Raw genomic sequence first — 57,056 nt, forward strand, 5'->3', positions numbered from 1 at the left:
GTAATAATAATGGGTGCCGGGCTTTAGCCCGTCGACGGTGATTTTCGCCGTCCAATCGCGAAACGCCCCGGTTCGCGCCGCGCCACCGCCGACGATCTTGTTGAAATCCGGATCGGTGGACAACTGGACTTCCAGCCGGCTGATATCGCCGCTTGCCGGGACGTGCCGGGTCCAGAGTAGAATGGATGTGGCGGCGGGTTCGCCGCTGGCGACGCCGTGGGTGAAGCCGCGCGCGTCGGAAATACCGGCGATCGCCAGTGTGCCGCCATTCAGGGATAGCGCGCCCAGCCCGTAGCTGGCGGTTTTCAGTAGCAGGCGGCGGTCGATCGTGAAGGACATAGCGGATTTCCTCAGCGAAAGGGCGTATCGGTGGGGCCCGCGCCAATAAGCGGCCAGGGCGATTCCAGTGGGAGATTGGCGCGCCTGATCAGCGCGGTGCCGGCGGCATGCGCGTCGCGGTACAGTGCCTGTTCGTCGATGCGGGTGGAGCGACCGCCATCGATCAGGCATTCGCCGTCCACCCAGACGCTGTCGACACCGCGCCCGTCAGCCGACCAAACGAGCTGGTTCACGGGGTTGATCAGCGGCCGCAATTCCGGCCGGTTGGTGTCGTGGCAGACGAAATCCGCGCGCATGCCGACAGAAAGCGCCCCGATTTCCGCAGCAAGGCCCAGCGCGCGCGCGGCGTCCACCGTCACCATTTCGAGCATCTGGTGGCAGGGGAACAGCGCATTGTCCTGTCGCAGCATCTTGAACATGCCGGCGGCCAGCGGCAGGGCGCGCATCAGGTCCGGGTCATAGCCGTCCGTGCCGAGCAGCAGCGTCACCCCGCGCGCTACCAGTTCCGGGTGCCGGGCCGATCCGGCGACGTCGAACGCACCCTTAATCGACGCCAGCGGGCAGAAGATCGCGTTCACACCGTACTGGACCAGCAGGTCGCATTCGCTGTCGCTCAGGTGGGTCAGGTGGGTGAGCAGCAGATTAGGGCCAAGAACGCCGAGGTCGGCGAGATGCTCGATAGGCCGGCGGTTATAGTTGGCCAGATACCAGTCCGTATCGCTGCGATAGGGGCTCATATGGGCGGAGAGGCCGATACCGTGCGTGTCCGCCAGCGCCTTGGCCGCCTGCCATACCCCGTCCGAATTGGCGTTGTGGCCGACCAGGATGGGCCAGGCGACGATCCGACGGTCCTTGTCCGCCGGCGGGTAGGCGGCGAGCGCGCGCTCTATTCCGGCGATCGCCTCGCGCTCCAGCGCCACGGGGTCGCCGCTGCCGTCCATTGACCGGCCTTCCGTCCACGGGCCGACGCGGGCGCGGATACCAAGTGCGTCAAGCCCGGCGACCGCTTCGTCGAAATGGCGGATCGTCCCGGCCTCTACGAAGCAGGTGATGCCGCAGCGGAGCATTTCCAACGCCGACAGCTTGGCCGAAACATGTTCGTCGGCGGGGCCGTGCTCCATATAGCGGGGCAGTACCCATTTCAGGAAATTGTCCGGCGTGCGGTAGTCGACGGTATCCGGCATGAAACCGCGGGTCAGCGGATCGCCGGTGGTGTGGACATGGGCGTTGATCAGCCCCGGCGTGATGATCCGGCCGCCGGCGTCGATCGTCCGGCGCGCCTGATGGGCCGCGCGCACTTCCGCGGTGGGGCCGACCGCAACGATCCGCCCGGCGTCGACGGCCAGTGCGCCGTCGACCAGGATGCGCCGTTCCGCGTCCATGGTGATAATCGTCGCGCCATGCAGCAGCGTATCGATCCTGCCGTCGGTCATGCCCGTTCCCGTCCTGCCCGCATCGATGCGGGCATGCTTGTCATTGCTTGTCGAAGGGCGGCGGCGCCAGACCCATCTGTTGAAGATAGGACAGGCCGTCCCAGTAATCATCGCGGGCGGCGACACGATCGCCACGCACGGTGATGAGCATCACGCCGTCGATCGTAACCGGCTTGCCGTCGTCGGTTGCGGTCATACGATAGGGCAGGGCGACGCGGTTGCCGTCCGCGAAAGGAGCGTCGACCTGGTAGCGCAGGCCGGCAAAGCGCCCCAGAAAGCCCTTCAGCCTTTCGCGATACAGCGCCTGTCCCTGAAAGCGATTGCCGAGCGCGCCCATCTGGTTGTTGCAAAAATCCTCGGTAACGCAATCGGCGACCCGATCCGGATCGCCGCTCGCGAACGCGCCAGCATAGTTCAGCGCAACCTCAATCGGCGTCACTATGCCAGACCTTGCGTGCGGTTTCGTACACGCCCTGATCGTGGGAGAATTCGATGGTGTTGCCGTCCGGGTCCTTCAGGAAGCAGATATAGCCGACCGGGGGCGGCATCTGCGCCGGGCCGAGCGCCAAGCAGCCGTCTTCCTTGGCCATTGCCGCCAGCTTGTCGATATCTTCGCGTTCCATCACCTCGATACCGATATGCGCGAACGGGCCAAGTGTGCCGTGCTGCGCCGGAGCGAAGGGGTCCTTGCCCTCGAAGAACTGCGCGAGCACCAGCACGAACGGTGAATCCGCATCATTCCGATCGGCCATCCATGCGCCATAGCCCTGGCCATCCTCCATCCGCGACAGCACTTCGAGATGGGTGTATTTTTCGTACCAGGCGATGGTCTTGTCCATGTCCTTCACGATCAGCGCCAGGTGCGTCCAGCGCTGACGCGGCGGGCGGATTTTGTAGACGGTTTCCTGCTCCGACATAGGCCCTCCTATAGCCGTTGCGCGCCGCCGCCCGGCATGGGCGGGACGTGCACGTATGTGGTTGTTGGCGGCGAATCTAAGCCGGCGGCGGCGCGACGGTCTTGTCCGTGCATGATCGCCGGCATGCTCGGTGCGCGGTGTGCGAAGACTGCGGCGAGCGCGGTCACGCGATGCTCTGCCCGGTTTTTGCCCAGTCGGCGAGGAAGCCTTCGATACCCTTGTCGGTCAGCGGGTGTCTGGCAAGCTGGCGGATCACCGCCGGCGGCGCGGTCATGATGTCGGCACCGATCTTGGCCGCTTCCAGCACATGGACCGGGTGGCGGACGCTGGCGACGAGGATCTCGGTGTCGAAGCCGTAATTGTCGTAGATCAGCCGGATATCGGCGATCAGTTGCATGCCGTCGAAGCCGACGTCGTCGTGCCGGCCGACGAAGGGCGAGATGAAGGTCGCGCCGGCCTTCGCCGCGAGCAGCGCCTGGTTGGCGGAAAAGCACAGGGTGACGTTGACCATCGTGCCGTCGCCGGTCAGCGCCTTGCACGTCTTCAGCCCGTCGATGGTCAGCGGAACCTTGATCGCGATGTTGTCGGCGATGCGGCGCAACACCTCCGCCTCGCGCAGCATGCCTTCATGGTCGAGAGCGACGACTTCGGCCGAAACCGGCCCGTCGACAATGCCGGCGATCTCCGTCACCACCTCGATGAAGTCGCGCCCCACCTTGTGGATCAGCGACGGGTTGGTGGTGACCCCGTCAAGCAGGCCGGTCGCGGCCAGTTCGGCAATGTCACGGGTGTCGGCGGTGTCAGCGAAAAATTTCATGGCCGCGCCCGGCGGATCGCCGCGGGCGGCTGGCGGCGATGCTGGTCGCGAAAGCGGGCGACATCCGCCGCGCTCGGTACGCTTTCGCGCGCCCGCGGCCGGGTGACGGAGATGGCGGCGGCGGCATTGGCGGTTTCCACCGCGTCGCCGATCGCGTCGCCCGCCGCGAGGCCGGCCGCCAGAAAGCCGCAGAACGTGTCGCCGGCGCCGGTGGTGTCGACCGCATCGACCGCATAGGGCGCGACATACTGCCGACGTTCCGCCTGGGCGAGCAGGCAGCCATCGCCGCCAAGAGTGATGACGACGGCGCCGGCGCCGGCCTCCAGCAGATGCTGCGCGGTCGCCTCGGCGGAGGCGCCGGCCCCGCGGCCGGCGAGGGCGGTCGCCTCATGCTGGTTCGGGATCAGGATGTCGACCTGATCGAGCCAGTCCGGCAGGCTGGCCGGCGCGGGCGCCGGGTTCAGAATGACGCGCACGCCGGCCGCCCGCGCGATCCGCGCCGCTTCCTCAACCGCCGCGAGCGGGACCTCCAACTGGAGAAGCAGGATGCTTGAGGCGCGGATCAGGGGTTCCGCCGCGCGGATATCGGCAACGCCCAGGCGGCCATTGGCGCCCGGCGCGACCGTGATCATGTTGTTACCGGCGCTGTCGACAAGGACGGCCGCCATGCCGGTCGATGCGCCGGCGATGGTGCGGACGTGGCTGCAATCAACGCCGCTCTTCTTCAGGTCGGCGATCGCGCTTTCGCCGAAGCTGTCGTCGCCGACGCAGGCGACCATCGCCACCGTGGCGCCGGCTGCTGCTGCGGCCACCGCCTGGTTGGCGCCCTTTCCGCCTTGCGACAGGATGTAATCGGCGTGGCCGACAATCGTTTCGTTCGGTTTCACGAGGGTGTCGGCGGCGATCGTGATATCCGAGTTAATGCTGCCGATCACCGTTACGCGCATAAATCCCCCGGTTACGCAGTCCGCGTTGGTCGCGTTGTTTCGCCGGCATAAAATTCTGTGCGCGGCACTGCGAAATTGCTGTGGGACGAATAGGAAGCTGAAACGTTTAAGTCAAGCCATTGACAAATTCAGTGCTCCCGGTTGATCGAAGGCGGGCGATCGTGCCCGCTTTTTCGGTACGGGTTGAGGATTGGGAATGGTCGTCAAGAAGGCGCGCCCCAAGCGGGCGACTCTCCAGGACATCGCGCGCGAGGCGGGGGTTTCGATCACCACCGTGTCTTATGTGCTGAACGGCACGGGCGCCGTCGGGGCGGAGATGAGCAAGCGCATTCGCGCAACCGCCAAGCGCATGAATTACCGCGCGAACCATTCCGCAAAGGCGACGCGCACCGGCAAGACACGGACTATCGGCCTGATCCTGCCCGACCTGACCAACCCGTTCTTTCCCTTGCTCGCGCAATCGATCCAGCAATCCGCCAACGAAGCGGATTATGCGGTTTTCCTGGTTGATGCCTGCAACAGCGTGGAGGGAGAGCGCGCCGGCGCGCAGGACCTTCTGGCGCGCGGGACGGACGGGATCATCTGGTGTCCGACCAGCGGGAACGACGGGTTGTCGGATTTGCGCGACGAGATTCCGATCGTCGTCGTCGATCGGCCGATGCCGGATTATGACAGTGTCGCCGCCGACTGTTACGAGGGCGCTCGCCAACTGGCAGACTATCTGATCGAGATGGGGCACGCGCATGTCGGCGTTGTCGCGGGGCCGATGGCCATTCCCAGTGCGCGGTTGCGGTGCGAGGGCTTCGTCGACCGGTTTCGCAAGGCCGCATCAGTGGATTGGACGGTGGAGAACCCGTTTTCTATCCAGCTTACCGATCAGACCCGTGCATCGTTGAAGAGCAGCTGCAGCAGCGCGATCGTGTGTGGCAACGACCTGATCGCCTTGGGGGTGATGCGGTTTCTGCACGAATCGGGGCTGCGCATCCCCGACGATGTTTCCGTGGTGGGGTTTGACGACATCAGCTGGGCCAGCTTCACCACGCCGAATCTGACGACGGTGCGGCAGCCTTTTGCCGCGCTGGGCAAGCGGGCTTTTGAATTGCTGGCGCAGCGGATGGACGGCGACGACAGTCCGCGCGCGCTGTTGCGGCTGGATATGAGCATTGCCAAGCGCGATTCGGTCCGCCCGCTCTAGGAATATGGGCATTTGTCGGGCGGGCCTGTCGGGCGGACGGAGATTCTCTCCGCCCCGCTTCCGTTGCTTGACAACATCGTAATGATCGATCAGTAGTAGCCAAGTTTAACGTTTAAGTTAAACAACGCCAATAAGGCGGGCAAGCGGCCAGGCCAGGAGCCGCCGTAAGAAAGGGGAGGTTTGAGATGCCAAATTCGCGCCAGGGACGATCGATGGGACGGCTTGGGGGCGTGTTCGCTCGGCGTTCGCGCGTCCATCTGATGGCGGCCGTTGCGCTGGGCGCGTTTGTCGCGATGCCCGCAGCGGCGGAAGACGCCGATCAGGAAAACGGCGCGGAAGAGATCGTCGTTACCGCCGACCCCGTCGGCCTGATGAAAGAGCGCAACACGTCGCTTGTCGGCGGCATCAGCAAGCCGCTGGTCGAAACCCCGCGCGCGGTAAGCGTCGTCGGCGAGCAGACGATGGACCGCTATGGCATCGAGGATATCGACGACTTCATCACCACGTCGCCGGGCACGTTCAGCGGCAGCTTCTTCGGCGTGCCGGGCGCGGTCAGCATCCGCGGCAGTAAGGCGGACAATTATTTCCGCGGTTTTCGCCGCACCCAGAATGACGGCCTGTTTCCGACGCCGGTCGGTTCCAGCTCGCGCATCGAACTCGTGCGCGGGCCGACGCCAGCGATTCTCGGTTCGGGGCGCCTGGGCGGCCTAATGAACTTCTATCCCAAGACGGCGGCGCTCGATGAGAAGTCGCTGGCCGCGGGGCCGGAAGCGATCGTCGGCTTTACCATCGGCAGTTATAACAAGAAGGTTGCGACCGTCGAATACAACCACCCGTTCCTGCTAAGCGGCCGGAAGACGGGCATCTCGGTGTATGGCGAGTTCGAAAATTCGAAGGATTTCGTGATCGGTCGTGAGCCGAAGCACGAATTGATTCAGGCGTCTTTCCTGCACGAGCTGCCGAACGACTTCGAGGTCGAGTTTGGCGGCATGTACCTGAACACCCGGGGCTATTATCAGAACCCCGGCTGGAACCGCGTGACGCAGGACCTGATCGACAACGGCACTTACATGACGGGCCGTGACACTACGCTGCAGGATACGGACGGCAACGGCCGGATCACGCCGAACGAGATCGATGCGGTGGTCGGGCGTTACTGGGGCCTGTCCAACATCCGTCAGTTCTGGGAATATATGCCCAAGGACGCGGTGACCGGCCTGCCGATGTTGCCCGCGTCGGTGACGGGAGCGTTCAGCCTCGATACCGGCGTCGGTACGACCAAGCTGAGCCGCCGGCAGCAGTTCATTTCCAAGGGGCACGAAGTCCAGAATTCGGAAGGCTATACCGGCTATTTCGATCTGACGAAGAAGTTCGACGATTCATCGCTGAAGCTGCAGCTGTTCTATGACGACGTGCACAGCAAGGTGTTCGTGTCCACCGGCTTTGCCACCGAGGTGAAGGCCGACGTGTTCGAAGGCCGTCTGACCTATCAGCACAAGGTTGATTTCGGCGATACGGCGGTAGCGCAGTTCTACACGGCGGCGTCGCACCGCGTCTACAACGCGCTTGCCCGTGCGTCCTATAACGGCGGCTGGCTGGTTCTCGACCGGCGCGATATTTCCGTCGGCGCGACAGCTAACGATATTCTCGACAGCCCGTTCACCGATGAAGCGGGTGGTATCGGCCTGACGTGGGAACGGGACCAGACGTCGCGTATCAAGACGACCGGCATTGCCGGTGTCGTCGACCTGACGTTCTGGGACAGCCTGTCGCTGTCGGCCAGCGGCCGTTACGACCATTACAACGCGCGCTCGATCGAAGAAGGTACGGTGGTCTTCAACCCCGCCGACGGGAACACGCTGTTCCACACCAAGGAAGACGGCTTCTCCTACGCGCTCAGCGCCAATTACAAGACGCCGTTCGGCCTTGTGCCTTATTTCACCTATGCCGAGAGCGCGGTTCCGTCGACGGACGAGGCGGGTGGCGCGCCGGCCAGCAGCGTGCGGACCGGGCAGTTGCTGCGCGATTCCAAGCTGACTGAATTCGGCGTGAAGTTCGCCCTCCTCGACAACAGGCTGGAAGGCTCGATCGCTCGTTACAAGCAGAAGCGGGTGATCCGCGACTCCTTCGGTAACTTCATGGGAGAGACCGGTAAGGGCTGGGAAGCCGAGTTCCGCTTCCTGGTGTCTGACCAGTTCACCTGGACCGGTACGGCGACGATCCAGGATTTCATGATCGGCGCGCCCGGCGCTTGCGGTTCCGGCAACGGCGAAATGGTCGTGCTGCCGCCCAGCCGCCTGGGTATCAATGGTGCGGATGGCTATGGCGGCCTGTTCGCGGCCCTGAACGCCAGCTGCCTGCCGGAGTTGCAGAACGGTTATCGCCGCAATGTGACGCCGAAGGAGGTCTATTCCACCTTCGTCACCTACACCTCGCCGGAGCTTTCGTTCGGCACGGTGGGCGCGACGCTGGGGACCACTTACGTGTCGAAGACGGGCGGCAAGATTGCCGGCGCGGTCGTGCTGCCGTCCTATTTCAACACGCGGGCGGCGGCGTTTGTCGAGGTTGGCCGGTTCAATCTGACCCTGAACGTCGACAACCTGTTCAACGAGAAATACTTCACGCCGTTGCAGGGCGTTTATGAGGAAGTGGGTGTGATGCCCAATCCGGGGCGGACATTCCGTGTGACTGGTAAGATCAAATTCTGATCTGACATGACAGGCCCGGCGACGCGAACCGTCGCCGGGCCTTTTTGATTCTACGACAGGAAAACAGATGTCCCTTCGTCTCAATCGCCGCCAGCTCATCGTCGCGGGCGGGCTGGGGTTTGGCGCGCTGGCGGCGGGCGGCCCGGCAATGGCCCTGCTCGCGGCACGCGGGTTCACCCATGGCGTGGCGAGCGGGGAGCCGGGGCCGGACCGGGTTTTGCTCTGGACCCGTTATGTCGGTTTCCGGGAGGGGACGACGCCGCTGATCGCGGAGATCGCCGAAAGCCCCGATTTCCGCCGCGTCATTGCGAACGGGGGCGCGATCGCCGGGCCGGAGGCGGACTTTACCGCCAAGGCATGGGTCAGCGGCCTCGAGCCGAACCGTCATTACTACTACCGCTTCGTCGCGCCTGACGGCAGCTACTCGGTCACCGGGCGGACGCGGACATTGCCGGTCGGCCAGGTGCCGGAGTTCCGGATCGGCGTATTCTGCTGCGCGGCGATGACCTTCGGCTGGTTCAACGCCTATGGGCATGCGGCGCGCCGGAACGACATGGACCTGATGATCCATGTCGGCGACTATATGTACGAATATCCGCGGGACAGCGAATATCAGCGGCGGCTGAACCAGTGGGCCGAAGCCACCACCCGGATGCTTCAGATGGAGCCGAGCGGCGAGACGGTCAGCCTTGCCGACTACCGGCTGCGTTATGCCGCGCATCGCCTGGACCCCGACCTGCAGGAACTGCACCGGCTGCACCCGATGATCGCCCAGTGGGATGACCACGAAATCGCCAACGATGCATGGCGGGACGGCGCGGAGAATCACCGCCCCGATCAGGGCAGCTATGCCGACCGCAAGGCGGCGGCGGTGAAGGCGTATCGCGAGTGGATGCCGGTCGCCGACCAGGATTGGTCCCGTTACGAGATCGGCGATCTCGCGACGGTATTTCGGCTGGAGACCCGGCTGACCGCGCGGTCAGGCCCGGTCGACACCGGCGCGCCGCTGGGTGGAGCGGACGAGGGCGATGTCGCCGAGCGGCTTCGGCAGTTCCGCGACCATGCCTATGAGGACCCCACCCGCACGATGCTGGGCGACGCACAGGAACAATGGCTGTATGACGGGCTGCGCGCGTCGGTGCAGCGGGGCGCGCGCTGGCAGGTGCTGGCGCAGCAGGTCAATATCGGCCGCATCGCCATGCCGCGGTCCGCGCTGGACCATATCCCGCAAGGCGTGCCCGGCAGTTCGTCGATCCGTTCGGAAATCCGCATATCCGAAGCCGGCATGCCGGCGATGCTGGACAATTGGGGCGGATTCCCGGTGGCGCGGGCACGGCTGCTACGCGCGGCGCAGTCGGCCGACGCGGAACTGGTCGTGCTGGCCGGCGACAGCCACAACGCATGGGCGTTCGACCTGGAACAGGACGGACGGCCGGCGGGTGTGGAATTTGGCGGGACCAGCGTGACGTCTATGGGCTATGATCAGACGTTGCGCCGCGATCCTGAAGCGCTGGTACGAACGATGATCGCGCAAAGCCCGGAACTGCGCTGGGCCGATATCGCCCACCGGGGTTACATGGCCATTGCCCTGCGGCCCGATGCGGTGACCGGGGAGTGGGTGCTGCTGGATACCGTCCATCGCCGCACGACCGCCAACTGGCAGAGCCGTTTCATGACCGCCCAGCGGAGCGAACGCGTGTTTTCTAACGCTGGCTGAAGGGGGAAGGGGGCTGAAGGGGGAAAAGGGCGGGGCGAACCGGGCGTAGACCCGGATCGCCCCGTTCCTGACGCTATTCGCGGGTGAAGTCGGCGGGGATCTTCGGTTCCGGTCCGGCCTTGATCCACATCACGATCTCATTGCCCCACGGGTCCTCGAAGGCGGCGTTATACCCGTTGAATTCCTTCCAGTAGTGATTGCGCCAGAGTTCGGTCGCGCCGCGGCTGGTTGCGCGCTCCAGGATCGCCTCGGCGGAATCGTCGTCGCTGACCAGGACCCAGATGCGGGCCTTGGCCCCGCCACGCGCCAGCGGGCGGGGACCGACGCTGTCGGCGTTCGGGTGCGGGCGCTGGTTGTTGCTGTTGAAGATGCCGATATGCAGGTTACCGGTTGGCCCCTCATTACCGTCGGAGGTCAGGAAATTCCGGCCGGGGACGAGCCGATGGTAGGAGCCGGCCGGTCGGCCTTCGTTGGTCCAGCCGAACACCTCGGCATAGAATTTTCCGGTCGCCTCGGGGTCATCGGAAGCGAGGTCGACGAAGATAAGCGTATTCGGATAGGTCATTGTTTCTCTCCGGTTTGATTGGGGGAGGGCGTGGCGACCGGCGGCGCAGATGTGCCGGCCGTGGACGCTGGCTTAGCTGCCATCGGCGCTACTTCAGTTCGCGATAGCCGCCGCCGTGGTAGACCAGCGGATCGCGGTCGTTGCGTGTTGCCGTCAGCACCCGGCCGATCAGGATCACATGATCGCCGCCTTCGAACCTGTCGGCGATCTCACACTGGATCTGCGCGCAGCAATCGGGGAGCAACGGTGCGTTACCGGCGCCCTTTTCGTGCGGGATATCACGCAGCTTGTCTTCTCCTGGCATCGCCAGACGGTTCGATATGTCCTGCTGGTCGGCGGCGAGGATATTGACGGCGTAATGGTCGGTATCGGCAAAGGCGGGCATCTGGTCGCAGCCCTTGTCGATGCTCCACAACACCAGTGGTGGATCGAGCGAAAGAGACGCGAAGCTGTTGACCGTCATCACCCCGGTACAGCCGTTGCGCGCGGTACAGGTCATCACGGCGACGCCGGTTGCGTAACTGGACAGTACCGACCGGAATGTCGCGGAATCGATGGCCGACAACGATAGCCTCCCCAATTGTCTTTGGAACAAGCTATGCCGTGATTTCAGTGGCTGTCCATGAACGCCGCTGTCCGTGCAAGCCGCCGTGCACGTGTGAGCAAGAGCAGCCGGCCCTTGCGCGGCGGGGCGTGCGGATAGGGAAGCGCCAAGTCGGCCATGGGTAAAGAGTCAGCGCACCGAATGTAAAGTTTTCGAAAAAGGGTCCTGACACCCATTTCGCTCTGGGCCATGGCGGGCCGGTGACCGATCGCCCCTTGATCCTGCTTGTCGATGACGACGTTGAACTGAGTGAACTGCTGGGCGAGTATCTCGAAAGCGAGGGCTTTGACGTCGAAGCCGTGTTCAACGGGGTCGACGGTGCGGCGCGGGCGTTGTCCGGCCGGCATGACGCGGTCATCCTCGACATCATGCTACCGCGCATGAATGGTATCGATGTGCTGCGGGAAATCCGCCGGGCCAGCCAGATCCCCGTGCTGATGCTTACCGCCAAGGGCGACCAGGTCGATCGTGTCGTCGGTCTTGAACTGGGGGCGGACGACTATGTGCCGAAGCCCCATTATCCGCGCGAACTGGTCGCACGGTTGCGCGCGGTCCTGCGGCGAAACGCCCATGCCGGTGCGGTGGCGGCGGACCCGGTCGTTCGTGGTCGGCTTGAAGTTCAGGTCACCCGGCGCCGGGTGACCTGGCAGGGCGCACCGATCGAATTGACCGCATCGGAATTCAACCTGCTCGTGGCGCTGGCCCGTGCCGGAGATGAGGTGGTGACGAAGGACGCGCTATCGCTGAACGGGTTGGGGCGCGCGCGCCAGTCTTACGACCGCAGTGTCGACGTTCATGTCAGCAACCTGCGGCTGAAGCTGGAGGCGGCGGCGGCCGGGGTTGTCGCGATCGAGACGGTACGGGGCGTCGGCTATCGGTTGCTGGTGGCATGAAGCGGCGGCTGTTCTGGAAGATATTGTTTGCCTTCTGGCTGACCTTTTTCGCGATTACACAGGGCGTCTGGCTTTTGTTCGAAATCAGCCGGGGCGACCGGCCTTCGCCCGAGGCGCTGATAGCGAGCGAAGTTGCGCCGGCGGTGCTTGCCGGAGGAAGCGAAGCGATCGCCGCGGGCGGGCTGGCCGGCGGCCGGACATTCATCGACAGCCTGCCGCCAAGGCAGCGGAGGCGGGTTTCGATCACGCCCGCATCCGTCTCTCCGGCGGCCCCGAGGGGAGCGGGCGAGCGCCTGCTGGTGCGTGAAGGCGTCGCGCCGGATGGGACGCGCTATCGCATCACCTATCGTTATTCTGGCGAACGGCGACGCGGCATCCTGCGCAGCACGCCGCCCGAACTTCTGATCCTCGGTTTGATTGGCGGATTACTGTTCAGTGCGGCCCTCGCCTGGTATCTGACCGAGCCGATCGCCCGGCTCCGGCGCGGGTTTGACCAGTTGGCGCGTGGCGATCTGGAGGTGCGACTGGCGCCGCAGATCGGTAGGCGCCGCGACGAAGTCGCCGACCTTGGGCGCGATTTCGACCTGATGGCGCAACGCTTGCAGCGGCTGGTCGCCGCCCGCGATCGCCTGCTGCATGATGTCTCGCATGAACTGCGTTCGCCGTTGGCGCGACTGCAACTGGCGATCGGGCTGGCGCGCAAGGCGCCGAACCGCACCGAAGCGACACTGGACCGGATCGAGCGCGAGGCGCTTCGTCTCGAAACGCTTGTCGGCGAAGTGCTGGCGCTGGCACGGGCCGAGCATGGGCAGCAAGACGATTATTTCGATCTGGCCGGCGTTGTCGCCAGCGTCGCGGACGACGCCTGTTTCGAGGCGGAGGCGAGTGGCGTGCACATCCGCCTGCACAACGCCATTCCCGATGAGGATGCGCGCGCGCCGTTGATCGGCAGCGCCGAACTGGTGCACCGCGCCATAGACAATGTCATTCGCAATGCCCTGCGGTTTTCAGGGGCGGGTGATGCGGTCGACGTCGATGTCGCCTATTTGCCCGCGACGGGAAGCTATACTGTCGAGGTCCGCGACAACGGGCCGGGGCTGCCGGAAGGCGAGATCGACGCCATGTTCGAACCCTTTGTGCGTGGCGGGCGCGGCAGTGGCCTGGGGCTTGGCCTTTCGATCGCATCCCGAGCGGTCGCGGCGCATAGCGGCGAGATGACTGCGCGCAATCTGGCAGGCGGTGGCCTTGCCGTGGTTATGACCTTTCCCGCCAGTCGGGGTTGATCAACGGTTGGTGCAAAGCGATCCGGTCCAGAGGCGCACGAACACCGGCCGGCCTTTCGCAATCTTTACTCTTTGCTTGCGAACTCTTGATCCGCAAGCGGCCCGCCCTCGGCCATACCGTTCGGGCGGAAGCGGCATCGCGCATTGGCCCCACAGCTTTCGTGCCGATGCCGTTTCCCACTGTAATCTTGGGAGTAAAAAATGCGTTGCCATTTTCTGGGCGTTATCGGCGTCTTCCTTTTAGCCGCTGCCCCGGCCGTTGGTGCCGCGCAAGGTAATCCGGCCTCGCAGGACCGCCATGAGCGGAGCGATCGCGACCGGGCATTGGACCGCAAGCCCGCGCAGCAGCCTGCCGCGCAGAACCGACGTGGGTCGCCGCAGGCGGATCAAAAATACGGTGCGTGGAGCAGCAGCTGGGGTGCCCGCCCGCCGGCGCCGCCAAAGCACTGGACGAAAGCCAGTGATTGGCATCGCCATGTCCGTGCCTGTCAGCAGCGCTATCGGTCGTATAACGCCAGGACGGACAGCTATCGCGCGCGTTCGGGCAAGGCGGTCCGCTGCCGCCTCTGACCGGGAAGGGCCGGCGGCGTTGGCGTGCTGGCCCAGGGTATGGCGATCCTGTTGCAAATTGGGGCGTCCAATGCGCGCATTCTCCCTGCTATTGCCGTGCTGCTGCTTTCTGCCCCGCTGGTCGCCTAGGTTGGACCTGCGGCGGACATGCTGCCGCCTGACCGCCATCATTGAGGCGCGCTGTGAGAGGCGCCTGTCGACAAGGGCTGATGGCCTGCCCGGCAATACGCTGACGCTCTGTCGCGGAGGATAGTTCGATGCCGACCGGTCTTGTGCCTGACAGCGTGAAGGGCAAGCGCACCGATCGCAAGAAACTTTGCCTGGAAGGCGATCATGTTCCCCGCAGGCGACTGACCCAGATCAGCGCATCGCAAGGTGACCCGAGCCTTCCCCATGCGCGCTGCCGCCATTGCGGCCAGCTCCTCGTGAAATCGCCGGTTACACGGCGTTGGCGGCTGATCGGGATGTTGGGCTGAACCCGGCTGTCGTCATCATCGGTGGCGACGGGCATTACGTGCAGCCGGACGCGGCGTGTCGCCAGCGAGACGGTCCCGATGATGTCGGCGCGGGGGCGTGGAGGGCGTCTCGTTCTGGGACGAATGTCGTTATAATAACTGGATAATTCCCTTTTACCGATGGCCTCCCGGTGTTAGCGTTACCGCTAACGGGGGTGATCAATGACATATCTGTCGAAACGGCATGATGGCGCCTTGCCGTCGGCGGGCTTTGACGTGGTTGAGGCACGGCTGCGCGAGGTCGATGGCGCCGAATGGGATGGGTTTGCTGCCGCTTGTAGCGCGCCTTATTGCGCTGCCTACGCCTCTTTGCGTGCGGTTCGCGCCAAGCATGTGTTGCGCGAGCGGCTCCGCCTCATCCGGGTCTATCGATGGAGGAACGGCGTTCGGGTGCAGATCGGGCAATGTGCGATCCGGTGGGCCGGCATGGAGGGCCGCTTCGTCGGCGGGTTGCAACTGCTGCCGTCCGAATCCGCGGACTGGAGCGCGGCGATGGCTGCGATCCTGGCGCACGCTGGCGCGGGGCACTATCGCTACGGTGGCAGCTGGAACCCGGAAGAGGACCGTAGTCCCGTGCTTGGTACGATGGTGGGGGTAACGGTTGATCATGTGCGCCCGTTGACCGTGCAGGGGGTGGATTTTAGCCGTTGGCCCAGTTGGGATGCCTATTGGCGCGCGACGAGCACCAATATTCAGCGCAACGCCCGCTATGCCGAGGAACGGATAGAAGGGCTGGCGATAGAGAATTTCGAGGCGCGCGGGGCGCTGATCCAGATGCGACGGATGACCCGGCTGCGCGCCCGGACATACCGGCGCAAGGCGTTGTATCTGAACAGTGTGATCTGGGCATTCAGCCAGATGATCGACATCGCATTTTACCGCCGGATGGTGGCGATTTCCTTTTCAAGGGCAGGCCGGAGTGATCTGGCCTGCCAGTTCAACGTCCATTTCGGCGGATCGACATATTATCTGTTCGGAGGGTCCGACGCGGCCGCCAGCGGTGCATCCTGGTACCTGATGCGCGACGTACTGCACCGCGCCTACCAACGTAATCCAAATGGGCGGTTCGTAATGGGGCCGGTCGATTATGCGCTGCATGACGAGGCGGTCGGTGGCGGCCTGCTGCGCTCGCGCCGCTCCTGTCGGGTGAGCGACTGGCAAACGGCCGTGGTGGATTTCCATTATGCGCCGCCGACCGTAAGTGACCGCCTGCCGCCCATGCCGTTGGTGCCCCAGCAAGTGCCGGTGGGAGAGGAGGGTATCGCCGCCTGACGCCGCCCCGGCGGGGCGGTGCGGCACCTGGAATTAGTCGAGGCGGCAGCGGCGGATAGCGTGGGGTGCCGGGCGTGGGCCGACCGCTTCGAACGCGGCGAGGTAGCCACCGGCCTTCGGCATTGGCTGGTCATCGACACGGCGATAGCCGACGGCGGCGAATTCGCAGGCGAGTAGCGCGGGCGGGGTGCCGTGACGGTCGGTCGGCCGGTTGGCGTCGACGACGATCACCCGGCCGCCGGGGCGCAACGCCGGACGCAGATTCCACAGGAATTCGTACGGTGATTCGATCTCGTGATACATGTGGACCATCAGTACGCGATCGAAACTGTCAGCGGGCAGCATGGGGTTGGCCGGTTCGCCGAGCTTGACGCTGACATTGTCGAGCCGTTCGCGGTTGACGCGTTCCGCCAGCATGTCGTGGACCTTGGGGACGATGTCCTGTGCCAGCACCCGGCCCTTCGCCCCGACGCGGGCGGCGAGGCGGATGGTGTAATAGCCTTCGCCGGCGCCGATGTCGGCGACCGTCATCCCCGGCTCTATCCCGGCGCGGTCCATCACCGCCGCCGCCTCGCTCAGCCGGTCGCGCGCCTCCTCGGTCGACCAGCGGCTGGAGACGATCGGCGCGACCGGGCGGTCGGCGGCTGGGAAAGCCTCGCTGCGCGCTATGTCCTCGCTGGGCGGGGCCATCTTGCAGGCGGCGAGCAGCAGCAGGACGAGGGTGGCCGCGGATTGGCGGGCGGCCTTTCGCGCGCGGCCGGGGGTGGTGGCTGCGTCCCTCGACTGCGCTCGGGATGGACGGGGATGGGAAGCGGTATTGGTAACGGCGCGGGCAGCGGTATCGGCAAGCGCGCGGGTCCCCAATCCGTCCATCCCGAGCGCAGTCGAGGGACGCAGCCAGCCGATGAGGCGGCTGGTGGTACAGGGAGGGGAGAGGGCGCGCGGCACGGCGGGCGTCAGTCCACGTCCTCGACCTCGACCGTCTCGCCGGTCACGCGCTGCGACAGGGCAGCGGCCATGAAGCGGTCTAGGTCGCCATCGAGCACGTCGCCCGGCGCGGTGGAGGTGACGCCGGTGCGCAAATCCTTGACCAGCTGATAGGGCTGCAGGACGTAGCTGCGGATCTGGTGACCCCAGCCGATGTCGGTCTTGGTCGCGTTGGTGGCGTTGGCTTCTGCCTCTCGGCGTTGCAGTTCGGCCTCGTACAGCCGCGCTCGCAACTGGTTATAGGCTTCCGCCTTGTTCTTGTGCTGCGAACGCTGATTCTGACACTGGACGACGATGCCGGTCGGGATGTGGGTGATCCGCACCGCTGAATCGGTGGTGTTGATGTGCTGGCCGCCGGCGCCCGATGCCCGGTAAGTGTCGATGCGCAGATCGCTCTCGACGATCTCGATGTCGATATTCTCGTCGACGACCGGATAGACCCAGACCGAGGCAAAGCTGGTGTGGCGCCGCGCCGAACTGTCGTAGGGCGAGATGCGGACGAGGCGGTGGACGCCGCTTTCGGTCTTGGCGTAGCCGTAGGCGTTCTCGCCTTTCAGCATCAGCGTAGCCGACTTGATCCCGGCCTGCTCGCCGGCGTGATGGTCGATCAGCTCCACCTTCATGCCGTGGCGTTCGCCCCAGCGGGTGTACATGCGCTGCAGCATCCCGGCCCAATCCTGGCTCTCGGTGCCGCCGGCGCCGGCGTTGACCTCGATATAGGTGTCATTGGCGTCGGCTTCGCCGGCAAGCAACGCGGCGACTTTGTCCTTTTCGGCCCGGTCGGCAAGGTCGGCGAGGCTGGAGATCGCGTCGTCGACCAGCGCCTCGTCACCCTCGGCCTCCGCCATTTCCATCAGTTCGACGGTGTCGTCCAGCTCGGAGCCGATCGCGCGGGTGGCGGTGATCGCCTCGTCGAGGCGGCGGCGCTCGCGCATCACCTCCTGCGCGGCGCGCGGATTGTCCCACAGCGCCTGATCCTCGACCCGGGCATTCAGTTCGTCGAGGCGCTTGAGCGCGCGGTCCCAGTCCAGGAAGCGGCGGAGCAGGGCCAGCGCGTCCTTGATCTGATCGACATGGGCTTGCGCTTCAGCGCGCATCGGAAAATCTCCAAAAATACAAAGCGCGTCTGGACCGCCTGACGCCGGGTGGACGCGCGCTTTAGTAGATACCGCCTTCGCGCTCAAGGAACTCGCTGTCACGGGCGCGCGTATTGACCGTACCGGCCTTGTCGTCCGCCCGCTCGGCGATTTCTTCGCGGCGGATGGTGCGGCGCGGCTCGCTTTCCGGCTTGAACGCTTCCCAGATTACCGATGCCAGCGCTTCGTTGCCCGGCCAGGCGCCGTAGACGCGGCGGCCGGAACGACGATCGATGCGGACCATGCGGACGCCGGGCGCGGCGCGGAACGGCACGACCGGCATGTCCTTCAACGCTTCGCGGGCGAACTGCTTGAAGATCGGCGCGGCCATTGTCCCGCCCTGCGCGTAACCGCCGAGCGAGCGCGGCTGATCGTAACCCATATAGAGCGCGGCGACGAGGTCAGGTGAGCCGCCGGCGAACCAGACGTTGGTAGGGCCGCTGGTTGTACCGGTCTTGCCCATCAGCGGGCGGTTGAGTTCGCGCAGGGTGACGGCGGTGCCGCGCTGGACGACGCCTTCCAGAATGTGGACCATTTGATAGGCGGTCATCGGGTCCATCACCTGGCGCCCGCGCACCGGCGGGCGCGGCATCGGCTTTCCGTCCCAATCCTTGGCGTTGCAGCGCGGGCAGGGGCGCGGATCGGCGCGGTAGATGACCTTGCCGTTGCGGTCCTGGACGACGTCGATCAGGCTCGGCTTCAGCTCGCGCCCCAGATTGACAAGCATCGCATAGGCGTTGGTCAGCCGCAGCACCGTCGTCTCGCCGGCGCCGAGCGCGATCGACAGATAGGGCGAATAATTGCCGATGCCCATCGCGTTGATCGTCTGGACAACGTTGGGCATGCCGGTTTGCGATGCGGTGCGCACCGTCATCAGGTTACGCGATTGCTCGATTGCCCAGCGGATCGTCTGCGGCCCGGCGCCCTGACTATTGCCGAAATTGCGGAAGCATTTCTGGCCGAGCGCCGCCGATTGGTAGACGCAGAACGGCCCGTCGACGATCAGCGTTGCCGGTGTCATGCCATGATCGAGCGCGGAGGCGTAGACGAACGGCTTGATCGTCGACCCCGGCTGACGCAGCGCCTGGGTGGCGTTGTTGAACGTGTGCAGCCGCGCGTCGAAGCCGCCCTGCATCGCATAAATACGGCCGGTATGCGGGTCCTCCACCACCATGCCGCCGGAGATTGCCGGGACGACGCGCAAGGCCCAGCCGCCAGCCGCCGGGGCGACCGCGATGACGTCGCCCGGCTTCATCGCCCGGAAGGCGGAAGTCTGCGTGCCGGAACGCGGCATTTGCGCCGCCGATGCCGGCAGTGTGCCGGTTGTCCCGTCCACGAAGCCGACGGTTGCGGCATTGCTGGTCTTCGACAGAACGGCCGCGATCTGCCAGTTCTTGTAGGACAGGCCTAGATTGAGACCGGCCAGCGCGCGCGCCCATTCGCCCGACACATCGATCGTCTTGATCGGGCCGTGCCAGCCGCGACCATTGTCATAGCGGACCAGACCGTCCTGCAGCGCGGTTTGAGCCAGTCCCTGCAGCCGCAGGTCGAGTGAGGTCCGCACCCAAAGGCCACCGGCATAGATGCTGTGCGGGCCATCTTGCGCGCTTTCGCCGAAACGGTCGATCAGTTCGCGGCGGACCGCTTCGATGAAATAACCGCCGTTGCTCTCGAATTTCTGCTGGGTGCGGCGGGCGGTGCCGAGCGGCGCCGCTTTGGCTGCGTCGACCTGCGCCTGAGTGATATAGCCATTGCGCTGCATCTCACCCAGAACATAACTGCGGCGGGCAAGGGCGCGCTCGGTGTGGCGTTCGGGATCGTAGTTGGACGGTGCCTTGGGCAGAATCGCGAGATAGGCGATTTCCGGCAAAGTGAGCTGATCAACATCCTTGTCGAAATAGGCGCGGGCGGCTGCCTGTACGCCATAGGCGTTGCGACCGAGAAAAATCTGGTTGAGGTACAGTTCGATGATCTGCTGCTTGGTCAGCGCGCCTTCGATCCGGTAGGCGAGGATCGCTTCGCGGATTTTGCGGCTGTAGCTCAACTCGTTGGACAGCAACAGGTTTTTCGCCACCTGCTGGGTGATCGTCGACGCGCCGACCGGCCGACCGGAGCGGGTGAGGTTCGAGATTAGCGCCGAGGCGATGCCCGGATAGTCGACGCCGCCGTGCGAGAAGAAGGTCCGATCCTCTGCCGAGACATAGGCGTCGATCAACAGCTTGGGATATTCGTCGAAGCGCAGCTGCACCCGCCGCTCGCGCGCGAAGCTGTGAATCGGCGTGCCGTCGACGGAACGCAGATTGGTCGGCAGCGGCGGTTCATAGGTGCGCAGATTGTCGACGGAAGGCAGGCCGCGCGCGAACAGCAGCCAGATCAGCAACCAGCCGAGCAGCAACAGGCCGACGCCGCCGATCAGCGTCTTCACCCACCATTTCGCCAGCCATGGCGACAAGGCCGCCATCGCATCGTCGCGGCGCAGGCGGAACCGGACCTTGCTGGGGATCGCATCGACCATCTGACTGCGGCTCTAGCAAAGTTCGCGCGCTTTGCCAGCGGGGGATGCGACGGGCAGGGATGTGTTGGTCGACGGCTCGATCGATCGCCGCAGCAGCGCTTCCAGCCAGTCCGTAAAGACGCGCAATCGGCGGGACAGATGGCGGCGGTGGGAATAAACGAGGTGCATTGGCATCGGTGCGGCGCGATACATGGGCATCAGGTCGACCAGTTCGCCACGGTCGATATGCGCCTTCACATCGTAGGCTGGGATCTGGATCAGCCCCAGCCCGGCAAGGCAGCAGGCGATATAGGCCTCCGCATTGTTAGCGGTAACGCGAGCGCGCATCGGTAGCGACCGGTGGATGCCGTTTTCAAGCCATTCCCACGCCTCCGATCCGCCACCGGCTGGCGACGCGTAGCCGACCGCGAAATGGGCGGGCAGGTCGGCCGGGCTTTCCGGCGTGCCGTGGCGGCCAAGATAGGTGGGGCTGGCGACGTTCACCAGCGGCAGGACGCCGATCGTCCGCGCGACCAGGCCAGGTTCGGTGACCGTGCCGACGCGCAGCGCGCAGTCGACACTTTCCCCGATCAGGTCGACCGGCCGGTCTGATACGCCAAGACTGATTGTCATCCCCGGATAAGCGTCCAGGAATTCGCCGAGTGCCGGTGCGACGATCAGCCGGCCGATGCGGCCGGGAACGTCGATCCGCAACGCGCCCGACGGACCTTCCGTACTGTCACGGAACAGCGACTCCGCGTCCTCGACGTCGGCAACAAGTCGAAGGCAGCGCTCGTAGAAGGCGGTGCCGTCCGGTGTTGGGGCAACCCGGCGGGTGGTGCGGTGGAGCAGGCGGGTGCCGAGCCGCGCCTCCAGCTCGATCACCGCCGCCGACACCGAGGAGCGGGGCAGGCCCAGCGTTTGCGCCGCGCGGGTGAAGCTGGCGCATTCGACGACGCGGGCGAAGATACGGAAGAGATCGATCCGGTCCATTCGTCGGCTATCCTGACAGATGATGTCAGAGATTGCAGCTTTATAACAAAGTGCTGGCGAATAATCTGTCTGCTCCAAGCGATCGCCGCAATGAGGAGGGAAAATGGCCGACCATACAATTAAGGGGAAAACCGTACTGATCGCCGGCGGCGCGAAGAATCTGGGCGGGTTGCTGGCTCGTGATCTAGCCGCGCATGGCGCGAAGGCAGTGGCGATCCATTACAACAGCGACGCGGCCCGGCCGGCGGCGGAAGAGACGCTCGCCGCGATCCGCGCCGCCGGCGCCGACGGCTACGTGTTTCAGGCCGATCTGACCGCGGCGGCTGCGCTTGAGGCGTTGTTCGCCGAGGCGCGGCGCGCGATGGGCAGCATCGACATCGCGGTCAACACCGTCGGCAAGGTGCTGAAGAAGCCGATGGCCGAAATCAGCGAGGCCGAGTTCGACGCAATGAGCGCGGTCAATTCCAAGGCGGCCTTTTTCTTCATCAAGGAGGCGGGCAAATCGCTGAACGACAATGGCAAGATCTGCACGCTGGTCACGTCGCTGCTCGGTGCGTTCACGCCGTTCTACGCATCCTATGCGGGGACCAAGGCACCGGTGGAGCATTATACCAGGGCGGCAGCAAAGGAACTGGGCGAGCGCGGCATATCGGTCACCGCGATCGGGCCGGGGCCGATGGACACGCCGTTCTTCTACCCGGCCGAGGGCGCCGATGCCGTGGCCTATCACAAAGGCGCGGCGGCGTTGTCGCCATTCTCGCCGACCGGACTGACCGACATCGGTGACATCGTGCCGTGGATCCGCTTTCTGGTGACCGACGGTTGGTGGATGACCGGCCAGACCATCCTCGTCAACGGCGGCTATACGACGAAATAAGGGCGTCCGGGAAAAGACCTAGCGCGATGCCATCTGGCGGGCGAAGTGGATTTCGAGCGCCTGGCGAAAACCGCGGGCGATGCTGTCGCGGCCTTTCTTCGAACTGATGAACGCCAGGTCTTCGTCATTGGTGATGTAGCCGCATTCGAACAGCAGCGACGGCACGTCCGGAGCCTTCAGCACCATCAGCGACGCCATGCGGTGCGGGGTGGCGCGGAATGGCACGTCGGCTGCCGCTTCGCGCTGGAGAAGGCGAGCGAAGCTGGCGGCGGTGTTCATCGTCTCACGCTGGGCGAGATCGATTAGGATCGAGGCAACGTCGGCATTCTCACCGCTCAGGTTTACGCCGTGGACGATGTCGGCCTTGTTTTCGCGCTGGGCGAGCAGTGCGGCTTCGCGATCGGAAGCGACTTCGGACAGGGTGTAGATCGTGGCGCCGCGGGCATCGATCGACGGCGCGCTATCGGCATGGATCGAGATGAACAGATCGGCGCCAAGCCGCCGCGCGATTTCGAAGCGTTCGCGTAGAACGAGATAGCGATCGTCGTCGCGGGTCAGGGCGACGCGGACGCGTCCGCCCTTGACCAGTTCGTCGCGGATCGCGCGGGCGACGGCAAGGGTGATGTCCTTTTCCCGCGAACCCTTTGTCGGAGACAGGGCGCCCGGATCGTGGCCGCCATGTCCGGCGTCGATTACGACCAGCGGCCGGCTGTCGTCGGACGGGCCGGCAACCGCAGGGAGGGCGACCGCCTTGCGCGGCGGATCGAGCGGGACGGTGACGCTGTAGCGACGGTTGGCGGTGGCGCTGCGAAGCCCGGCGGGCGCCAGGAAGTTGCTGCGCCCCTGTCGCACCGCAGCGATGAAACGGCTCTGGCTGACCGGGCGCAGGGCGAGGGTGAGGGTGCCGCCATCGGCCGAGAAGCTGCCGTCCGCGACGACCACCGGTGCCGACAGATCGAAGACAAGGCGCGCCGTCGTAGGGTTGAAGCGGCCCTGACGGATGCGGACGACGGCGCCGCCGGGGTTGGCCGCCGCGCCCGGTTCGACGCCGGCGACGTCGACGGCAATACGGTTAGGTCCGTCGACCATGAAGGCGGAGGCGCTGGGTATCGGCCCGTCGAAACGGATGGTGATTGCGGTGGCTGTCGCGTCGACGCTACGAATTGTCGCGGCCGCCGCCGGGTGGCCGACAAGGAGAGCGGCGATGATCAACAGCATGGCAGCCATGCCCGTCCCTTGCCGCGTGGATCGTCGAGCGGTCCAGCTCAAAATCATGTCTTCCGCGCTCCCTGACGCGTTTGCAATGCGTTGTTAACCATTCCTCGGATAAAAGTCTAAACACATCGTTAATCGCCCGATGGCGATGACCCGGAAAGGAAATATTCGTGGCCGTGGTTGCCGTTGCGACGGGCCGATGCTAGCTAATGCCAGTACCGGCAGGCGCCGGTTCGAAGATCGCCCGATTTTCCCGGCGATCCATCAGGTTGACGCTGCAATGAGGCATTTTTCCCCCAACGTCCATCGCAAGGCTTCGGCCGGCGGTGCGTGCGGATGGGGGCGTTGGGCGGGCCACGAGTCCGTCCGTGCCCCGGCAGCAGAGGCAATTTCTTTTGTAACCAACAAGACGGCCGCTGTGCCCACCGGCACGGCGCCGCCGTCTCCATTCAACCGCGTGCCGGCGGCGGCCAGTGCCCCGCCCAGGCGCGCCCGGAGTATCATAAATGACCATGCGCATGTTGATCGACGCGCGCCACCGGGAGGAAACCCGCGTGGCCGTCGTCAAGGGAAACCGTATCGAGGAGCTTGATTTCGAATCTGCCGAGCGCAAGCAGCTCAAGGGTAATATCTATCTAGCAAAGGTGACCCGCGTCGAACCGTCGCTGCAGGCGGCGTTCGTCGATTATGGCGGTAACCGCCATGGTTTCCTCGCGTTCAGCGAAATCCATCCTGATTACTACCAGATCCCGAAAGAGGATCGCGAGGCGTTGCTGCGCGAGGAAGCGGAGCATGCCGCCGCCGAGGAGGCGTTGCGTTCCGCCGAGCACGACGACGAAGATGCAGCGGAGGAAGTCGGCGACGGCGACGATGTCGGTGACGATGGTGATAACGGCGATGATGATACGTCGGCTGAGGGCAATGATGCCGGCGTCGACGACAATGCCGCTGAAACCCTCCGCCAGAAGCGAATGAACCTACGTCGCCGCTACAAGATTCAGGACGTGATCCGCCGGCGGCAGGTGCTGCTGGTGCAGGTCGTGAAAGAGGAGCGGGGCAACAAGGGCGCGGCGCTGACCACCTATCTGTCGCTGGCCGGTCGCTATTGTGTGCTGATGCCCAATACCGCCCATGGTGGCGGGATCAGCCGCAAGATTTCCGACGCTGCCGACCGTCGCCGGTTGAAGGCGATGATGGCGGATCTGAACCTGCCGAAGACGATGGGCTGCATTGTTCGCACCGCCGGGCTTCAGCGTACCAAGACTGAGATCAAGCGCGATTTCGACTATCTCGCCCGGCTGTGGGACGGCATCCGCGAGACGACGCTGCAGTCGTCGGCGCCGGCGCTGATCTACGGTGACAGCGACCTTATCAAGCGGGCGATCCGCGACATCTACAACCGCGACATCGATGAAGTGATCGTCGAGGGTGAGGAGGGTTACCGCCTCGCCAAGGATTTCATGAAGCTGCTGATGCCCAGCCACGCGCGGCGGGTGCAGGCCTATGCCGACGCGGTGCCGCTGTTCCAGCGTTACGGCGTCGAGGATCAGCTTTCGCAGATGTACCAGCCGCTGGTCCAGCTGAAGTCCGGCGGCTATCTGGTCATCAACCCGACCGAGGCGCTGGTGTCGATCGACATCAACTCCGGCCGCTCCACCCGCGAGCACGGCATCGAGGCGACAGCCGTTTCGACCAATCTGGAGGCGGCGCACGAGATCGCCCGCCAGCTGCGATTGCGCGACATGGCCGGGCTGGTCGTCATCGACTTCATCGACATGGAGAACAACTCCAACGTCCGTAAGGTCGAAAAGGCGATGAAGGCGGCGCTGGCCAATGACCGTGCCCGCATCCAGGTCGGCCGGATCAGTTCATTCGGGCTGATGGAGATGAGCCGCCAGCGCCTGCGCACCGGCGTTCTGGAAGCATCGACGCGGGTTTGCCCGCATTGCGAGGGCACCGGCCTGGTCCGCACCGCGTCGTCGGCCGGCCTGTCGGCGCTGCGCATGCTGGAGGACGAGGCGGCGCGCGGGCGCGGGTCCCGACTTTTGCTGCGCGCCAGCCAGGAAGCGGCCTTCTACGTGCTGAACCACAAGCGCGCCGAACTGGCCGAGGTCGAGGATCGCTATGGCGTCCGCATCGAGGTGGTGCAGGACGGTGAGGCGGAAGGCGCGCGGATGAGCGTCGAGTCGAGTGGCCCGCCGCCGGCGCATGCCCCGCGCTTCACCCCGCCGCCGATTGAGGAGGATGAGGAGGATTTCGTCGAGGAGGTCGACGAGGAGGAGAACGAGGCCGAGGCCGAAGCAGCGCGTGGCGATGGCGATGGCCGCTCCCGCGGTGAGGATGGCGAGGGACGGGGCCGTCGCCGCCGCCGTCGTCGCGGTCGGCGCGGCCGGCGCGACGACGGCGAAACGAACGGTCAGGATAGCCATCATGACGCCGAGGGCGAGGCGGATGCCGAGCCGGTCGAGGTCGAAGCGGACGACGCAGGCCAGGCAGATGCCGACGCCGCGCCGGAAGGCGCCGGTGACGATGATGGTGGTGAGGGCCGCGGCCGCCGCAGTCGGCGCGGTCGCCGGGGTGGTCGTCGTCGGCACGCTGGCGATGCCTCGGTGGAAACTGCCGATGCGAACGCGGATGCGGATGCTGTGATTGAGGGCGCGCCGGAGGTGGCGGCGGAGCCGGAAGCGGCTGTGCCGGTAACCGCGCCGGTCGAGGAGGCGCCGGTCAAGACGACCCGTCGTCGCCCGCGAGCACGCAAGGCCGAGCCGGTGGAGGAAAACGTGGCTGAGCCGGTCGTGGAACCGATAGCGCCGGAGGTGCCGGAGCCGGCGGCGGAACCGGAAGTTGCCGAGAAGCCGAAGCGCGCACCGCGCCGCAAGGCGCCGGCCAAAACAGCGGCGGCCAAGGCGGTGCCCGCTGAGGTGGTCACGGCGGATACCGCCGCTGAACCGGCGCCGGAGAAGCCGAAGCGGACCCGCCGGGCACCTGCCAAGAAGGCGGCTGCCGCCGCGGCGCCTGCCGAAGCTGAGGCGCCGCCGGCTGCTGTTGCGGCGGCGGAAGCGACGGGCGACGCGGCCAATGACGAGAACGACCAGCCGCGCCGTGGCTGGTGGCAGCGGACCTTCGGCGCGTCGGAGTAAGCGTCGGCGGCCAACGGACGGTCAGGCGTGGTTCAGGCCGTATCGGGCAGGAGTGCGTGATGGCTGGGACAGGTGACCGGGGCGGCGGACTGCACGCGATCGTGCGTGGTCTGCTGACCCTGTGCCTGTCCCTCGCTCTTTCTTTCCAGCCAGCCTTCGCTCAGTCGCTGCTGCGCGATGCCGAATCCGAGGCGCTGTTTGCTGATCTTTCCCGTCCGTTGATCGTGGCCGCCGGGCTCGATCCGCGTAACGTCCAGGTCGTCATCATCAACGACGCCAACATCAACGCCTTCGTCGCCGGTGGCCAGATCGTCTACCTTCACAGCGGGCTGATCGCGGCGGCGGACTCGGCAGAGGAAGTTCAGGGGGTGATCGCCCACGAACTGGGCCATATTGTCGGTGGTCACATCATCCGTATTGGCGAGGGTATCAAGACCGCAACCGGCATTACGCTGGTCAGCCTGTTGCTTGGCGTCGCGGCGATGGCGGCTGGGGCGGGCGAAGCCGGTGCCGGTATCATGGCCGCCGGCCAGCACGCGGCGACCGGTAAATTCCTTGCCTTTACCCGGACCCAGGAGGCGGCGGCGGATGAGGCTGGCGCCTCTTACCTGAGCCGGGCCGGGATCAGCGGGCGCGGCTCGCTGTCGTTCTTCAAGAAATTGCAGAATCTGGAATACCGTTACGGTTACACCATCGACCGCGACAGTTTCGCCTATACCCATCCGATGACCGGCGAGCGCATTCAGTTCCTGATCGGCCGCTATCATAGCGATCCGGCCTGGAACACACCGGCAGACCCGGAGATGGAGGCCCGTTTCAGGCGGGTGAAAGCGAAACTGGTCGGTTTCGTGTCCGATCCTAAGGCGACCCTGCGCAGCTATCCGGAAAGCGACAGGAGCGTCCCGGCCCGCTATGCTCGCGCTTACGCCTATCATAAGTCCGCTTACCCGGAAAAAGCGGTGGCGGAGGTTGATGCGCTGCTCGAGGCCCAGCCGGATGACCCGTATTTTCTTGAGTTGAAGGGACAGGTTCTGCTTGAATCCGGTCGGCCGAAGGATGCGATTGCGCCGTTGCGGGAGGCGGTGGCGGAAACGCGGAACCAGCCGCTGATCGCCGCAATGCTGGGCCATGCGCTAATCTCCACCGAGGACCCGGCGCATTTCGACGAGGCACGCCGGGTGCTGAAGGCCGCGGTGGCGCGGGATAACGACAATCCTTTTGCCTGGTACCAGCTCGGCATCGTCTACGACCGCGAAGGCGACCAGCCGCGGGCTGCGCTGGCGACGGCGGAACGCTATAATCTGATCGATCAGCCGGGGCTGGCGCTGGTCAACGCGCAACAGGCGCTGAATGGTTTGAAAACGGGCACGCCGGACTGGCTGCGTGCCCAGGACATTGTAATGGTCTCCCGCGCGGCGGCCGAGAACAGGAAACGGAGACGATGAGCGGCGGACCGGGTTGGAAATTGCTGGGCGCAGTCGCGCTCGGCTCTGCGGCGGTGACCGCGATTGTCGTGACGGTGGCGATGCGCCCGGCGGATGAGGCGACTGCCGGCAACCAGGTGCGCGCCTATCTGCTCGACAATCCGGAAGTTATCCCAGAAGCGATGGAGAAACTGCACGAGCGGGAGACGGCGAAGGCGATCGCCAGCAACCGCAAGGCGCTGGAAACGCCGTTTGCCGGTGCATGGAGCGGAGCGAAGGACGGCGATGTCGTCCTCGTCCAGTTCTTCGACTATGCCTGTGGTTATTGCCGGGCCAGCCTGCCTGACGTTCAGCGTCTGGTGGCGGCCGACAAGCGGGTGAAAGTGGTGTTCCGCGAACTGCCGATTCTGAGTGAGGCGAGCGAGGATGCCGCACGTGTCAGTCTGGCCGCAGCCGGTCTGAACCGGTTTGGCGCTTTCCACGACGCGATGTACGCAGCCGGTCGTCCCGCTGAAGCCACGATTGAGGCGGCATCGCGCAAAGCCGGGCTGGATAGCGCGGCGGTCACGACGGCCACGCACTCGCCGCCGGTCGAGGCAGAGCTCGCCGGTAATGTCCGCCTGGCGCGGGCGCTGGGCATCAGCGGCACGCCGGCCTGGGTCGTCGGTGACAAGGTGCTGTCCGGCGCGGTTGGCTACGATAGGTTGAAAAAGGCGGTCGATGAGGCGCGGGCAGGGGATTGACCCCCGCTCGGGATCAAATGGCGGCCGGTTGAGCGGCCATCGCACCCGATCGTTTGCTGGTTGAGAGCGGGCGCGAGGCCGGCAGGCGGGCAAGGGCGGTCCAGGTGGCAAGTGTAAGGGCGGCGGCGACGATGCCGTCTGCCGCATAATGCCAGCCGAGATGAACCGAACCGATCCAGATGAGCAGCGCATAGAGCGCGGCAGCAACGCCGAGACGACGATCGCATGCCCAGGCTGCGCAGGCGAACAGCACCGCCATCGCGTTGTGCATTGACGGCATCGCGGAAATGCCAGCGCCCATCGCCATTTCCGGTGCGTGATGAAGCGATAGCAGGGCGTTCTGGTAGACGAGGGCGTATAGTCCGGGCGCGCCCTGGGCGAGGAGGAAGCGGTTCTGGCCGTCAAGCAGGCTGGTCAGCGCGGCAAACCGACTCGGATCGGCCTGAAACGCGCCATAAAAGCAGGGACCGGCCGCCGGCATCAGATAGGCAAGGATTGATCCCTGCACGATCCACAGCAGCACATAGGCGAGCAGATAGCGTTGGCGGAGCCGGGCCTGAGGTGGTGCGAAGGAGCAGAGAGCGACGCCGACGACCATTGGTAGAAACCAGCCGTGATAGGCCATGTCGATGGCTTGTGTTGCCCATGGACTGGGCAGCGCGGCGTGGGTCAGGCGCCAGGCATCGCCGCCGAACAGCAGGCGGTCGGCGGCGTCGGCATAGCCTTCGAACCAGAAGCCCGCCGTCGGCAGGTAGAAGGCCTTGTAGATGTTGTAGCTGCATAGCAGCAGGACGACTGTCAGCAGCGGTGAGAGGACCGACAGCCCGCGGTCTGCCGCCCAGCTTCGCGCGATGAAGCGGCGGGCGATGGCCGATGCGGATGTGCCACTGCCGCCGCGCTGCGCCCTGATCGTGGCGCCGAGCAGGACGCAAAGCCCGACCATTGCCCACACCGAGAAAAGCGACAGCGCATAGCCGGCCAGAAACTGAAGCAGCGCGGGCAACTGCGGGCGGCACAGGGCGACGACGGCGATCATATATGCGCCGGCCAGCATCAATGGAGCATGATCCAGGCGCCAGTTGCGCACGCGGGCATATCCTTTCCCGCGCCCGAATGCCCGATCAGGGCTTTACGTTCGGTTATCGAGGGTCAGGCGCCGTTGTTGTCGACCCCGTCTGCCGCCCCTTGAACCCTTGAGCGATCACGTACCATTCGGACGATTCCTTGCGGCTGGCGGGTGGCTTGGCGTGCTTCACCGTCGCGAAATTGCGTTTCAGCTCGGCAACGAGCGCGTTGTCAGCGCCACCGGCAAGCACCTTGGCGATGAAGGCCCCGCCGGGGCGCAGCGTGTCGACCGCGAACTGCGCCGCCGTCTCGACCAGGCCCATTGTGCGCAGGTGATCGGTCTGGGCATGGCCGACGGTGTTGGCTGCCATGTCGGACAGCACCAGATCCGGCGCGCCGCCGAGTGCTTCGATCAGCAGGTCCGGGGCGCGGTCGTCGGTGAAATCCATCTGGAACAGGATCACACCGTCAAGCGGGTCTGTCGGCAGAAGGTCTATGCCGACGACGGTCGCGTCCGGCGCCAGCTTACGGACAACCTGGCTCCAGCCGCCCGGGGTGACGCCGAGGTCGACAACCCGCTTTGCTCCCTTGATGAGGCGGAATCGCTCGTCGAGCTCGATCAGCTTGTAGGCGGCGCGGCTGCGATAGCCCTCCGCCTTTGCCTTACGGACATAAGGGTCGTTCAGCTGGCGCTCCAGCCAGCGGGTCGAGGCGGCGGTGCGGCCGCGCGCGGTGCGCACCCGCTGGTGGCCGCTGGGGGGGAGGCCCCGGCTCACCAGCCGCATCCGTCGCGCGCCATCAGCGTGCGCAATATGCCTTCGCGAATGCCACGATCGGCGACGCAGAGCCGCTTAGCGGGAAACATGTCCAGAATTGCCTCCAATATCGCGCAGCCTGCGACGACCAGATCGGCGCGCTCTGTGCCGATGCATGGCAATAGCGCGCGTTCTGCAACCGGCAATGCCGCCAGTTGCTGACTGATGCCGCGCATCGCCTCTGCTGGTACGACCAGTCCGTCGATCGCGCGGCGATTGTAACTGGGCAGTTGCAGATGGACGCTGGCAAGGGTGGTGACCGTGCCGCTGGTGCCGAGCAGGCGCGCTGCATCGGTCGCGACAGCCGGCAAATGTGGTGCGAATGGTGCGAAGGCATCGGCGACCCGCGCCCGCATCCGTGCATAGGCGGCGATGCGCCCGGCCTCGTCGGCCTGATCTGTCGGTTCGACCTCGGTCAGTGACACGACGCCCCAGGGGGCGCTGAACCAGTTGACGGCGCGCGGTTGCGGCCCGGTCGTGTCGACGAGGATCAATTCCGTCGAGCCGCCGCCGATGTCGAAGATCAGCGCCGGGGCTTCGCCGGGTTCGAGCAGGGCGCTGCAGCCGAGCATCGCCAGCCGTGCTTCTTCCTCGGTCGAGATGATGTCGAGAGCGATGCCGGTTTCGTGCCGGACCCGTTCGATGAATTGAGCGCCGTTGCTCGCCTGACGGCAGGCCTCCGTCGCCACCGATCGCGCGATGTGGACGCGGCGACGGCGCAGTTTTTCTCCACACACGACCAGCGCGGAAACCGCGCGGTCGATCGCTGCGTCGCATAGCCGCCCGTTGCTTGCTAACCCTTCGCCAAGCCGGACGATACGTGAAAAGGCATCGATGATGACGAAGCCGTCGTCGGCGGGGCGGGCGATCAGCAGCCTGCAGTTGTTGGTGCCGAGATCCAGCGCGCCATAAGCGCGGCGATCATGCAACGAGACCGGGGTCACGGGACGCGCCCTGCGCGGCCGGGTGTCGTCGGCCCGCAGCGGCACCGCAGTGGAAGGGTCCACCATCAAACGGGCCAATCTATGTTTCATCCGGAACGGGGGCGCCGCCGGTACTTGCCCCGACGTTATCCTGTGCCGGGACCAGCGGCAAGCGTGCATCCCGGTGGCATATGGCGAACCGGCAGACACTGTGGGTGCGGAACGACTGTCCTGAAACGGGACAATGGTTTTGGCGTCATGGTTAACTGTTGCTTATTCTGCTGCGGAAAGGGCACGGTGAGAAGCGCTGATCTATTTCATTCAGGGGGTCATTTCATGAAGCTTTCTTTTCTCGCAACCGCTGCCGCCGCTTCACTGGTTGCCGCACCGGCGCAGGCGGCGACGGTGATCGATCTGTTGCCCGTCGGCTTTGGGACTTTCGTCGGGCTGTTCGGAAATCTTGACCCGGCAACGGGCCAGTTCACCGACGAATATGAGTTCACGGTGGCCGATGGTTCGGTGATCAGCACGATCGGGTCGGCCGGGGTCTGGTTTACGGGGACCGCGTTGCAGTTCACATCCGTGACGCTGAACGGGACGCCATTCGACGTTATCACGGACGGCGCGATCGATTTTCGTACGCTGATCGACCTGCCGGTCACTGCTGGTACGCAGAAGCTGGTGGTGAAAGGTATCGCACAGGCCCATGCCAGCTATGGCGGCAAGGTCATCTACACCAAGGGGCCGGGCGCCGCCGTTCCGGAGCCGGAAAGCTGGGCGCTGCTGATCGCCGGATTCGGTCTGGTCGGTGGTGCACTGCGCAGCCGGCGGCGGGTGCGTGTCACCTACGCATAAGCGGCGATAAAGGGGTGTTTCAGGCGCCGCCGACCTGCGGGTCGGCGGCGTTTTTGTGTCGTGCGCGCTACGGTTGAAAGCAGGAAGACAGCGAGCTGCGCTTTCGCCAGATCGGCCGGCCATGCCCCTTGACCGGCCGAAATCCGCGCCTTAGAGCCGCCTCTCCGATGCCCCGTCGTCTAACGGCAAGTGTGACGACGCCATATATCATTCAATGACTTAGCGGATAAAAGCTGTGCGACTATGCGTCTTTTTACGCGTTTCGTCGCACAGCTTTACGGAGCGCACCTCACCGCCATCCCGTTCCGCTGCGCCCAGCGGCAGATCCGCGCCACGGTCAGCCAGCCGCGCTCGCCCCATGCCTCGATCGCTGCGCTGTAGCCCGCCGCCGCCTTGTCGTCGGTGACGATCTCCGGCGGCGCGACCGGCTTGGTCTCAACCTCAAGGTCTGCACGCGCTGGGAAGATCGGCTGGGGCGGCACCCTGTCGCCGCAACCGCTCACAACCGAGAGCGACAGTAGCAGGGCCGGGAGCGCCATCAGGCGCGGCATCGATCGCATCTTGCAGTCCTTTCGTTCGGGCGGCGACAGCCGCATCGTCGGCGCGGCGCTCGATCGCCGCCTGTTCCTTGGCCGCTGCGTCGCGGGTCAGCGCCTTGGTCGACGCCTCGGCATCATGTCGGGCGATCAGCGCCGCATCGTAGCGGCACTTGGCGACGCCCAGCCCGACGATGGCGAGCGCGACCAGCGCCGCGATCACCACCGGCCGGGCCAGCCGCTCGGGGACGCCGGCCGACAGGGCCAGGCGGATCAGCCAGGTCATGCACCCGAACTCCGCGTCCCCACTTTCTGATCAGTCCCTGCCCAGACGAATTCCCCGTCCGGCCCGACGGGGAAGTGGCTGCGGCAATGGGCGCAAAATGTGCCGGTGTAGAAAAGAGGGTCGCGCGCATAGGTTTCGGCCAGCGCAGGTCCCATTGTGGTCGAGCGCCCGCATTTTAGGTGGACATAGGTCCTCCGTTCCGGCTCGACGAAGCCTTTCGCCCGTTCTTCCTCACTCAGCACAACGTAGGCCTTCTGCTGTCCTGTTTGCGGATCGATTTCCCGATGATCCGCAGTCACCGGAGAGCCGTCGGTTAATGTGGTTTTCGCCACGATCAGGTCCTTTCAGATTTGCCGCTGATCCGCGCGGCCCGGTTCCATCGGCGGCGGGGCAACCACCGTCGTCTCTGTCGTCACCCGCGCCACTGGCGGCGCGTCATCGCCGCCCGACGCCTCGAATCCGTCGCGCCCCAGCCTGATCGACCGCCGGTTGATCGCCAGCCCCAGCGACAGCAGCACCGCGCCGATGATGAGCAGGGCGAGCATCAGCGCGCGGGCCAGCGCCGCGACGCGCATCGGCGCCGTCGCCACCGGCCAGCCGCCGCGCCACAGGATCCACACCAGCCACGCCGCAAAGCCGGTCAGCACGGCGGCGCCCGCGATCGATGCGACCAGCGCGAGCAGCGCGCGGAGGTCTTTGGGCGGCCAGCCGGGGATCGTCACGCCCATCCCCCCGCGCTCAAGGCATCCTGAAACAGCAGGGCAATGCCGGCGACATCTGCCGCCCGGTCGCTCCCGTTGATGATCGCCCGCGCCGCGGTGAACGGCGCCAGCGCCGCCCGCTCGACCGGCAGGTGGATGGCCAGTGAATGGCCCTCCGAAAACCAGCCCTCGGTCATCCCCCGCACCAGCACCTGCGCGGCAATGTCCGGGCGCAGGGCAAGGTCAGGATCGGCGATCAGCGCGCCGCGCAGGTCCAGATCGCGGTCAACGCGCGCGTAGTTCGCCGGCCAGGTCAGCTGGACATAGCCGCGCCCGTAATGCGGGTAATAGCGCAGGTTCTTGCGCCGCCATTCCTCGCTCAACCAGTACGCCTCGCGCACCGGCGCCATCGTCTTGGCCGTTTCGTGGTAGGCGGTCGCCAGCCCATAGGCCGCCCAGGCGACCGACCAGCCGGCCGCGCCCATCGCGGCGAGAAGCTGGGTCAACCCGTCGACCTGCGGCTGCGACAGCGATCCGGCGAACAGCGGCCGGCGGATGGTCGAGAAGAACGCCTCCGCATCCTGAAGCGCGCGTGGCCTGGGCGCCGACAGCCCGATCGCGTTGGCAATGGCCGCGAGGGTCACCGGGCCGATCTTGCCGTCCGCCGGCACGCCGACGGCACGCTGTATGTCCGCGAGCGTCGCCATCATCCACGTCCTTTCAGATAGGCCCACACGAATGCGGCGGCGGTCGCCAGCCAGCCGAGCAGGGGCGAGCGCAGCAGCCACCCGCCGAAGCCGATCGCCCCGGCGCGCCGCTCCCGCTCGCGCTCAAGCACGGTCACCCGCGCCTCCAGCGCCGCGACGTCGGCCGGCAGGCCCTTCATCTCGGTGACGGCAATGACCAGCGCGTCGGTTTTCTGGCTCAGGTTGTTCATCGTGTGGATCATCTCGCGCATCTGGCCTTCGATCCGGCCCAGCGCGAAATCGGTCGACTGGCCGGCGGCGGCGGTCATCCCAGCGCCTCCAGCAGCGCCTTGGCCCCGGCGATCACCTTGTCCTGCCGGTAGAGCGCCCGGCCCAGTGCGTTCTCGGCCTGATTGGTCTGGTCGCGGGCGTTGACCGCTGTGGCCAGCAGCGATTCGACCGAAGCCCGCAGCGCCGCCACATCGATGCCAGGCGCCGGCGCCACGACCGGCGGCGGGTCGACCGGCGCAGGGTCAGCGGGGACCGGATCGGGCTGAGGCTCGGGATCGGGTTCCGGCTGGGGCGCAGCGTCGCCCCGTTCGGCCCACCGCACCAACCAGTCCTCAACAACCTCGTCGGCGCGGGTCTGCGAAATATAGGTGCTGACCTCGTTGCCGGCGCTCGCGCCATCCTTGCCGCCGATCAGATAGCGCGGCGCCATGTTCCCCGTCGCCATCGCGTCGGCGGGCAGATTGATCCACGGCGTCACCCGCTGGCCGTTGATCGTGGCGCCCGTCGTGCCGACCACATCATTGCCGGCAACCCTCAGCCGGCTGACGCCGGGGCCGACCAGAATGCCGTGCCAGGCGCTGCCGACGATGGTGTTGCCCTCGATCGTGATCCCGTCATGGCCGGCGTCGCTCTCGTAGAGCGCCAGCTCGTCGCTGATAAAAATGCCCTGGGGGAACTGGCCCGCCAGCCCGGCGATGAGATTGCGCTCAATCCTGATCGCCCGCGACCCGCGCGTCGTGCCGGTCGTCCACAACTGCGCGCCGTCCGGGTGGTCGCCGGGCGCAGGCGTGAAATCCATGATCACGTTGTCGAGGACATGGACCCGCTCGCACTGCGCGATGTTGATCCCGTCCGATCGGATCGCGTGGATGTGGTTGCGGGTCACCACCACGTCGCTGCACCGGGTCAGCAGCATGCCCCGGTGGAGCATGGTCAGGTCGCACCCGGTGATTGTCAGCCGCGAGCAATCGTCTGCGCGGATGCCCCAGCCCAACTGCCCGCCGCGCTCACCGGCGCCGCGCCACTGCACGCCGTCCAGCGTCAGGCCGGTGACCTTGTTGAGCCACAGCAACTGCGTGTATTCGGCTGGCGACCCCGTCAGGCTGAATGAGCCGCCCCGGAGCGTCACTGGCGGATCGAACGACAGCGGCCCGATCGAGACGGGACCGACGATGTCGCCCAGCTGGATGACGTCGCCGGCTTCAGCTGTGTTCAGCGCCGCGCGCAGTTCGGCCGCCGTGTTGATGCTCATGCTGCCCTCTCATAAGCGCCCGCAGCGCCCGTCCCATCGTTGCGCCGCGTCACCCCAGCCAGGTCGAACGGCAGCACCGCGTGTCCGGCCGAGATCCGGTCGAAGGCCGCACTGCCCGCCTCCAGCGTGTAGGCCCCGTCGCCGGCGCCCGCCCCTGCGCCGGTCACCGCCTTGTTGTCGGTAAATCGCACGTCGGCCATCACGGTCGCGCTGGCGCCGATCAGCGCCTTTTCGCCGGGGTATTCCTGCGCGAAGGTCCCGCCACCTGCATCGACGAATAGCGCCACCGTCCCACGGCAACCGACGCCCAGCATGTAGGGCCAGCCGCCCGTCTTGCTGGATGCATCGACATCGCCCCGGCCGCCGCAGAACACGTCGTGTTTGGTGTTGATCTGGGTATGGATCGACCCGATCGACGAGCACAGTTTATGCGCGCGCAACGTGCCGACAGTCTCGTTGTAGAGGATGTTCGATCGGGCGGTATTGCCATAGCCGACGATGGTGTTGTGCCAGTCGAGCAGGTGCGTGATGTTGCCCGTGCCGTTGTCCGACGACGGGCGATAGGCCGGGCTGGAACTGGTCGTCGTCCACTCGATCAGGTTGTTGGCGATCAGCGCGCCGTTAACGTCAGCGGTAGTGCCGATGCTGAAAACGCCGTTCGTCCCACCAACACCCCGGATCGCGTTGCACACGACGATCATCCCGGACTGCCCGCGCGCGCCGTTGGCCAGCAGCACGCCCTTCAGGTCGCACCCGGCAACCAGCCAGCCCTCGATCGGGTCCGTGCGCCCGTTCGCGCCGTAGGTCAGGCCACGTACCATGCGAATTTCCGCCGACCCGGCGTTCAGCACATTGCTGGCCGGGTTAGTGATCGTCACCCCGCCGTCGATGTAGAGGCTGTTGGCTGCGATCAGCGCCGAATTGTGCGAGGCGTTGTCCATGTCGACGTCGCGCAGGATCAGCCTGCCGCCGGTCGCGACGTTCAGCCCGTACACACCCGCCCGCGCTACGGTCAGGTCGCGGACGACGAGCCAGGTCTGCGACATGTTGACGTTCGCAGCGCCAAAGGTCAGCACCGCCGAGGCGCGCGGCACATCGGGATCGCGCTCGATGATGAGCGCCGCGCCGCTCTGCCAGGTCGGATTGTAGGTCGGGTTGGCGACAGTGGCCGCGTCCATGATGCGGATGCGGCAGCCATCGGTGTACGTATAGGTCGAGCGCAGCTTGTTCAGGGCGCCGGTGACAGTCGCAAACGGCGCGGCCTTCGCGGTCGAGGCGCTGGTCGACACGACCCCGGTCCCGTCGTTGCCGGAGGACGAGATATAGGCCAGCGGCGGATTAGCGGCGAGCACCGGATCGTGCGTAAAAACCTGCGGGCAGAACTCGCGGCTGTTGGCAGTCCCGGCAGAGCTATCGAGTACCGATGCCGCATCGCCTACCCACGGATAGACTTTTGCGTTCTTCGTGACCTGGCCGACGTTCAGCGACGAAATATCTATATCGTAGGGGTAGACCAGAACCGGGCACTTATCTCCGGGACGGAGCGAGATGGCCATAGCCGACACGGTCTGCGAGACGGTCGTCGTCCCATCTGTCACCGTTACGACGACGCAGGCGACAGGCTTGCCATCGCGAGCGTCGCGGTGCCCGGCGATGATCTCGCCAACAAGCCTGTCACCCACAACCTGCCGATCGGTTGTACCCCAATTTGCGACCGGCTTGGGGCTGCTCTCCGTGCTGTTGTTGGTGACGCCCGCGATCGTGTCGGTCGCATAGACATAATCGGACAGCACCACCGTGCCAGCCGTCCACGTCGCCTGATCGGGCCATGGCTCTCGCAGTCGCCGGGTGACGATCAGCGTGTCGAGATGCGTGGTCGCCGCGCCGGTCGCGCCGAATCCAGCCCGGAGCACGTAAACAGACTGCGGGTTCCCGGCTGGGTCGAAGGTCGGCGGCGTGCCGTCAGCCCATGCAGCCGTCCAGCCCGACACGTCGATAGACGTGACCAGAGGCGCCGGAGGCACAGGGCCACCCCCGCCGACGACAGCGGAGCCGTACCGCCCCTCACGCACGCGAGAATAGCCGTAGGTCATCAGGTCAGCGCCGCCCAGCTCAGGTAGCACGTCTCGCCCATGGGAACCGCGATCCACTCCGGTTGCCCCGCTTTCAGCACAAATGGCGACCCGGCGGGCGCAAGGTCGCCGGCACCGCCACGCATGTCGACACGACAATCCTCGCCAGCCAGCAGCCTGACCTCACACGGACCGGCGATGGCGCCGCTCGCGGTATTTTCGGCCAGGTCAACCTGGCCACGACCGGGCAGTGGCCCGAAGGGCAGGGGCTGCGCGGCGCCGGTGCGAAGCCCCGATGGATTATGGATCGAATAGTTGAGCGCCATGGTCATTCTCCAAGGGAATCGCAACGCGCGGCGGCCTGCGCGTTGATTTCGTCGACTTGTTCTCGCGGGGCTGTAATCATGCCGCTGCCACCACCGGCATTTCGTACAGCCAGCCCTTCGTCGCCCCAGTGTCGTCGATGTACGAGACATGGTATTTCCGGCCGACCGCGTTGACCTTGCGGATGTCGAGCGCGGATCCATTGTCCCGCACGTCGCCGATAACGCGCAGTCCCTGATTGATGCCGGTCGCTGTCATCGCAACCAGCGGGATCGACGTGTTCGCATATTGCACCCCGTCCGCGTCGAGCATTCGGGGATAGGGGCTCTCCAGCAGCACAGACCCGACGCTTTCGCCGATCGTGATCGCCGCCGGGAAGTTGCCGGTAAGCGCAGTTGTCCCGACCGTGTCGACCGTAACCGCAACGACCTGCTGATTGCTGTCGAGCACCGCGGTATACGTGCTGCCGGTCTTGGCTTCGGTGACGCTGGGCGCCGAGGTGTAGCCAGTGCCGCTTGCGACGACGACAGCGTGATCGACCTTGCCGTCACGGCCGAGGATCGCCACCCCGGCCGCTCCGCTGCCCCCGCCGCCGGAGAAGACAAGCCGCACGACGCGCATCGCCTGAAGCGCGTCAAAATCCCGCACCGACACCCGGTTCGCGTTCTCGACGTGAATCTGCGGGCCGCGATCAGCGTAATATGGATGGGCTGGATCGCTCGTCGATTGGAGCCCGCCACCGCTCACGATCACCGAGGACGTGTTAGGCGCGCCGACCTCGCCAATGACGATCGGGTTCGCGCACGCTTCCGTGTACGGCGTGATGATGTTCAGGCCGCGCGCGTGCCGCACGTAGAAGCCGTATTTCCCGCCTTGAGCGACACAACCCAGCAAGGTCACGTCATGGCCCGGGGGCAGGTCGCCACCCGTCACCGCCTGCGCTTGCTGGTCGACATAGATGCCGTACAGGTGGCCTCGTGGGCCGCCATGGTAGAGCCGGTCGAACACCATCCCGTTGCAGGTGGCCAGGATACGATGGCAGGCGTTGGTGATCGTAGCGCCGTTGGTCGAGACACGCGAAACCCGGCTGTTGTACATGTTCGCGTATGTCGCGCCGTTCGTCCATGTGCCGGTAATCCAGATATTCGACACGTCGAGGCCGAGCCCCGCGTAACAGCCCACTTTCTCTGTCGCGAGGAACAGCGCGTCGGCGCCGACGCCGTCGATGGTGAAGTTCTGGAACCGCAGGTTTCCGTAGGCGCCAAACGTGTCGTGCAGCGCGACCGCCTTGCCTGTGCCGTTGTAGACCAGCCGCGTCAGTGGCGAGTTGCCGACAAGAGAGACACCTTCTTGCAGCACCAGCGTCGACGTGCCGAGATTATAGGCGCCCTCGGGGAACTGGATCGTGCCGCCGCCGGCCGAAGACAAGGCATTGATCGCGGCCTGAAGCTTGGCCGAAATATCGGTCGCGCCGTCAGCGACGACGCCGTCGATGTCGAGCGCGGAGACGATATCGCCCAACTTGTCCCGGCCGCTGCGCGCCGCCGCTCCGGCAAGCGGCGCCTTGTAAGTGACCAGCTGCATGCCGCCGCTCGCCGCCAGGTCATCACGCAGACCGGGGTCATTGCCGTCGCCGATCGTGATGCCGACGATACTGCCGCCCGCGCCCACGCCCAGCGCCTTGCCGGCCAGCGCGGGCAGGGACGGCACCGGCGGCGCCACGTCGCCCGCCGGCACCATCAGCGCCCGCGTCGTCGTATCGGTCAGGTCGCCGGCAATCTCCTGGTCGACCAGGGTCAGACGGTCCAGCTGGGTTTCGTGCGCGTCGGCCGGGAAGCCGTCGTTCGGCACATAATCGGCCTGCTGCAGTCGCGCCGTCCGCCGGAAGCGGCGCAGCCACTTGCCCGGCGGGTAGGCGGCCACGGTCAGCACCATCGCCGTTCCGACCCGCCCGTTGCCGGTAATGCTGTAATCGACCCCTTCGGTCAGCAGCACCGCATCGGCCAACGCGCCATTGGCGCTGTCCGCCAGATAGACGAACAGGTCGCTGTTGGAAATGAACTGAAGCCCGGCGGGAAACTGCATCGTCACGCCGTTGCAGGCGCTCGACGCTTCACGCGCGGTCGTGCTGACCGTCATTCTCGCCCCCATCGCGTTCTGAAACCCGGTCGGGGGCGAGCCTGCCCGGGCCTGCGTCAATCACACGCCCGCTTTTGGCGGGCGCGCATCTTTATGCGATTAAATAGCGAATCGGGCAAGGGGGGGGATGAGATGTTCGCAATGTTACTTATGCTACTCGTGCAGTCGGGGAATAACTTTTCTGCTGACGACCCTTACGGCTTTCACGCACAAGGCGCCGCGCAGAAAAGTTGGATGGACTGCGTTTACAACGCCGCGAACCAATACGCGAAATCAAGCGAATCGGCCGGTGACATAGCAACTGCTGCCGTTGGGAGCTGCGATAGAGAGCAGAGCGTATACGAGAACGTGCTTGTTAAAATGTTTGCCGCCGGGAACGGGCCTCGCGCCTTCGATATAGCTCGCGGTCAAACACAGGAGATTCGTACTAAACTGCGCGAGGGCTTGGTGAGTTATATTATCCAAAGTCGAGTAGAGCGATAATATTCTCTCTATTGGCGGGCGGTTGCGATTTTCGCGTCACCAAGTCAAAGCCGCGCCAATAACGCTATTCCGGCGTCTCGCCCAGCACGGCATTGGACAGGTCAGGCGCGCGGTCGGGCGCCGCTTCGCCGGCCCGCCACCACTGCGCCTGGCCAAGGTCGTCGGCGCGGCGTTCCACCCGTCGCCAGGCGTCGTCATAGTCCGGGTCGGTCAGCCGCTGGAGCTGGTCCAGCACCAGCCGCTCATAGGCCAGCCTTGCATACCACAGCGATCCGCCCGGTGTGTATCGCTTCGCCAGCTTGGCCAGATCGCGGCCGGGGTTGATGGTGTCGTCACCCGCTGCCGCGCGCAGCGCATAGCCCGGCACGACCGCCAGCCCATCGCCCAGCCCCTGCGCCACCGGCCCGGCCAGCGTTGATCCGATGCCGCCGCCGAATCGGTTCTGGCTGGCCTGCAGGAAATCGCCGAATATGCCGAACCCGCCGCCCTGCAGCATCGCCTTGCCCCAGAATTCAGGCGCGTCCATCGGCTTCGGGTCGCGCCCCTGGGCGATTTCGCGCAGCTGCACGGCCAGCGCGCCGAGCAGGGTGGTGGTAATGGTCAGCCCGGCGGCATAGCGCGCCGCGTTCCACCCCATGCCCTCTATCATCCGCGCGCCGTGCGTCAGGATCATCGACACGCCGAACGACTTGAACAGCGCGCCGTTGCGGATGATCTCGCCGCCCAGCGTGCCCGGCCGCTGGCCGAAACTCAGCGTCGCCTTGGCCCGCGCCGTCGCGGTCGGCACCGCGTAATCGGTCTCGCTCAGCACCATACGCAGCATCGCGTCGCCCAGCGCCACGTCCGCAACGTCATCCGGCCGCAGCCATTCGCCGCCCTTGTAGCGATAGGGCGCCGTCGTACGGATCGCGTCCCAGCCGGCCGCATCTATGCCGTGCCGCTCCATCATACCGCGCAGCGCCGGGTTCAGTTCCGCGAAGCGCCTGCCGCGCACGTCGGCCAGGTGGCCCAGCACCTCCATCCCGAACGCCCATCGCCCCGCCTGCGTCCAGATCGACAGGCCGGACAGGCGCAGCACCGCGTCGGACAGGCGCGCCGCCACCTCCGGCCCGTTGCCGGCGTCGATATAGCGGTTCAGGCTGGCCGCGCGGTGCGCCGCTTCCTCCGCCATCAGGCCCAGCCGGATCGCCGTCTTGCGGTCGGCGCCGTTCAGCGGGTTGAGCAGCTTCAGATAGCCGGTGATCGCGCCGGTGATCGGCAGGCCGTTATAGCCGCGGGTCATCGCCTGGAAGCCGACGTCCGTCGTCGCGGTAAGCGCCGCCGACCCCAGAAACGCCGATGTCAGGAAACTGCGCACGCCGCTCATCTGGCGCGCGGCCATCTGGTTGACCGGCGAATTCATCTGCCCTGAAACCACGTCGTACAGATGGTCCAGCTTCAACGTCGCGCCGCGCGCCGCATCGACCGCGCCGATCCCGGGGGCGCCGTCGGTCGCGGCGGCCTTCTGCAAGCCGTCCTGCATCCAGCGCAGCGTTGCGCGCGGGTTCGGCCCCATCACCTCCATCAGCGCGATATCGCGCGCCATGCCGTCGATATGGCCCATCATCGCGTCGAACGCGCTGCCGGTGCCGAACCGCTCCTGGTACGCCATCCAGTCGTCGGCCGATTTGAAGATCAGGAAGCGCGGGTCGGCGCGCCGATTGGCCAGCTTGCCTTGCCCGCCGCCACCAACCGCCCGCTTTATCCATCCGTCGGATCGGATCGCGTCGAACACGTCGCGCAGCGCGGCGTCCAGCGTGTCGGCGGTGAACGGCGCGCCGGTCTCGAAATCGATCATCCGCGACAGGTCCAGCCGCGGCGCGATCTCGGCCCGCCACGCATCGAACCCGGCGGCGCGGACGCGCACCATGTCATGCGCCTGCGGCAGGCCCCAGTCCGCCAGATGGCCGATATTGCCGCCGGCGGCGTTGAAGCGGCGCCGCAACGTGTCCGCCGTCGCGCCGAACGCCTCCGCCAGTTCGGCGGCGGACGCGTTGCCGGTCTTTTCACCGAACCGCTCGCGCACCATGTCGCGCAGCCCGGCCTTGTCCCGCGCCTCGCCGATCAGGTTGCGGCTGTGCCGGCTCAACACGCCTTCCATCGTAGCATGCGCCCGCCCGGCGATCGCCCGGTGCTGCGCCTCGACGTTCAGCACATTGCGCCCGCTGCCCGCCGCCAACACCTTCGTTGCCGCGCCCGGCCCGCCGCCGGCGGCCTCCATGTCGGCGGTAATCCGCTGCTGCGCCTTCACCTGCAGCAGGGTCTGGCGCTTCGCCAGCGCCGCCTGATATTCCAGTTCCCTTATCGCCGCCTCGCTCGCCTCGGCGGCGGCGGCCTCCGGCCCCATCTCCCGCGACAGGCGGGCATAGTGCCGGGAATAGGCGCGCTCCGCCTTCTCCGCCTGGGCCTTGCTGATCCGGCCATCGGCGATCAGGCCCGGGATGCACGCGGGCAGGCTCATGCGCCACCTGCCTTGCCCGGCGGGGCCATGCACCCGCGCAGCGTCGCCGCTGCGTCGATATCGTCGTCCAGGTCTTTCAGCAGATCCGGCAAACCGACATCGTCGCTATTTTCATCGAGTCTGAACGTCTGCTGCGTATCGCGCGTGTCGAACAATCCGCCTTCGCTGCCAGGCGCCTTTTGGGCTTTTGCCGATCGGATGCGTCCTTCGGCCTGCCGCTCCAGTACCAGGCGCCTGTCCGCCGGCCCCGCTCCACCAAAAGCATCCATTTGCAGATCGTGCGCCAGACTGTCGCTCTGCGCCCTGGCTTCAGGCCCAACAGGGTCGCTGAACTTTGCTAATCCGGCTTCCTCGCCGATCGACGCGCTAAGGCCGATTTCTCCGCCAACATTCGCTCCCGCGCCGCCAAGTTCGTACTGACCCGCGCCGCTCTCGCGCGGGTCTCCGGCGCCAGCCGCGAATCCTTCGAAAGCGTCATCATCAATCTCGCTCGCGGGTCGTCCGCCATAACCAAGCGCCTCCTGATCGGCGTAGATAGCATGGAGCGGCGAGTCTGTCTCTATTGCGGCCGCGCGGACAGTCTGTTCGAATTCGAACGCAAGCACGTCGTCGATCGCCGCGCCAATATCGCCACCATTTTCCTGCGCCTGCTCATAAACCATGCGCAGCATCGCGTCGTCATAATCAAAGCCGTTGCTGGCGAGATTATCATCGATCGCGGCGAACAGCGCCTCGTCGCTATATGCTTGCTGCTTCGCCCCGGCGGCTTCGATCGTGGCCGTCAGGTCTGTCGCGGCGAACTGCTTCTGCGCCGACGCGCGCTCAATATAGTCCAGCACGCCCGCAACATCCGGGCGCTCGGTAGTGGACGGTGGACCGAAGTAACCGGCCTCGTGCAGCAATTCTCCAGCCCTGTCGATCGACATGCCGCCACGACGAAATAGCGGCCCCGATCCGCTGACCATTCGTTGCAGGCCACGACCCTTGACCAGGTCATGCCCCTCATTGTCTAACAAGCCACCACGATCACCGATGAATGTTATCGCATCGACCGGGCCACGTCGCTGCAACGCCCGTCGTATTGAACCAGAACGCCCCAGGATAAGGCCGGACTGCCGGGTGGATACAAGCGCCTCCAGAGCGCGGCGAACATCAGCTTCGGTCGCATCCAGCTTACTCGCAAGCTTTGCCGCGTTGAGTGAAGCGCGCCGATCAGCCACCACGTCGCGCAGGCGCGGCATGAGTGCCTTAACCTCGGCGGAAAGCGGTTGCGGGCTTGGTCCGGCGGGAGGCGACGGCGCGGCTTCCTCCACGCTCACCAGCCCGTCGATCGCATCGTCTGCCCGCCATTGGTCAAGCTGCGCCCGCGCGTGCGCCTCCGGGCTGTCGAACAGCTCGACGCGCAGGTCCGCGCGGGTCGGCTCGCCATACACCGCCGGCGGCTCCGCTTCCGCGAAGGTCGGCAGGACGTCATCGGCTATGCCCGGCCGCCCGCCTACCACCGCCTGCGTCGGCGCGGCCTGGCCCATCTTGCGGTCGGCCCAGGCGATAACCTCGGCCGCCGTCCGCCCCTTCAGGAACGGATTCGCGCGGATGGCGCCTTCGGACAGCAGCCGTTCCACCGGCGTATCCGGGGCCGCGCGCAGCAGCGCCAGCCCACCCTTCTCGCCGGCAAAGTGAAGCAGGTACAGGCTGCCCGCCGTTTCCGGCTGCCCGGCCCGGTCAAGCGCCGCCGCATGGTCGTCGGTCAGGTCGTGCATCAGCACGTCCTGCACCGCGCCGTCCCCGCGCCGCGCCAGGATCGCCGCGTCGCTCAGGCCGGCACCGCCATAGCGCCGTTTGAAATAGGCCAGCCAGGTCGCGTCGGTGAACTGGTATCGCCCCGTCGCGCTGGATCGCGCCTGGCCGGTGCGCGGGTCGATCGGGCGGGCTGCATCGTTCCCGGCGCTTTCCGCGGCGCGCACCCGCGCCATGAACTGCGCCCGCGCCGGCGCCCGCAACCGTGCCGGGTCGACGGCGCCGGCCGCGACATCGGCGGGGGACACGGTTTCGGGCACTGGCGCCGTGATCGGCCGGCCAAGCGCCATGTCGTCCATCATCCGCCCCAGCCGGTCGACATGCGTCGCCGCGCCGGCCCCGCCCGGCGAGAAGGGAGACGATTCGGTAACATCCGCGCTGCGTTCCAGCACCGCCATTGCCGCCCGTTCGTCGGGTGTCATATTGGCGTCGGGCACCGCCGCACGCATCTGGGCGACCAATGCGCGATCCGCCTCCGTTCCGGCGGCAACCCGCCGCGCGCGGATCGCGTGCGCGACCTCTCCAATGCCCTGAATGCCGCCGCCGATCGCCACGCCGGCCAGGCCCTGAACGACGATATCGAACGCCGCGTCCTCTGCCGTCCGCCCCACGCCCAGCCGGTCGGCCGACCGCTGCACCAGCGGTTCGGACGCCACGGCGATGCCGGCGTTCAGCGCGCCTTCGCGCAGCCCGACGGACAGGATCCGGCGGGCAGGGGTCAATGCCGCCGGCGCGGCGCCCATCCCTATGCCGATATAGCTTTCCGGGTCGTCATAGGCCGCGCCCACCGCGCCCAGAAACGCCGCCAGCTTGCCGCCACCGGTCAGGCGTCCGGCGGCGATCGCCGCTTTGCGCGCATCGGCCTGCTGGCGGCGGATCGCCAGCGCGCGCAGCGACGCGCCGTCGACCACATCGGCGAAATCGGGCAGTCCCGATCGCTCCTGTGGAGTCAGTTGCGCCCAGGCGTCGAACAGCGGGCGGTTGATGTCGCCCTGCGGGATAAACCGCTCCGCAAACCCGCTGCCGCGCACCGTCGTGCCGAAGATAGTCGGCTCGACGAACTCGACCGGGTAGCCGCGCTTGCGCAGATAGTCGCGCAACTCCCGCCCGGCCGCCTGGGTATAACGGGTTTCATTGGTGCCGATGTCCGGCCCCGCCTGCGCCTGGGCAAAGCCGGTCGACCAGCTTCGGCGGTCGAAGAAGCCGATGTCGGGCCCCAGATCGGCAGCGCCCGGTTCAGGCGGCCGGGGGGTATAGGCAGCGGCCGGCCCGGCCATCAGCGCACCTTGCGGATGTCGAGCAGCGACGGCGTGCCGTTGCGCGCCATCACCGGGCGGCCCTGTGCATCGACGAAATGATACTGCCCGTCGCCCACCGCCAGCGGGCTGTAATTGCGGCGCAGCGTCGCCCAGTCCAGCTGTCGCCCGCCGGCATAGGCATTGGCCGGGCCGCTCAGGCGGGACAGCCGCCGGTCGAATTCCGGCTGGCTCATGTCGTCAGGCAGCAGGATCGGCTGGCGCCGCCAGCTGCCAATGCCGCCCAGCTGCTGCCCGCCGCGATAGCCGCCGCCCAGCGCGATCGTCGTCGCCTGCTCGAACGTGTCTGGATCCCAACGCTTCTGGCCGGCATTGCTCAGCATCGCCGCCGTGATCGCCGCGGCCACCTCACGCGCCGCACGGCTCATGTCGGTGTCGAACCCGCGCAACGCGATCGCGGCGCGCCGGTTGAACGCCATCGTCACCGCCGCCGGCGGCGCCAGGTCCGGGTTGGTCGCCAGCGCGTCGCGCCCCGACAGCGCCAGGGTCCGCGCATGGTCGGGCAGGGTGGCGGCAAGCTGGAACACCCGGTCGTTCGGCGCCAGTTCGCGCGCGGCGGAAAAGGCGGCGGGCTGGCTCATCCGGCTCAGCAGGCCCAGCACCTCACGCCGCCCGCCGGGCGTTTCCATCATCGGCGCCAGTTGCGCGCGCATGTCCTTGCTCAAATAGGTCGGCACCGGCATCTGCCGTTCAGCCGCGTCGACCCGCATCGCGCGTTCATAGGCATCGATGCTCGCCGGGTCGGTCCAGTTCGGCGGCGCGATGTTCGGCTCTTCCGTCCGCCGTTCATCGCGCAGGCGGGACAGGGCGGTGTGCATCCGCACCTTGTCGGCGCTTGTCCGCCACTTTGGGTCTGCCTCGATCCTGGCCAGCGCGCCGGTAATCTGGACGGCCGACGCCGCCCTGTACGGCGCCACCGCCAGTGCCGTCACCTGCGCTTCGCGCAACTGGTCGGCGCGGTGACTATCCCCGCGCGCCGCCGCCCGCGCCGCCATCGCCCCCAGTTCGGCAGGGTCATAGTCGACACCGTCGCCGACCCGCGCCAGCACCGTTTCTTCCTCATCCTTCTGGGCGGCGACCAGCTTTGCCGCCTCGCGATCGGCGGCAACGCGCGCGCGGGCAACATCGGCTTCCGCCGTCCGGCGCAGCTGCACGATCTCGTCGGCGGAAAAATCCTCGTTCAGGAAGCCTTCGTCGATCAGCGCCAGTGCGCCTTCCGGGTCGTCCTGGCGAAAACCCTGCCACGCCGCGCCGTGGATCGTCCGCCGCGCCGACTGCCGCAACTTCTCCTTATGGTCCGCCGGCATCGATGTACTATCGATCGTGGTGTAAAGCGCCGACAGCGCCGTTTGCTGGTTGGTTCCGTTATAATCGGCATAGACATTCGCGCCGAACTGGCGCTCGGCGACTTCGTAATCGTCAACCTGCTTCTTGACCCGCATGCCCACGGCAAAGCGCTGTTCGTCGACTTTGGCGCCGCCGGCGATCCGGGCCACATCCGGCGTCAACGCCTGCAGCACGCGCCGGTCGTCGATCGTGCCCATGAAATCGGCGACGCGCTTGTCGATCAGGTTGCCGACCGCCTCTTCATGCCCAGCCGCGCCAGGCCCGGCATTCTGGCGCATGGTGTCGATCTCGGCGCGCAACTCCGCCTGCAGCTTCGCCATCGCCGCCGCGCGATCGGCCATCTTGGCCTGCACGTCGCGCTGATCCTCCAGCCGGGCGATCTGCAACATCTGCTCGCCCACCGCGCCCACCGCCCGCGCCGCGCCGACGCCATAGGCGTCCGGGTCCACATTGGGCAGGCGCGCGGGGGCGGCGCGAACGCTGCGCGTGTAGGTCGGCGGCACCGCCATCAGTATCCACCTTTGGGCAGAAGCACCGGAAATCGGAAAGCGCCCTTCCAACCCGGCATGTTGACCTCACCCGGCGCCTTTTCGACCGGACCCGTAGGAATCGGCAATTGCTGCGCCCCCGCGCCGGCAACGGCATTGCCGGCGTCGGGAACCGGCGTCATCGCCGCCGCGCCGGCGCGGAGCACACCACTGAACAGCGCGAATTTTGCCGATCGGCGGGACTGGCGCGCGGCCCGGCGCAGGCTGTCCGCCTCGCTTGCCGCATTGTATCGGCGGTTCAGTATGTCCGCCTCGCGCGCCGCTGCATTCTGGTGCAGCAGGTCAAGCGCGGATCCGGTGCCGACGCGCACGCCATTGGCGCCCAGCGCGGCAATCGCTTCGCCCGATGTCGCCCGTTCCCGGCGGCGGATCGTATCCACATCCAGTTCGCCGGCCAATTCCTCACGCCGGGCATTCTCATCCTGCGCGCGGGCCTGGGCGCGCAGCGCGCTATTCTGGCCGATCCCCTCCATCAGCGCACTTGCCGCCATCAGGCCGATCGCGACCGGTCCCCCTGCCATCAGTCCATCTCCCCGGCGATGCGCGCGTAGATCACCATGTCGGTGCCGTCCGCCGTATAGTGGCGCAGCACGCCTTCCCGCTCGAAACCCAGCAGCCGCGCCAGGACATGGCCGCTGGCCATGTCGCCGCGCACCAGGCAGTCGATCCGGCGATAGCCGCTCGCCTCGAATACCCGCCGGATCGCCCGGACGATCGCGACCATCGCCGTACCCTTGCCATCGCTGAACAGCGCCCAGGCGGTCGCGTGGCGCGGGTGACTTTCAGCCAGCCCGGCGCACAGCAGTACCCGCTCCGCCGCGCTGACCGCGAAGGCAGGCCCCAGCGCCGCCGCGCCGCCCAGCGGCCCGTCGCCGATTTCGGCCAGCTGCGCCGCCTGTACGCGCAACGTGGCGAGATGCTGTCGCGTCAGCGGTTCGATGCGGATCATGCCTCGCCCACCTCCACCGCCGCGATCAGCGCCGTCACCGTCGCTGGCACCGGCTGAAACCGCTCGATCACGATGCCGCCTTCACGGTCGAAATCGCCGATGGTCTCGATCGGCAGGTCGCCGGTGAACAACGGCACGGCCGCGTCCATCGGGTCGGCAGGTATGCGGGTTTCGATCGGGAACAGCTCGCCGTCCTGCACCTGCACGCGCAGGCCCTGGGCTTCCAGCACGCGCAGGGTCAGCGCCGCGATCCGCTTGATCTTGCCTTGCGCCGTTCCCTCGCTCGCGCCCGCTTCCAGCGGCATCGGCTTCAACCGGGCCGGAAAGGCAAGGCCCAGCGTCACGCGCGCCGCCGGGTAGCTGATCGCCCATCCGCCGGCGGGGCCGATGGTAATGTCGGGGTGCGGCTTGCCATCCGCCAGAACCTGCACGACCTGGCCGGCCAGATGCGCCGCACCGACGCCGGCGGCAACCGGCGCGCCGCTATAGCTCAGCCCCGCATCGACCAGCATCGCGCCCAGCGGATCGTCGCCTTGCTGCCAGATCGGCGCCATGCGCAGGATCAGCGTGTCGGCACCCAGTTCGGCGGCAATCCATATCTGGTCGCGCTGGCCCGATGGTTCGGTGATCCGGCAAAGCGATCGCGCCGCCATGCCGCCGCCCAGACGCCGTGTCGACCAGCCCGTCACCTGCTGCCCCGGCGAATAGGTCAGCGCCGCCAGCCGCCCGTCCGCCTGCGCCGCCCACAATATCCGCTCCGGCTCCTGCTGCCACGCCAGTTCGACGAAACCGCGCGCGCCGATATGATCGGCCAGCCGGGTCAGGTCCGGCGCGTCATAACGGTCGGTCTGGATCGAATAGGCCATTTCCATCAGCTTGCGCAGCGCCCGCTGGACGAACAGCACCCGCCCGTCCGCCTGCACCGGCCGTGCCCGCGCGCTGCCGTTGGACGATTGCAGCCGCACGTCGAATATCGGCGGCCCGGCGGCTTCGGTCTGGGTCAGCACCCGTTCGACCGTGTATTCCGCGCGTTCCGTGCCGAGCAGCAGCAGCCGGTCGGCACGCGCCCAGTTGATCCGCGCCGGGTCGGGCAGGGTGAAACTGCCCGCCAGGTCGCGCTGGAAATCGCCGCTGGCGTCGCGCCGGGCGAAATTCTCATAATCGCCGACGACGCTGACATAGGCGGTATTGTCCTTGGTCAACACCAGGCATTCGTTCCAGATGCACACCGAATCCGGCCAGCCGCGCCGCGCGCTGAACACGCCGAACGCCCATCGCCAGCTTCCTTCCGACACGACGCTGTCGGCCAGCGGCTTGAGGACGGTCGCGCTGACCGTCGTCGCATTGGTGAAGGCGGTGATTCGCACCAGTCCGAAACGGCCGTAGAGGAACGTCCACGGCACGCCGTAAGGGCCTTTGCCGTTGATGTCCGTGCCGGTGCCGGAACCATCCCATTCGGTGCCGCTGTCGTGGAACGGCGCCACCGTGCCCGTCCGCCCGCTGCCGCCGCCGCTGTAGATATAAACCTTGCCGCCGAACGCCCGCTTTGCCCCCGTCGTCACCTCGATCCCCGGTTCCCAGGCGGCGATATCGCTGAAATCCGAAGCCTCGATCTCGATCAGTCCGCCGACATCGCCGGCGGCGAACAGCGCGCTGGTGGCGGTCAACGTCACCGCGCCGGTCGCGGCGCTGGCGCTGATCGTCACGCCTTCGTCGATATTGCCGTCGCCGATCGGGCCGCCGCGCAGGGTCAGGTCGGCCAGGGTGAAGCTCTCCGCCCCGGTGCGGCTCAGCTTGCGCATCGGCGCGCCGCCGCCGACCAGATACAGAACATCGGCCGATTGCTGAAAATCCAGCGACCGAAGCTGGTCGATCGTATAGGAATGGGCAATCTCATACGGCACGCCCGGCGCCGTTTCGATGCGGACATCGTTGGTGTAGAAGCGCAGACGCCCGGCGCTGGCCTCGATCACATAGCCTTCGGTGACGTTATATTCGAACGGGATCAGCCGGCACGGCCCGGCCGCCTTCTCGACGAATATCGTGCCCGGCGCCGTTACCGCGCAGCCCTGGATCAGCGGCAGCCAGCCGTCCATCGTTTCGCAGCTGATCGGGTACAGCCCCTGGTCCACCCGGCCGCGCAGCCGGGGGGAAACCTCTCCGCCGTTGAAACTGGCGATGATCGCGGTCGACCTGTCACCCATCGTCAGGCGCCATAGGGTCGCTCGCGCGCGCCCAGCCAATCGCTTCTGAAACTCGCGGTGCGGGCGGTGCGCCCGGTCGCCAGCCCGTCCTGCCGGCGCGCATCGGCCATCGCCTTGTCGTACATGCGCTCCATCCGGTCCATCATCGTCCCGCTGGCGGTGATCGGACGCGCCATGTAGAACCCCAGCCGCGCGGTGAATGCCGCCGTGAAGCCGGACGACCAGCGGGCGACATCCTCGATGCGCCGAATGTAGCGGATGAACAGCGGCCCGTTGCCGTTGGCCAGGATATACTGGCCTTCCTGCTCCCCCGCGAAATGATCGGGATGGTCCTCGCGCCAGGGTAGCCAGCGCAGCAGGTCGGCGGGCAGTTCGAACGCCGCCGACCAGCCGGTTGCCGGCACATGGTCCCCGCTGCGCGCGATATCGGTGCGGGCGACCGCGAAATTCCACGGATGTTCGGCCAGCACCTCGTCGCGCGTCTCATCCCACAGGCGGAACGCGACCTTGGCGGCCGGGCTGTTGTCGGTCAGGCTCAGTACGCGAGAGGTGCTGCCAAGGATGGTCAGCGCCTTGTTGACGATGCGCGTCTGCGAAGCCTGTGTCGTCACCCGCAATCATCCTCTATGTGTTGAAGGCGGGCCGCCACCCCCGTCTCGCCACGGCAACGCGGCCCGCCTTCTTCACCCCCGCGCTCAGCGCGCGCTGGTGAGCATCACGACCTGAAGGATACCGCTTGACGGCAGGTCAGCGGCGCCGATCGTGATGATAACGTCCTCTGCCGCCGCCAACGGATCGTCGTCGAGCGCGGAGGAAAGCATGAACAGGGTGGGCGTGGTGGCGGTATGGGTCGCCGCCGCCCGATATTTCGCCGGGGTGGTGGCGTTGCCGATCGCGATGGTCGCCGAAGCGCCCATCGTCACCGATGCGAGCAACAGCCCGTACAGCACCTTGTGCCCGGCCGGGATGCGGAAGCAGACATTGCTGTCGCCGTTCGCCCGCTTCACCGTCGTTTCTGACAGGTCGAACGTCGCGGTGAATGCGCGCACGCGACCGCCGAGCACGCGGCCGTCGGCGATCTTTTCGGGCACGCTCCCATCGAGGACGCCAACCGTTTCCTTCGAATAACCTTTTGCCATGACAGGCCCTTTCTGTTGCGCGACGCAGGCTGGTGATCGAACCGGGGGGCGGGAAGGCCCCCCGGCGGATCATTCCGTCACCAGGATCTGGAACGCCTTGTCCTCGTTGACCCGCGTCGCCGCGACGCAGGTTTCGCCGTAAATCTGCCAGCTGTAGCTCTTGTCTGCGCGCTCGCTCACCCGGCCGAAAAACTCTTCCCAGGACCCGCGGTGCATCGCGGAGGGGACCAGTACCGGCAACGCCCGCTGGCCAGCCGTCGGCACGCTCAGATTGAAGCTTTTCGGATAGGCCTTCTGGTTGCCGAATTCCGTTTGAAGGAAGCGGAAGCCCATGAAATCGGCGACCTTGCCGGTCTGCAGCGCCTGCTGCAGCAGCGGGTTGTAATCCCGACTCTGGACCTGGTTGATCCGTAGCAGATCGGCCTTCTGCTTCGACGTGATGAGGATGATCGGCTGCTCTTCCTCCATGTCGACCAGCGCGGCCTCCATCATCTGCTGCATGCCGATCAGCTTCTCCAGCGTCAGGCCGGTCGCCGCACCGGCCCCATAGTCCGCCGCCATGATGTTGGCGGACTTGAACGGCACCGACGACAGCGAATTCTCGCCCGCGCCGACCCAGGCGTTGCCGAAGAAGCCAGCGATGACCGCGTCGTCATGCGCGCGACGGATCGCCTTCGCGGTCTGCACCGACGCCGGCGACTTCAGGTCCAGCTTCGTCGTCGCCATGTCCGTTCGGTCAAGCAGGGGCGACACATCCTTCGGGCGGGGCTTCATGATCCAGCGCCGCGTCACGTCCATGTCGGTATTGCGCGTGTCGGCGTTGCGCTCGGTGCGCTCTTCCGCGACCAGATCGTCGAAACGATCCTCGATCTGCGCCATCTTGTCGCTGTACGACCCGCGCGACCCGCACAATATGTCGAGCTTGCCGGGTTTTTCGTTCAGTTCATACGTCACCGCCAGCCGGTATTCGACCGTCTGGGTGGTCTCGATCGCCTGCGGCGTGCCAGGAATTGCCATGGGATATCCCCCGATGAAACGGTTGCCGATAAAAGCTTGGTTTCGATCGGGATGGCCGACATATGCCGGGGCCGGTCTGGCGAATTACGGGACGCTTGGCCCGCCGCTGCTTTCGCGGAATGCACCGGGGCCGCCCTGGGGCGGGATGGCCGGATCGACGCGGACACGCCGCATCGCTAGGGGCGGAAAATAAGGCCAGCCCGCGCGCGCTGTCAACTGCCCGCGCGGGCTGCCCGCCCCGGCTTAGCGCGCCGGCGCCGCCGAAAGCGCCTGCCGCTTCGCCGCTTCCAGCAGCCGCGCCCGCTGCGCGACCACCGTCGCATCGCCCGCCGCCAGCTTTTCACGCCAGTTCTTGTCCTTCTGCAGCGTGGTCAACTGCTGCTCGGCATTGGCATCGCTTGCCGTCATCACGAAGTCGTCTGCGCCATCGACCCGGCCATGCTCGCCGACCAGCTCGGCCAGCTTCATGAATCCCGAGACCAGCTTGCCACTCCCCAGTTTCAGGTCCAGTTCCTCCGCGTCGGCACCGTCGAAGCCGGCCTTGGCGAACAGGGCTTTGGCCGCCGCCAGCTTTGCGGGATATTCAACGCCCATCTGGGTCTTCAGCGTCTCGATTTCCTTGTTCCCGGCCTCCATGAACGCGTTTTTCGCTGCGGCCAGCCGTTGCGCGTCATATTCGGCCAGCGCCTTGGCCTGCGCCGGCAGCAGACCCAGCTTGTGGGCCAGGCCGGCGAACTCCCCCAGCGCTTCCGGCGACTGCCCCTCGCCGGGCGTAAGGCCGTAACCGGCGGCGTCGGCGGGGCGACCCAGCGCGTCGAAAACCGCGCCCCACGCCTCCGGCGCGGCATTGGCGGCCGGCACGGTCAGCTTCGATTTCGCCACCTTGTGCGCCTCGATATGGGCGCGCCCCAGTTCCTCGACCGACTTGTAACGGCTCAACGTCGCGTCGCCGCGCAGATCGTCGGGCAGGGCGCCCAGCCATTCGGGGGCCGATCCTCCGCCACCCGCAATCGCAGCCGCTCCAGCCGTCGTGCCCGCGTCCGCTGCGCCACCCTCCGCCGGGGCCTGTCCACCGTTGCCGTCAACCATTTTCAACATCCTTCAGCTGTTGGGTAAGGCGTGCCAGCCGCGCCTCGTCGACGCGCAGCTGCTTCATGATGTCGATCAGCATCGCGCGGCGGCCCTCATTGAAGGCATGGACGCGCGGATCGGGGTCGAATGTTGACCGATCGCCGAAATTCCGGCGCGACAGGTCGGCCAGCCAGGCGATCGCCGCCGGGGTCAACTCGCTGTTTTCGTCGCGGAACACCGCCTTGGACAGGCGAAACGGCTCCATCGTCCGCGCCATCAGCCGCTTGATGCTGGCAATTGCGGACCGGCCGCCATGCTCGACGGCGCGGATATCGCGATCAAGCGACATTCTGCGCCTCCGCTGGCATCGCACCGCCCAGGTTGCGGGCGATCACCGATGCGCGATCGCCCAGTTCCAGTATCTGGGCGGTCTGCGCCGCTTCGGCGTCGGCCGCCTGCGCGGCGGCGATTTCGTCTTCGCTGGCCTCCCAACTCGCCGGCACGCCGTGGATCTTGCCAAGGCCGTCAAGGACGCGCTCGGGCGGATATTTGGTCAGCAATGCCTTCAACGCGCCGCCGCTCTGGTCCGCCTGCATGATCGGCGCGAACCCCTGCAGCAGCTGATAGAATCCGCCCGCCTGTTCCGCCTTGCGCGCGCGCGCCAGCGGGTTTTCGTACACGGTTTCGAACAGGCCGCCGGCCTCGATCAGCTCCGGCGGCATGTCGTCCAGCATGCCCATCTCCGCCATCAGGTCCAGCTCGCGGTCGGCCATTGGCGTGAACCATTCATGTTCCTGCCGCTTCAGCGGCGCCAGCAATATCCCTTTCTCCTGCTCGCGCTGCATGATCTCGGTCGCCGACACATGCGATTTCACCTCCTGCCGGATGGTGTACAGATCCTCGAAGAACGCGCGCTGGATGATCGCCCGCGTCGTTTCCTGCAGGCGAAGCGCCATCGACAGGTCCGGGTCATCCCATAGCCGCTGGATCATGCGCTGACCGCGCTCGTCGATCGCGCCGTAGCTGATGCCGCCCGGCGCGTAGAACAGCATTTCGTCCTGCATGTCGCTGGACACGCCCAGCGCCGGCCGCGCCATGAACTCGATCGCCGTCACCAGGTCGCGTTGCATGGCCTGGCACGCCTTCACCGCCGGCAGCACGTTGATCGCGGGCGATCGGCCATATTGCTCGGTCGGGCTTTTCTCGTATCGCGACACGATCAGCGGCATCCGCCGATAGCCGCCTTCATCGAACACCTGCCGGTCGCTGACCGACAGATACGCGCTGTGGATGCGCATCGCCCGCGCGTCGATTCTGTCGGGGTCGTGGCGCGGATTGGGCTGAAGGACGTGGATGTAGCACGCCGTGTCGTCCAGCCGCTTGCCGTCGCGCTGCGCCTTGGCCGCGCAGGCCGGCGGGTTGTCCGGCCACTTCTGCAGGGCCTGCCTGTGGGTCAGGTGGAACCGACGGTGAACGATGTCGACTTCGCCGCGGTAATTTTCCTGGATGAAAATCTGGCCGATATGCTCGCTGCGATAGCTCAGGCCGACCGCCCGCCCGGTGCCTGGCTGCCGCAGGCTGTCCACCCACATGCCCTGTACGCCGAAGGCGAGCAGGCTGGCGACGCTTTCATGGGTCTGGTTGGCGAAACCCGAATAGGGTGAATTCCGCAAGGCGAACAGCCGGTCTGTCAACTGTTCGAACCACAACCGCACCCGCTGGTTGCGCAACAGCGCTTCGTCGCGCGCCATCAGCCGCTGCCACAGTCCGCCTTGCGGAATGACCTCGCCCTCGAACACGGCAACGCCGTGATCGAGGCTCAACATCGCGGTTTCGTCGAATATCCGTTCCGTCCGGCGCAGCCCTTGCGTCGCCGCGAAATCGGACCCCAGGAATTCGGCCTGGCGGGGCAGCAGCAACTGCGCCACCTCCTGCCACAGCCCCTCGAAATTCGCG

51 protein-coding genes (2 of these 51 running past the window's edge) are annotated in these 57,056 nt (G+C 66.3%); 14 read left to right on the forward strand and 37 right to left on the reverse strand.

Translation table 11 applies throughout. The features are described 5' to 3' along the window. From ACMT1E_RS04115 to rbsK, 6 genes are all read right to left on the reverse strand, one after another. A protein-coding gene (locus ACMT1E_RS04115) for an alkaline phosphatase D family protein (RefSeq protein WP_414902419.1) crosses the window boundary here: on the reverse strand, positions 1 to 339 show its 5' portion. The gene continues 1,293 nt to the left of window position 1, outside the view; only the first 339 of its 1,632 coding nucleotides appear in the window; it begins with the start codon at positions 337 to 339; its stop codon lies beyond the left edge, outside the window. An 11-nt stretch (positions 340 to 350) separates the two neighbouring features. Continuing rightward, positions 351 to 1,772 (reverse strand): amidohydrolase family protein, encoded by a 1,422-nt coding sequence (locus ACMT1E_RS04120; protein ID WP_414902420.1) that lies wholly within the window; start codon positions 1,770 to 1,772, stop codon positions 351 to 353. Between the two features lie 40 nt (positions 1,773 to 1,812). After that, on the reverse strand, positions 1,813 to 2,211 hold the full coding sequence (locus tag ACMT1E_RS04125; protein ID WP_414902421.1) for a nuclear transport factor 2 family protein: 399 nt from the start codon (positions 2,209 to 2,211) through the stop codon (positions 1,813 to 1,815). Further along, positions 2,198 to 2,689 (reverse strand): VOC family protein, encoded by a 492-nt coding sequence (locus ACMT1E_RS04130; RefSeq protein ID WP_414902422.1) that lies wholly within the window; start codon positions 2,687 to 2,689, stop codon positions 2,198 to 2,200. Before ACMT1E_RS04130 ends, ACMT1E_RS04125 begins: the two co-directional genes overlap by 14 nt. Before the next feature lie 163 nt (positions 2,690 to 2,852). After that, complete coding sequence (gene fsa / locus ACMT1E_RS04135) at positions 2,853 to 3,506, reverse strand: fructose-6-phosphate aldolase (protein WP_414902423.1); 654 nt, start codon at positions 3,504 to 3,506, stop codon at positions 2,853 to 2,855. Further along, a complete protein-coding gene (rbsK, locus tag ACMT1E_RS04140) occupies positions 3,503 to 4,441 on the reverse strand; it encodes a ribokinase (RefSeq protein WP_414902424.1) in 939 nt (312 codons plus the stop codon). Before rbsK ends, fsa begins: the two co-directional genes overlap by 4 nt. Positions 4,442 to 4,649: 208 nt before the next feature. On the opposite strand from rbsK, the gene ACMT1E_RS04145 reads away from it, so the two are divergent. From ACMT1E_RS04145 to ACMT1E_RS04155, 3 genes are all read left to right on the forward strand, one after another. Then, on the forward strand, positions 4,650 to 5,648 hold the full coding sequence (locus ACMT1E_RS04145) for a LacI family DNA-binding transcriptional regulator (protein ID WP_414902425.1): 999 nt from the start codon (positions 4,650 to 4,652) through the stop codon (positions 5,646 to 5,648). A gap of 212 nt (positions 5,649 to 5,860) precedes the next feature. Then, entirely contained in the window at positions 5,861 to 8,356 is a 2,496-nt protein-coding gene (locus ACMT1E_RS04150) for a TonB-dependent siderophore receptor (RefSeq protein WP_414902426.1), read from the forward strand. 67 nt (positions 8,357 to 8,423) lie between these two features. Beyond that, complete coding sequence (locus tag ACMT1E_RS04155; protein WP_414902427.1) at positions 8,424 to 10,073, forward strand: alkaline phosphatase D family protein; 1,650 nt, start codon at positions 8,424 to 8,426, stop codon at positions 10,071 to 10,073. Positions 10,074 to 10,146: 73 nt separating this feature from the next. Here ACMT1E_RS04155 and ACMT1E_RS04160 read toward each other — a convergent pair whose 3' ends face one another. Next, positions 10,147 to 10,638 (reverse strand): VOC family protein, encoded by a 492-nt coding sequence (locus ACMT1E_RS04160; RefSeq protein WP_414902428.1) that lies wholly within the window; start codon positions 10,636 to 10,638, stop codon positions 10,147 to 10,149. A gap of 88 nt (positions 10,639 to 10,726) precedes the next feature. Then, positions 10,727 to 11,203, reverse strand: a complete 477-nt coding sequence (locus ACMT1E_RS04165; RefSeq protein WP_414902429.1) for a flavin reductase family protein — start codon at positions 11,201 to 11,203, stop codon at positions 10,727 to 10,729. 239 nt (positions 11,204 to 11,442) lie between these two features. Here ACMT1E_RS04165 and ACMT1E_RS04170 point away from each other — a divergent pair, with 239 nt between their 5' ends. From ACMT1E_RS04170 to ACMT1E_RS04190, 5 genes are all read left to right on the forward strand, one after another. Next, positions 11,443 to 12,135: a response regulator gene (locus ACMT1E_RS04170; protein WP_414902430.1), complete on the forward strand. Its 693-nt coding sequence runs from the start codon at positions 11,443 to 11,445 to the stop codon at positions 12,133 to 12,135. Beyond that, positions 12,132 to 13,418, forward strand: coding sequence for an ATP-binding protein (locus ACMT1E_RS04175; protein WP_414902431.1), 1,287 nt, complete (start codon positions 12,132 to 12,134; stop codon positions 13,416 to 13,418). The genes ACMT1E_RS04170 and ACMT1E_RS04175 overlap by 4 nt, the downstream gene beginning before the upstream one ends. A 201-nt stretch (positions 13,419 to 13,619) precedes the next feature. Beyond that, positions 13,620 to 13,988 (forward strand): BA14K family protein, encoded by a 369-nt coding sequence (locus tag ACMT1E_RS04180; protein WP_414902432.1) that lies wholly within the window; start codon positions 13,620 to 13,622, stop codon positions 13,986 to 13,988. A 257-nt stretch (positions 13,989 to 14,245) separates the two neighbouring features. Beyond that, on the forward strand, positions 14,246 to 14,464 hold the full coding sequence (locus ACMT1E_RS04185) for a hypothetical protein (RefSeq protein ID WP_414902433.1): 219 nt from the start codon (positions 14,246 to 14,248) through the stop codon (positions 14,462 to 14,464). A 201-nt stretch (positions 14,465 to 14,665) separates the two neighbouring features. Beyond that, positions 14,666 to 15,775 carry a GNAT family N-acetyltransferase gene (locus ACMT1E_RS04190; protein ID WP_414902434.1) on the forward strand — a complete coding sequence of 370 codons (1,110 nt, stop codon included), beginning with the start codon at positions 14,666 to 14,668 and terminating at the stop codon, positions 15,773 to 15,775. A gap of 33 nt (positions 15,776 to 15,808) precedes the next feature. Here ACMT1E_RS04190 and ACMT1E_RS04195 read toward each other — a convergent pair whose 3' ends face one another. The 4 genes from ACMT1E_RS04195 to ACMT1E_RS04210 form a co-directional block, all read right to left on the reverse strand. Next, complete coding sequence (locus tag ACMT1E_RS04195) at positions 15,809 to 16,465, reverse strand: class I SAM-dependent methyltransferase (RefSeq protein ID WP_414902435.1); 657 nt, start codon at positions 16,463 to 16,465, stop codon at positions 15,809 to 15,811. A 266-nt stretch (positions 16,466 to 16,731) separates the two neighbouring features. Continuing rightward, positions 16,732 to 17,859 carry a peptide chain release factor 2 gene (gene prfB, locus ACMT1E_RS04200; RefSeq protein ID WP_414902436.1) on the reverse strand — a complete coding sequence of 376 codons (1,128 nt, stop codon included), beginning with the start codon at positions 17,857 to 17,859 and terminating at the stop codon, positions 16,732 to 16,734. A 61-nt stretch (positions 17,860 to 17,920) separates the two neighbouring features. Next, entirely contained in the window at positions 17,921 to 20,413 is a 2,493-nt protein-coding gene (locus ACMT1E_RS04205) for a penicillin-binding protein 1A (RefSeq protein WP_414902437.1), read from the reverse strand. A gap of 12 nt (positions 20,414 to 20,425) precedes the next feature. Next, complete coding sequence (locus tag ACMT1E_RS04210) at positions 20,426 to 21,385, reverse strand: LysR family transcriptional regulator (protein WP_414902438.1); 960 nt, start codon at positions 21,383 to 21,385, stop codon at positions 20,426 to 20,428. A gap of 103 nt (positions 21,386 to 21,488) precedes the next feature. Between ACMT1E_RS04210 and ACMT1E_RS04215 the strand changes: the two genes are divergently transcribed. Beyond that, on the forward strand, positions 21,489 to 22,262 hold the full coding sequence (locus ACMT1E_RS04215; RefSeq protein ID WP_414902439.1) for an SDR family oxidoreductase: 774 nt from the start codon (positions 21,489 to 21,491) through the stop codon (positions 22,260 to 22,262). Between the two features lie 18 nt (positions 22,263 to 22,280). Here ACMT1E_RS04215 and ACMT1E_RS04220 read toward each other — a convergent pair whose 3' ends face one another. After that, positions 22,281 to 23,537, reverse strand: coding sequence for an N-acetylmuramoyl-L-alanine amidase (locus ACMT1E_RS04220; RefSeq protein WP_414902440.1), 1,257 nt, complete (start codon positions 23,535 to 23,537; stop codon positions 22,281 to 22,283). Positions 23,538 to 23,983: 446 nt separating this feature from the next. On the opposite strand from ACMT1E_RS04220, the gene ACMT1E_RS04225 reads away from it, so the two are divergent. From ACMT1E_RS04225 to ACMT1E_RS04235, 3 genes are read left to right on the forward strand one after another with little or no spacing between them, the layout of a single operon-like run. Further along, positions 23,984 to 26,617, forward strand: coding sequence for an Rne/Rng family ribonuclease (locus tag ACMT1E_RS04225; RefSeq protein ID WP_414902441.1), 2,634 nt, complete (start codon positions 23,984 to 23,986; stop codon positions 26,615 to 26,617). Positions 26,618 to 26,676: 59 nt separating this feature from the next. Then, positions 26,677 to 28,062: a M48 family metalloprotease gene (locus ACMT1E_RS04230; RefSeq protein WP_414902442.1), complete on the forward strand. Its 1,386-nt coding sequence runs from the start codon at positions 26,677 to 26,679 to the stop codon at positions 28,060 to 28,062. Then, positions 28,059 to 28,784 (forward strand): DsbA family protein, encoded by a 726-nt coding sequence (locus tag ACMT1E_RS04235; protein WP_414902443.1) that lies wholly within the window; start codon positions 28,059 to 28,061, stop codon positions 28,782 to 28,784. The genes ACMT1E_RS04230 and ACMT1E_RS04235 overlap by 4 nt, the downstream gene beginning before the upstream one ends. A 13-nt stretch (positions 28,785 to 28,797) precedes the next feature. On the opposite strand, the gene ACMT1E_RS04240 is transcribed toward ACMT1E_RS04235, so the two are convergent. Genes ACMT1E_RS04240 through ACMT1E_RS04250 form a run of 3 tightly spaced genes read right to left on the reverse strand, consistent with a single transcriptional unit; the run spans position 28,798 to position 31,674 of the window. Then, positions 28,798 to 29,871, reverse strand: a complete 1,074-nt coding sequence (locus ACMT1E_RS04240) for a phosphatase PAP2 family protein (protein WP_414902444.1) — start codon at positions 29,869 to 29,871, stop codon at positions 28,798 to 28,800. A 52-nt stretch (positions 29,872 to 29,923) separates the two neighbouring features. Beyond that, on the reverse strand, positions 29,924 to 30,625 hold the full coding sequence (locus ACMT1E_RS04245; protein WP_414902445.1) for an RlmE family RNA methyltransferase: 702 nt from the start codon (positions 30,623 to 30,625) through the stop codon (positions 29,924 to 29,926). Next, positions 30,622 to 31,674, reverse strand: a complete 1,053-nt coding sequence (locus ACMT1E_RS04250; protein ID WP_414902446.1) for a Ppx/GppA phosphatase family protein — start codon at positions 31,672 to 31,674, stop codon at positions 30,622 to 30,624. Before ACMT1E_RS04250 ends, ACMT1E_RS04245 begins: the two co-directional genes overlap by 4 nt. A gap of 249 nt (positions 31,675 to 31,923) precedes the next feature. On the opposite strand from ACMT1E_RS04250, the gene ACMT1E_RS04255 reads away from it, so the two are divergent. Together ACMT1E_RS04255 and ACMT1E_RS04260 are read left to right on the forward strand one after the other, a co-directional pair. Then, positions 31,924 to 32,442 carry an FxDxF family PEP-CTERM protein gene (locus ACMT1E_RS04255; RefSeq protein ID WP_414902447.1) on the forward strand — a complete coding sequence of 173 codons (519 nt, stop codon included), beginning with the start codon at positions 31,924 to 31,926 and terminating at the stop codon, positions 32,440 to 32,442. Positions 32,443 to 32,685: 243 nt separating this feature from the next. Next, positions 32,686 to 32,823, forward strand: coding sequence for a hypothetical protein (locus ACMT1E_RS04260; protein ID WP_414902448.1), 138 nt, complete (start codon positions 32,686 to 32,688; stop codon positions 32,821 to 32,823). Positions 32,824 to 32,883: 60 nt separating this feature from the next. Here the strand turns inward: ACMT1E_RS04260 and ACMT1E_RS04265 are convergent, their stop codons facing one another. The 21 genes from ACMT1E_RS04265 to ACMT1E_RS04365 all read right to left on the reverse strand — a co-directional run. Continuing rightward, complete coding sequence (locus tag ACMT1E_RS04265) at positions 32,884 to 33,264, reverse strand: hypothetical protein (RefSeq protein ID WP_414902449.1); 381 nt, start codon at positions 33,262 to 33,264, stop codon at positions 32,884 to 32,886. Then, a complete protein-coding gene (locus ACMT1E_RS04270) occupies positions 33,261 to 33,596 on the reverse strand; it encodes a hypothetical protein (protein WP_414902450.1) in 336 nt (111 codons plus the stop codon). The genes ACMT1E_RS04265 and ACMT1E_RS04270 overlap by 4 nt, the downstream gene beginning before the upstream one ends. Positions 33,597 to 33,608: 12 nt before the next feature. Further along, positions 33,609 to 33,986, reverse strand: a complete 378-nt coding sequence (locus ACMT1E_RS04275) for a hypothetical protein (RefSeq protein WP_414902451.1) — start codon at positions 33,984 to 33,986, stop codon at positions 33,609 to 33,611. Beyond that, on the reverse strand, positions 33,983 to 34,672 hold the full coding sequence (locus ACMT1E_RS04280) for a hypothetical protein (RefSeq protein ID WP_414902452.1): 690 nt from the start codon (positions 34,670 to 34,672) through the stop codon (positions 33,983 to 33,985). Before ACMT1E_RS04280 ends, ACMT1E_RS04275 begins: the two co-directional genes overlap by 4 nt. After that, positions 34,672 to 34,980: a hypothetical protein gene (locus ACMT1E_RS04285; protein WP_414902453.1), complete on the reverse strand. Its 309-nt coding sequence runs from the start codon at positions 34,978 to 34,980 to the stop codon at positions 34,672 to 34,674. The genes ACMT1E_RS04280 and ACMT1E_RS04285 overlap by 1 nt, the downstream gene beginning before the upstream one ends. Beyond that, entirely contained in the window at positions 34,977 to 36,194 is a 1,218-nt protein-coding gene (locus ACMT1E_RS04290; protein WP_414902454.1) for a nitrous oxide reductase family maturation protein NosD, read from the reverse strand. Before ACMT1E_RS04290 ends, ACMT1E_RS04285 begins: the two co-directional genes overlap by 4 nt. Further along, positions 36,191 to 38,218 (reverse strand): hypothetical protein, encoded by a 2,028-nt coding sequence (locus tag ACMT1E_RS04295; protein ID WP_414902455.1) that lies wholly within the window; start codon positions 38,216 to 38,218, stop codon positions 36,191 to 36,193. The genes ACMT1E_RS04290 and ACMT1E_RS04295 overlap by 4 nt, the downstream gene beginning before the upstream one ends. A 68-nt stretch (positions 38,219 to 38,286) precedes the next feature. Beyond that, entirely contained in the window at positions 38,287 to 38,592 is a 306-nt protein-coding gene (locus ACMT1E_RS04300; RefSeq protein WP_414902456.1) for a hypothetical protein, read from the reverse strand. Between the two features lie 76 nt (positions 38,593 to 38,668). Then, a complete protein-coding gene (locus ACMT1E_RS04305; RefSeq protein WP_414902457.1) occupies positions 38,669 to 40,729 on the reverse strand; it encodes a glycosyl hydrolase family 28-related protein in 2,061 nt (686 codons plus the stop codon). A 547-nt stretch (positions 40,730 to 41,276) separates the two neighbouring features. Next, entirely contained in the window at positions 41,277 to 43,712 is a 2,436-nt protein-coding gene (locus ACMT1E_RS04310; protein ID WP_414902458.1) for a hypothetical protein, read from the reverse strand. Beyond that, positions 43,709 to 46,786: a hypothetical protein gene (locus ACMT1E_RS04315; RefSeq protein WP_414902459.1), complete on the reverse strand. Its 3,078-nt coding sequence runs from the start codon at positions 46,784 to 46,786 to the stop codon at positions 43,709 to 43,711. The genes ACMT1E_RS04310 and ACMT1E_RS04315 overlap by 4 nt, the downstream gene beginning before the upstream one ends. Beyond that, positions 46,786 to 48,681 (reverse strand): hypothetical protein, encoded by a 1,896-nt coding sequence (locus tag ACMT1E_RS04320; RefSeq protein WP_414902460.1) that lies wholly within the window; start codon positions 48,679 to 48,681, stop codon positions 46,786 to 46,788. Before ACMT1E_RS04320 ends, ACMT1E_RS04315 begins: the two co-directional genes overlap by 1 nt. Continuing rightward, on the reverse strand, positions 48,681 to 49,241 hold the full coding sequence (locus tag ACMT1E_RS04325; protein WP_414902461.1) for a hypothetical protein: 561 nt from the start codon (positions 49,239 to 49,241) through the stop codon (positions 48,681 to 48,683). The genes ACMT1E_RS04320 and ACMT1E_RS04325 overlap by 1 nt, the downstream gene beginning before the upstream one ends. Beyond that, on the reverse strand, positions 49,241 to 49,669 hold the full coding sequence (locus tag ACMT1E_RS04330) for a GNAT family N-acetyltransferase (protein ID WP_414902462.1): 429 nt from the start codon (positions 49,667 to 49,669) through the stop codon (positions 49,241 to 49,243). Before ACMT1E_RS04330 ends, ACMT1E_RS04325 begins: the two co-directional genes overlap by 1 nt. Continuing rightward, positions 49,666 to 51,873 (reverse strand): hypothetical protein, encoded by a 2,208-nt coding sequence (locus ACMT1E_RS04335; RefSeq protein ID WP_414902463.1) that lies wholly within the window; start codon positions 51,871 to 51,873, stop codon positions 49,666 to 49,668. Before ACMT1E_RS04335 ends, ACMT1E_RS04330 begins: the two co-directional genes overlap by 4 nt. Positions 51,874 to 51,875: 2 nt before the next feature. Continuing rightward, positions 51,876 to 52,484: a hypothetical protein gene (locus ACMT1E_RS04340; RefSeq protein WP_414902464.1), complete on the reverse strand. Its 609-nt coding sequence runs from the start codon at positions 52,482 to 52,484 to the stop codon at positions 51,876 to 51,878. An 84-nt stretch (positions 52,485 to 52,568) separates the two neighbouring features. Further along, entirely contained in the window at positions 52,569 to 53,012 is a 444-nt protein-coding gene (locus tag ACMT1E_RS04345) for a hypothetical protein (RefSeq protein ID WP_414902465.1), read from the reverse strand. A gap of 69 nt (positions 53,013 to 53,081) precedes the next feature. Beyond that, positions 53,082 to 54,029, reverse strand: coding sequence for a phage capsid protein (locus tag ACMT1E_RS04350; protein WP_414902466.1), 948 nt, complete (start codon positions 54,027 to 54,029; stop codon positions 53,082 to 53,084). 243 nt (positions 54,030 to 54,272) lie between these two features. Further along, entirely contained in the window at positions 54,273 to 55,118 is an 846-nt protein-coding gene (locus ACMT1E_RS04355; protein ID WP_414902467.1) for a hypothetical protein, read from the reverse strand. Further along, positions 55,111 to 55,449, reverse strand: a complete 339-nt coding sequence (locus tag ACMT1E_RS04360; protein ID WP_414902468.1) for a hypothetical protein — start codon at positions 55,447 to 55,449, stop codon at positions 55,111 to 55,113. Before ACMT1E_RS04360 ends, ACMT1E_RS04355 begins: the two co-directional genes overlap by 8 nt. Continuing rightward, positions 55,439 to 57,056, reverse strand: the 3' portion of a protein-coding gene (locus tag ACMT1E_RS04365; protein WP_414902469.1) for a portal protein. 71 nt of this gene lie beyond the right edge of the window; only the last 1,618 of its 1,689 coding nucleotides appear in the window; its start codon lies off the right edge, out of view — the gene reads right to left on this strand; the stop codon is at positions 55,439 to 55,441. The genes ACMT1E_RS04360 and ACMT1E_RS04365 overlap by 11 nt, the downstream gene beginning before the upstream one ends.

It is taken from the genome of Sphingomonas flavalba, from assembly GCF_047553045.1.
Lineage (GTDB): Bacteria > Pseudomonadota > Alphaproteobacteria > Sphingomonadales > Sphingomonadaceae > Sphingomonas_L > Sphingomonas_L flavalba_A.

What these genes read in the sequence shown, in the direction of transcription:
- ACMT1E_RS04120 (WP_414902420.1), bottom strand. Translation starts at nt 1,772, where the DNA reads ATGACCGACGGCAGGATCGATACGCTGCTGCATGGCGCGACGATTATC.
- ACMT1E_RS04130 (WP_414902422.1), bottom strand. Translation starts at nt 2,689, where the DNA reads ATGTCGGAGCAGGAAACCGTCTACAAAATCCGCCCGCCGCGTCAGCGC.
- fsa (WP_414902423.1), bottom strand. Translation starts at nt 3,506, where the DNA reads ATGAAATTTTTCGCTGACACCGCCGACACCCGTGACATTGCCGAACTG.
- ACMT1E_RS04145 (WP_414902425.1), top strand. Translation starts at nt 4,650, where the DNA reads ATGGTCGTCAAGAAGGCGCGCCCCAAGCGGGCGACTCTCCAGGACATC.
- ACMT1E_RS04150 (WP_414902426.1), top strand. Translation starts at nt 5,861, where the DNA reads ATGGGACGGCTTGGGGGCGTGTTCGCTCGGCGTTCGCGCGTCCATCTG.
- ACMT1E_RS04155 (WP_414902427.1), top strand. Translation starts at nt 8,424, where the DNA reads ATGTCCCTTCGTCTCAATCGCCGCCAGCTCATCGTCGCGGGCGGGCTG.
- ACMT1E_RS04160 (WP_414902428.1), bottom strand. Translation starts at nt 10,638, where the DNA reads ATGACCTATCCGAATACGCTTATCTTCGTCGACCTCGCTTCCGATGAC.
- ACMT1E_RS04175 (WP_414902431.1), top strand. Translation starts at nt 12,132, where the DNA reads ATGAAGCGGCGGCTGTTCTGGAAGATATTGTTTGCCTTCTGGCTGACC.
- ACMT1E_RS04180 (WP_414902432.1), top strand. Translation starts at nt 13,620, where the DNA reads ATGCGTTGCCATTTTCTGGGCGTTATCGGCGTCTTCCTTTTAGCCGCT.
- ACMT1E_RS04185 (WP_414902433.1), top strand. Translation starts at nt 14,246, where the DNA reads ATGCCGACCGGTCTTGTGCCTGACAGCGTGAAGGGCAAGCGCACCGAT.
- ACMT1E_RS04190 (WP_414902434.1), top strand. Translation starts at nt 14,666, where the DNA reads ATGACATATCTGTCGAAACGGCATGATGGCGCCTTGCCGTCGGCGGGC.
- ACMT1E_RS04195 (WP_414902435.1), bottom strand. Translation starts at nt 16,465, where the DNA reads ATGGCCCCGCCCAGCGAGGACATAGCGCGCAGCGAGGCTTTCCCAGCC.
- prfB (WP_414902436.1), bottom strand. Translation starts at nt 17,859, where the DNA reads ATGCGCGCTGAAGCGCAAGCCCATGTCGATCAGATCAAGGACGCGCTG.
- ACMT1E_RS04205 (WP_414902437.1), bottom strand. Translation starts at nt 20,413, where the DNA reads ATGGTCGATGCGATCCCCAGCAAGGTCCGGTTCCGCCTGCGCCGCGAC.
- ACMT1E_RS04210 (WP_414902438.1), bottom strand. Translation starts at nt 21,385, where the DNA reads ATGGACCGGATCGATCTCTTCCGTATCTTCGCCCGCGTCGTCGAATGC.
- ACMT1E_RS04215 (WP_414902439.1), top strand. Translation starts at nt 21,489, where the DNA reads ATGGCCGACCATACAATTAAGGGGAAAACCGTACTGATCGCCGGCGGC.
- ACMT1E_RS04220 (WP_414902440.1), bottom strand. Translation starts at nt 23,537, where the DNA reads ATGATTTTGAGCTGGACCGCTCGACGATCCACGCGGCAAGGGACGGGC.
- ACMT1E_RS04225 (WP_414902441.1), top strand. Translation starts at nt 23,984, where the DNA reads ATGACCATGCGCATGTTGATCGACGCGCGCCACCGGGAGGAAACCCGC.
- ACMT1E_RS04230 (WP_414902442.1), top strand. Translation starts at nt 26,677, where the DNA reads ATGGCTGGGACAGGTGACCGGGGCGGCGGACTGCACGCGATCGTGCGT.
- ACMT1E_RS04235 (WP_414902443.1), top strand. Translation starts at nt 28,059, where the DNA reads ATGAGCGGCGGACCGGGTTGGAAATTGCTGGGCGCAGTCGCGCTCGGC.
- ACMT1E_RS04250 (WP_414902446.1), bottom strand. Translation starts at nt 31,674, where the DNA reads ATGGTGGACCCTTCCACTGCGGTGCCGCTGCGGGCCGACGACACCCGG.
- ACMT1E_RS04255 (WP_414902447.1), top strand. Translation starts at nt 31,924, where the DNA reads ATGAAGCTTTCTTTTCTCGCAACCGCTGCCGCCGCTTCACTGGTTGCC.
- ACMT1E_RS04260 (WP_414902448.1), top strand. Translation starts at nt 32,686, where the DNA reads ATGCGTCTTTTTACGCGTTTCGTCGCACAGCTTTACGGAGCGCACCTC.
- ACMT1E_RS04265 (WP_414902449.1), bottom strand. Translation starts at nt 33,264, where the DNA reads ATGACCTGGCTGATCCGCCTGGCCCTGTCGGCCGGCGTCCCCGAGCGG.
- ACMT1E_RS04280 (WP_414902452.1), bottom strand. Translation starts at nt 34,672, where the DNA reads ATGGCGACGCTCGCGGACATACAGCGTGCCGTCGGCGTGCCGGCGGAC.
- ACMT1E_RS04285 (WP_414902453.1), bottom strand. Translation starts at nt 34,980, where the DNA reads ATGACCGCCGCCGCCGGCCAGTCGACCGATTTCGCGCTGGGCCGGATC.
- ACMT1E_RS04290 (WP_414902454.1), bottom strand. Translation starts at nt 36,194, where the DNA reads ATGAGCATCAACACGGCGGCCGAACTGCGCGCGGCGCTGAACACAGCT.
- ACMT1E_RS04300 (WP_414902456.1), bottom strand. Translation starts at nt 38,592, where the DNA reads ATGGCGCTCAACTATTCGATCCATAATCCATCGGGGCTTCGCACCGGC.
- ACMT1E_RS04305 (WP_414902457.1), bottom strand. Translation starts at nt 40,729, where the DNA reads ATGACGGTCAGCACGACCGCGCGTGAAGCGTCGAGCGCCTGCAACGGC.
- ACMT1E_RS04310 (WP_414902458.1), bottom strand. Translation starts at nt 43,712, where the DNA reads ATGAGCCTGCCCGCGTGCATCCCGGGCCTGATCGCCGATGGCCGGATC.
- ACMT1E_RS04315 (WP_414902459.1), bottom strand. Translation starts at nt 46,786, where the DNA reads ATGGCCGGGCCGGCCGCTGCCTATACCCCCCGGCCGCCTGAACCGGGC.
- ACMT1E_RS04320 (WP_414902460.1), bottom strand. Translation starts at nt 48,681, where the DNA reads ATGGCGGTGCCGCCGACCTACACGCGCAGCGTTCGCGCCGCCCCCGCG.
- ACMT1E_RS04325 (WP_414902461.1), bottom strand. Translation starts at nt 49,241, where the DNA reads ATGGCAGGGGGACCGGTCGCGATCGGCCTGATGGCGGCAAGTGCGCTG.
- ACMT1E_RS04330 (WP_414902462.1), bottom strand. Translation starts at nt 49,669, where the DNA reads ATGATCCGCATCGAACCGCTGACGCGACAGCATCTCGCCACGTTGCGC.
- ACMT1E_RS04335 (WP_414902463.1), bottom strand. Translation starts at nt 51,873, where the DNA reads ATGGGTGACAGGTCGACCGCGATCATCGCCAGTTTCAACGGCGGAGAG.
- ACMT1E_RS04345 (WP_414902465.1), bottom strand. Translation starts at nt 53,012, where the DNA reads ATGGCAAAAGGTTATTCGAAGGAAACGGTTGGCGTCCTCGATGGGAGC.
- ACMT1E_RS04350 (WP_414902466.1), bottom strand. Translation starts at nt 54,029, where the DNA reads ATGGCAATTCCTGGCACGCCGCAGGCGATCGAGACCACCCAGACGGTC.
- ACMT1E_RS04355 (WP_414902467.1), bottom strand. Translation starts at nt 55,118, where the DNA reads ATGGTTGACGGCAACGGTGGACAGGCCCCGGCGGAGGGTGGCGCAGCG.
- ACMT1E_RS04360 (WP_414902468.1), bottom strand. Translation starts at nt 55,449, where the DNA reads ATGTCGCTTGATCGCGATATCCGCGCCGTCGAGCATGGCGGCCGGTCC.